Origin of the sequence: Streptococcus sp. 20925_1_77 (assembly GCF_041432125.1) — a bacterium.
Taxonomy (GTDB): Bacteria; Bacillota; Bacilli; order Lactobacillales; family Streptococcaceae; genus Streptococcus.
The window spans coordinates 57,089-106,891 of sequence record NZ_JAPVZB010000006.1; the positions used below are offsets into that span (position 1 = coordinate 57,089).

The window sequence follows — 49,803 nt, forward strand, 5'->3', positions numbered from 1 at the left end:
AAAGAACCTGTTATTAAAGCTGCTCAGAATGGAAAAAATGTATTCTGTGAAAAACCGATTGCTTTATCATACGAAGATTGTAAAGAGATGGTAGAAACATGTAAAGAAAATGGTGTGATTTTCATGGCTGGTCATATTATGAATTTCTTTAATGGTGTCCATCATGCTAAAGAATTGATCAATCAAGGGGTTATTGGGGACGTTTTATACTGTCATACAGCTAGAAATGGCTGGGAAGAACAACAACCATCAATTTCATGGAAAAAAATTCGTGAAAAATCAGGAGGCCATCTTTACCACCATATCCATGAGTTGGATTGTGTTCAATTTTTAATGGGAGGTATTCCTGAAACAGTTACGATGACAGGTGGAAATGTAGCTCACCAAGGAGAAAACTTTGGTGATGAAGATGACATGATTTTTGTCAATATGGAATTCCCTGGTAAGCGATTTGCCTTGCTTGAATGGGGCTCAGCCTATCGTTGGGGAGAACACTATGTCTTGATCCAGGGAACAAAGGGTGCTATAAAATTAGACCTATTTAATTGTAAAGGTACTCTCAAAGTAGACGGAAAAGAAACTTATTTCTTAATTCATGAATCTCAGGAAGAGGATGATGACCGTACAAGAATTTATCATAGCACTGAGATGGATGGTGCCATTGCTTATGGTAAACCAGGGAAACGAACTCCATTGTGGCTTTCATCTGTGATAGATAAAGAAATGAAATATCTTCATGACATAATGAATGGTGCTCCTGTATCAAAAGAATTTGAAAAACTATTAACCGGAGAAGCGGCGTTAGAAGCAATTGCATCTGCTGATGCTTGTACTCGTTCCATTAATGATGACCGAAAAGTTAAATTATCAGAGATCATGGGTTAATAACATTACTGATACGACAAAAGGAGAAAAAATGTCAGATTTAAAAAAATATGAAGGAGTCATCCCCGCTTTTTACGCCTGCTATGATGACCAAGGAGAAATTAGCCCGGAGCGGGTACGTGCGCTGGTAGAATATTTTATCGCGAAAGGTGTGCAGGGCTTGTATGTCAACGGATCCTCTGGCGAATGCATTTACCAGAGCGTGGCCGATCGCAAGCTGATCTTGGAAGAAGTGATGGCAGTGGCTAAAGGGAAATTGACCATCATTGCTCACGTAGCCTGCAACAACACCAAGGATAGCGTGGAATTGGCACGACATGCGGAAGAACTAGGAGTGGATGCCATTGCGGCCATTCCACCGATCTATTTCCGCTTGCCAGAATACAGTGTGGCCCACTACTGGAATGAAATCAGTGCAGCCGCACCCAATACAGACTTTGTCATCTACAATATCCCGCAATTGGCAGGGGTCGCTTTGACACCGAGCCTTTACAAGGAAATGTTGAAAAACCCACGGGTGATTGGGGTCAAGAATTCTTCGATGCCTGTTCAGGACATTCAAACCTTTGCTTCTTTAGGAGGCGACGACCACATCGTCTTTAATGGTCCGGATGAACAATTCTTAGGTGGCCGTCTCATGGGAGCGCATGCTGGGATCGGTGGCACCTATGGTGCGATGCCAGAACTTTTCTTGAAGCTCAATCAGCTGATTGCTGAGAAAGACTTGGAGACTGCGCGTGCCTTGCAGTTTGCCATCAATGATATTATTGGAGTCTTGACATCTGCTCATGGTAATATGTATGCGGTCATCAAAGCGGTTTTGCGCATTAATGAAGGTTTGGACTTGGGATCTGTTCGCTCCCCTTTGACGCCAGTAGTAGAAGCGGATCAAGAAGTGATTCAACGTGCTGCTCAACTCATTCAGGACATAAAAGCCAGATTCCTTTAATCAAAGGAGGTCTAGATGAATCCATATGTTGTAATTGATATCGGAGGGACCAGTATCAAGTATGGTCTAGCCGATGCAAACGGGCAACTCTTAGAGACCCATGAAATGCCAACAGAGGCCCAAAAAGGAGGACCTCATATACTTAAAACAACAAAGGAAATAGTAGCCCGTTATTTGAAGAAGCATACCTTAGCAGGGGTCGCGATTTCCTCAGCAGGGATGGTCGATCCGGATAAGGGAGAAATCTTTTATGCCGGACCACAAATTCCTAATTATGCTGGAACTCAGTTCAAAAAGGAAATTGAGGAGGCCTTTCAGATCCCTTGCGAGATTGAAAATGATGTTAACTGTGCTGGTCTTGCAGAAGTTACAACAGGTCATGCAAAAGGCTCGAACAATGCTGTTTGCTTGACGATTGGAACAGGGATCGGTGGTTGTCTCTTGCTGGATGGTCAGGTTTTTCATGGCTTTAGCAATTCAGCCTGTGAGGTTGGCTATCTTCATTTGCCAGACGGTGCCTTTCAGGACCTGGCTTCAACGACAGCTTTAGTCGAGTATGTGGCAGAACATCATGGTGACCCTGCGGAACAGTGGAATGGTCGCCGGATCTTCAAGCAGGCAACTGAAGGAGATAAAATCTGTATGGCTGGAATTGATCGGATGGTGACCTATCTTGGAAAAGGATTGGCTAATATCGTTTATGTGGTCAATCCGGAAGTCATCGTTCTTGGAGGGGGAATTATGGCTCAGGAAGCGATCCTGAAACCTAAAATCTATCAAGCTCTGTGTGCGGAACTGGTTCCTAGCCTAGCAGATAAGATCCGTTTAGAATTTGCTCACCATCAAAATGCCGCGGGTATGTTGGGGGCCTACTACCACTTTAGACAAAAACATGGAACATAAAACAAGTCGCACTGACGACTTGTTTTTGCTTCATCACAAAAAGCATGAAAGACGAAGAAAACCTTATCTTTCATGCTTTTTAAATAGGGAGACTATATTATGATTTTCTAGAACGTTGACTAGAAAGCTTTTTGTTTTCCCAGTAGCTATTAAAGACAATTTCCTTTTGTTCTCGGCTTTTATTAAGGAAATGGGCATAGATTAAATCGACCACGATGAGGAGTGGTAAAATCGCAGAGATACGATCAATATAGGTACTACTAGGAAGGGGTGCGGCTGGTAACACTTCTGTGAATCCTTGATGGATGGCAGCGGGGTTAGCGGTCACAAGAACCGTTTTAGCCCCTTTTTCTTTCGCATTCAGAAGACTGTCTGTAATGGAGTTTGTGCCTCCTGACAATGAGAAGCCGATGACTAAACAAGAGGAATCGAGAATACTGGTCGTCCAAGCAAAGCCGTCTTGATCAGTCAGAGCTTCACAAACAACGCCTAGTCGCATAAAGCGCAATTTCATTTCTCGAGCGACTAAACCAGAACTACCAATCCCGAAGAAATAGACTCGGTCCGCTTGATTGATCAGCTCAGCTACTCGATCCAATTGGGAATCTTTTACCAGACTTTCAGTGACGTTGCTGATATGGTGGTAGCGTTGCAAGACGCTGAGAGTGAGTTCGTCATGTTCTTGCACTTGTTTTTGATTCTTTGTTTCCTCATTAAAGTGATAGACAAACTCCCGATAGCCGGAAAAGCCACATTTTTGAGAGAAACGTGTTAAAGCTGCCTTTGAGACGTGGAGTAACTCCGTTACACGAGAAGAGGACAGGGAGTGCTGTCGTGCTTCTGACGATAAAAAATATTGGGCAATGTCGCGTTCCATATCCGTTAACTCAGCTTCATGGCTGGCGATAATAGCGCGTAAATCTTGATCTTGTTTCACAGCAATCCTCCTTTCTCACGAGATGAAATAACAGGATACTCCTATAATATATTACACATTATAACATGGGTAACCGCTTTATTCAAGTAAAAGAAATCAAGAAATACTGAAACTAGGAACAGGATATGAGAAAAAAGAGAACGCTACCAAACTTGAAACTAAGGTCTTATTGGTTGTCCACAATTTTCTGAAAATTCCCGGTTGGGCCTGAACAAACGATATGAATTGTGGTATAATTTAAGATAATTGTACTGTTGTTCGAAGAATAATGGTTGAATAAGGAGGTGTGACGATGTCGAATGCAACACTCGAGATGATGCAAGAGATCGAGCAAGCTGCTCAAGGCGTGATCGTAGGCTATGAAGCTCAAGTCGAACAAATCCGAACGGATTCACGCGATCGCCTTGCAACAGTGGCACAGCATTACGATGAGGAAACCAAGCAATTGGTCACAGAGGCAGAAAAAAACGCCCAGGAAAAACTCGTCCGTTTAACGAAAGATCTGGAAGAAACGGTTGCGCGCAATGATGCCAAAGTACAGCAAGCGATGACCGATAAGCGAGCTGGGTTAGTTGAAGCCATTGTAGAAAAGGTGGTAGCAAGCTATGGCCGTTAGTCAGATGCAAAAACTGTCTCTCATCTTGCCCAAAGATGACTTGGACAGTCTCCTACTAGCGCTGCAGTCTGAGGCGAAAATCCAGATTTATGACCTCAGTGAACAGGAAGAGTGGCAGGCTGCTTTTGAGGCAAATACCTTGTCTCAACCCTTGACAGAGGACAATCGTCAAGTCTTGGTAGAGCTACAAAAACGTCAAGAACAAGTTGAAAAAATGATTCAGACTCTAGAGCCCTACATGCCTGAGAAAAAGGCCCTGCAAGCTCTGAAGGAAGAACCCTTAAGCTTGTCTTTTGATGACTTGCAGGCTCACGGGATGATTCGAGACGAGGAACTTCTATTGACCAAGTTGAAACGCCAATTGCGCGTGTTAGACAAGGCTCGTCAGAAGATTGCGGATGCAAAGGGAGAGATCGAACGCTTAGAAAAATGGCGCCCGTTAGAGGTGACACCAGCTGCTCTTGCTACCTTTCATTATGTGCATGGTTTGATTGGGACAATCCCGAATAGTGATACAGACGCTGTTCGTTCTTCCTTAAAAGCTCATCCTGAGCTTGAGTTGGAAGAAGTCTTTACGTCTGAGACTGAACACGGCTATGTCATCTTGTATCGTTCGGGAGACCGTGTAGCTGTTCAGGAGCTTCTGGAAGAACATGGGTTCAAAGAATTGGACTATGAAGAAGAGCAAGTCCCAGCCGTTTACTTGGATCGCCTAGAAAGGGAAATCAAAGAGCAGGAAGCTGTCGTTGCAGCAACCCTAGCAGAGTTACAAGACTCCCAGAAGGAGTTGGACCAACTCAAGTACCAGATGGATTACTTGTTGAGCTTGGGAGCTCGTGAGGAGGCCAAATCGCTTCTTGCCAGTACGCAAAGCTTGGTAGCCTTAGAGGGTTGGATTGAAACATCGCAAGTGGCCTCGTTACGAGACTTCTTGCAACAAGGCTTTGGTTCTCGGGTCTTACTTGAGACGCGCGATGTAACGGAAAAAGATTGGGATGACGTGCCGATCCAGTTGCGAAATAGCGCCTTGGTAGAGCCTTTTGAATTAGTCACAGAGATGTATGCCTTGCCTAAGTATTACGAGAAAGATCCAACTCCGATCGTTTCTCTCTTCTACTTTGTTTTCTTTGGCATGATGGTCGCAGATATTGGTTATGGCCTCTTGCTAACGGTAGCGACAGGGTTTGCCCTTAAAGCCTTTAAGCTCAAGCCTGGGACAGCGAAAAACCTTCGTTTCTTCAGTCTCCTCGGAATTTCAGTGGCCCTCTGGGGTGTGGTCTATGGCTCTTTCTTTGGATTTGAGATGCCTTTTGCCCTGATCAGTACGACCAGCAACGCTATGACCATCCTGATCCTCTCAGTGGTCTTTGGTTTTGTCACTGTCTTAGTGGGACTGTTCCTAGGGGGGATGAAAAATGTCCGCCTCAAAGACTACACGGAAGCCTATAATGCGGGCTTTGCTTGGGTTTTGATCCTACTTGGCTTAATGCTTCTAGCAGTAGGCAATATCTTACCAGGGATGAGCGTCCTAGTTCCGATTGGTAAGTGGCTAGCTATTTTGAATGCCATTGGGATCTTGATTGTTTCCATTGTCAGTGCCAAGAAGCTGTCCGGTTTAGCGTCTGGTCTCTTTAACCTCTACAATGTCAGTGGCTATGTCGGAGACTTGGTCAGCTTCACCCGTTTGATGGCTTTGGGATTGTCTGGAGCGAGTATCGGTTCAGCCTTTAACCTGATTGTCAATCTCTTCCCACCGCTTGGACGGTTTACGGTAGGGCTTGTGCTCTTTATCGTCCTACATGCCATTAACATGTTCCTGTCCTTCTTGTCAGGATATGTGCATGGAGCCCGTTTAATCTTTGTGGAGTTCTTCGGTAAGTTCTACGAAGGAGGAGGCAAGCCATTTCGTCCTCTTAAACCTTCTGAACGCTATATTAAAACAAAAAAATAAGTATTATCTTAAAAAAATAGGAGTATATTCATGGAATCTTTAGCATCATATTTTTCAGCCCATGGGGGCGCCTTCTTTGCAGCATTTGGTGTGGCGATCGCAGTCGCACTTAGTGGGATGGGATCTGCCCTTGGGGTTGGTAAAACGGGTCAAGCAGCAGCAGCCCTCTTGAAAGAACAACCCGAAAAATTTGCCCAAGCCCTGATTTTACAATTGTTGCCAGGTACACAAGGTTTGTACGGTTTCGTTATCGGGATCTTGATCTGGTTGCAAATTAAGCCAGATATGCCACTTGAAACAGGGGTTGCTTACTTCTTTACAGCTCTTCCAGTTGCGATCGTTGGTTATTTCTCAGCAAAACACCAAGGAAATGTTGCGACAGCAGGGATGCAAATCTTGGCAAAACGTCCTGAGGACATGATGAAAGGGGTTATCCTTGCGGCCATGGTTGAAACCTATGCCATCTTGGCCTTCGTTGTGTCCTTCCTATTGACCCTACGCGTCGGCTAAGAGCTAGCTTTGATGGATTCGCCTTACGAGGCGAAAAACACAAGACGCATGCAATAGGAGAAAAAACGATATGGATGAACAAACCCAATTAAAGGATTCGATCTTGGCCCAAGCCCATGAAAAAGGGCGTAAACTCTTAGAAGAGGCCAAGGAAACCATCCTAAAAGAAGAGACTGCACAAGAAGAGCGTTTGATTCAAGACAAACTCAATCAACGCTCCGAGCAGCTCAAGCGGATTCAACGTCAATTGCAACGTGAAACCCAACAAATCGAAAATAAAAAACGCCAATCAACCCTTGTCACCAAGCAACGAGTCTTAAAGGATCTCTTTGCGGATGCTTATGAAGCAATGGCGGCTTGGCCCCTTGAAAAGGAAATGCAGTTTGTAGATGCGATTTTAGACCGCTATCAAGGGCAAGTTGTGACTCTGACCTTTGGGGTGGTGAGTGCTAGCAAATTTGATCCAGCAGCTCTCGATAGATTGAAGCAGACTCATCAGAATGTGACAGTTGCGGATGCGACAATCCCAGCTCAGGCAGGCTTTGTCTTGTCGGTTGGGAAGATTGATGACAACTATCTCTACCGTGATTTGGTGGATTCTATTTGGGAGCAAGAAAGCTACCAGATGGCAGCCAGCATTTTCACCGACGAAGAGAACTAGGAGGTTGCAATGAGCGAACGGACCTATTCTCAAGTTAATACAGGAATCAGCGTACGTGAGGCTAGTTTTGTCAGTCCCAGTCAGTTCGAGCAGTTGCTTGCAAGTCCCTCCAGTGAGAGCCGAGAAGGCTTGCTACAAGGGACACCTTATGCTTTAGACAGCCACGAGATCAAGGATTTAGCAGCCCTTGAAGAGCGTCTGATGACAGCCTTGTTGGCGGAATACCAATGGGCTTTTGAGGTAACCCCTCAGTCGGATTTAGTTAGCCTGTTTACCTTGAAATACACTTATCACAATCTCAAGGTATATCTGAAAAACAAGGCGACAGAGCGCAAGTTGGGACATTTATTGATCCCTATCGGACCTTATTCTCTTGATGTGCTCGAACATTTGGTGGCGACCTTTTCTGCGGAGCATTGCCCAGCCTTTATGGCGGAAGAAGTGGCTGCAACCTGGCAAGAATTCCAAGACTATCAGGACTTGCGGGTCCTCGAAATCGGGATGGACTTAGCTTATTTTAAACACCTAAGATACTTAGGGGACAGTCTAGATCATCCGATTCTGAAGCAGTTGGTGGACGTGACCATTGACTTTTACAATGCGATTACAGTTAAGCGGGCCATGGATCAGCAAAAACCGCATAGCTTTATGCACCAATTACTTTCAGATGAAGGGAGCCTCGGTGCCCATCAGGTGATCGACCTGCTAGAATCCGGTCAGTGGTTGACCTGGTTTTATCAAGTCAATCCGCTAGAGTACGATCTCGCTTTAGACACTTATGAAGAAAAAATGCGCACCGGTCAACTAAAGACCGTAGAGTTGGAGTATTTAGAGAGTTTGGTGAAATTCAGTCTTCTAGACGCTGGCCGTTTTGAAGTCGATGGACCACTCCCTCTTGTTCGTTATCTTTACGGAAAAGAGTTAGAGGTGACCAACCTTCGTTTGGTCCTCTCTGGTTTAGACAATGGTTTTCCGCTAGCAGACATCAAAGAAAGGATGAGACCGATTTATGGACAAACAGACCTATAAGATCGCCGTTGTGGGCAATCGGGACGCCATCCTTCCTTTTCGCCTGATTGGCTTTCAAACCTATCCGGTCACAGAGCCACAAGAAGCGATCAATACCCTGCGAAAACTCAGTCGGGAAAACTTCGGGATTATCTACCTGACAGAGGATATTGCTCAGGCTATTCCAGATACAGTGGCTTTTTACGACCAGCAGCTGACTCCGGCTCTGATCCTTATCCCGACCCATAGAGGAACTACGGGACTGGGCCAACAGCGGATTCGTGATAATGTCGAAAAAGCAGTAGGACAGGATATTTTATGAGAACAAATGAATTTGGCCAAGCGATTGGCGATGCACTGCCGGATTTTACACCGGGGCGTCTGCCAGCTATTGAGCGGATCGAAGGTCGCTATACTGTGATCGAGCGCCTCTCAAAAGAAAAACATGGAGCAGATCTTTATCAGGTCTACGGGCCGGACTCTCCAGCAGCTATGTGGACCTTTCTGTTCAAAGGCCCTGCCCGCAATGAGGAGGAGTGGGACCACTTATTAGATGATCTCATGACAGCCCAAGGTCGCTTTTACTATGCGATTGTAGACAAAGATTCAGGCAAGGCTTTGGGGACTTTCTCTCTTATGCGGATCGATCAAGCCAACCGGGTGATCGAAGTTGGAGCAGTGACCTATTCACCAGCGCTCCAAAAGACACGCATGGCTACGGAAGCTCAGTATCTGTTAGCGCGCTACGTGTTTGAAGATTTAGGCTACCGCCGCTATGAGTGGAAATGTGATGCCTTAAACCAAGCATCTCGCAAAGCAGCTGAGCGCTTAGGGTTCACCTATGAAGGCTGTTTCCGTCAGGCTGTTGTTTATAAAGGTCGGACCCGTGATACAGACTGGTTGTCCATCATTGATCAAGAATGGCCAGCTATCAAACAGCGCTTCGAAGCCTGGTTGGATCCAAGCAATTTCGATGCCAATGGCCAACAAAAGCAAGCTCTAAGAGAGATAGCGCAAAAGTAAAACAAAGAAACAAAGGATTCCCAGGAGGAATACATGACTCAAGGAAAAATTATTAAAGTTTCCGGTCCCTTGGTGGTTGCATCAGGGATGCAGGAGGCTAATATCCAAGACATTTGCCGGGTCGGCGATCTTGGTTTGATTGGTGAAATTATTGAGATGCGGCGGGACGAAGCCTCTATCCAAGTATATGAAGAAACGTCTGGAGTCGGTCCAGGAGAACCAGTGGTAACAACTGGAGCCCCCCTTTCTGTTGAATTGGGACCAGGCTTGATCTCTCAGATGTTTGACGGGATCCAACGCCCCTTGGAACGCTTCCAAGAAGTGACTGCCAGTGACTTTTTGGTTCGTGGGGTGCAAGTTCCAAATCTAGATCGGGACACCAAATGGGCCTTCGAACCAAGCGTGACTGAAGGGACAGAGGTGGTTGCAGGAGACATCGTCGGTACCGTTCAAGAGACCAATATGGTGGAACACCGCATCATGGTACCCTTTGGTGTCAGTGGACGTGTGACCAAGATCGCAGCAGGTTCTTACACAGTGGAAGAGCCGGTCTATGAGATTGAGCAGGCAGATGGTAGCCTCTTTACTGGAACCCTGATGCAAAAATGGCCGGTTCGTCGAGGCCGTCCCTTTGCACAAAAACTGATTCCAGTAGAGCCTTTGGTCACCGGTCAACGGGTCATCGATACCTTCTTCCCTGTGACTAAGGGTGGAGCTGCAGCTGTTCCTGGTCCTTTCGGAGCTGGAAAGACAGTTGTGCAACACCAGGTGGCTAAGTTTGCCAATGTAGACATCGTAATTTACGTTGGTTGTGGGGAACGCGGAAATGAAATGACGGACGTTCTGAATGAATTTCCAGAATTGATCGATCCAACGACTGGTCAATCCATTATGCAACGGACCGTTCTGATCGCCAACACTTCGAACATGCCAGTGGCTGCGCGGGAAGCTTCCATCTACACAGGGATTACTATTGCCGAATACTTCCGTGATATGGGCTATTCCGTTGCCATCATGGCGGACTCTACTTCTCGTTGGGCAGAAGCTCTCCGTGAAATGTCTGGTCGTCTAGAAGAAATGCCAGGGGATGAAGGTTACCCAGCCTATCTTGGTAGCCGGATTGCCGAATACTACGAGCGTGCAGGTCGGGTCAAGACACTCGGAACCACTGCGCGTGAAGGCTCGATTACCGCCATCGGTGCCGTTTCCCCTCCGGGTGGAGACATTTCAGAGCCGGTAACGCAAAATACCTTGCGAATTGTTAAGGTCTTCTGGGGTTTAGATGCTCAATTGGCCCAACGTCGTCACTTCCCGGCCATCAACTGGTTGAGTTCTTATTCACTTTACCAAGATGAAGTCGGTCGCTATATCGATTTACATGAACAAATCAGCTGGTCTGAAAAAGTGACCCGCGCTATGAACTTGCTTCAAAAGGAAAGTGAATTGCAAGAAATCGTCCGCTTGGTTGGTCTAGATTCCTTGTCTGAAAAAGACCGCTTGACCATGAATGCGGCCAAGATGATCCGCGAAGACTACCTGCAACAAAATGCCTTTGATGAGGTCGATACCTATACCTCTTTCAGCAAGCAGGTGGCCTTGTTGACAAACATTTTAACCTTTGACCAAGAAAGTCAAAAAGCACTGGAATTAGGGGCTTACTTCACAGAAATCATGGAAGGAACTGTAACTCTTCGGGACCGTATTGCCCGTAGCAAGTTCATCCATGAGGATCAGTTGGCAACCATTCAAGACCTGAAAGAAGAAATTGTAGAAACCCTACACCAAATCGTCGCAAAAGGAGGAGTAGACAATGAGCGTGATTAAAGAATACCGTACTGTCAGCGAAGTTGTTGGCCCCTTGATGATTGTCGATCAGGTCGAAGGGGTTCACTACAATGAACTCGTAGAAATCAAGCTCCATGACGGAACAACCCGTCAGGGACAAGTTCTCGAAGTCCAAGAAGACAAGGCCATGGTCCAGCTCTTTGAAGGGTCTAGCGGGATCAACTTGGAAAAAGCCAAGGTTCGCTTTACCGGACGTCCCCTAGAACTCCCTGTGTCTGAAGACATGGTGGGCCGCATCTTTAACGGGATGGGCAAACCCATCGACGGTGGTCCAGAGATTATCCCAGAGAAGTACTTGGACATTGATGGACAAGCCATCAATCCTGTTTCGCGGGACTATCCGGATGAATTTATCCAAACAGGGATCTCAGCCATTGACCATTTGAATACCTTGGTTCGGGGTCAAAAACTCCCAGTCTTCTCAGGTTCTGGTCTTCCTCACAAGGAGTTGGCGGCTCAGATTGCCCGTCAAGCGACGGTTCTTAATTCTGAAGAGAACTTCGCCGTGGTCTTTGCAGCTATGGGGATTACCTTTGAAGAAGCCGAGTTCTTTATGAACGACCTTCGGGAAACAGGGGCCATTGACCGCTCTGTTCTCTTTATCAACCTAGCCAATGACCCAGCTATTGAGCGGATTGCGACTCCTCGGATCGCCTTGACAGCTGCCGAATATTTGGCCTATGAAAAAGATATGCACGTCTTGGTTATCATGACGGATATGACCAACTACTGTGAAGCCCTTCGGGAAGTATCTGCTGCCCGCCGGGAAGTTCCAGGTCGTCGGGGCTATCCAGGTTACCTTTATACTAACCTCTCAACCCTCTACGAACGTGCAGGACGCTTGGTTGGAAAGAAAGGATCTGTGACCCAAATTCCGATCCTCTCCATGCCAGAAGATGACATCACCCACCCCATCCCTGACTTGACAGGCTACATCACCGAAGGTCAGATTATTCTGTCCCGCGATCTCTATAATAGTGGTTACCGCCCACCGATCAATGTTCTTCCATCCCTTTCTCGTTTGAAGGACAAGGGTTCTGGTGAAGGCAAGACTCGGGAAGACCATGCGGCGACCATGAACCAGCTCTTTGCGGCTTACGCCCAAGGAAAACAAGCCAAAGAACTGGCTGTAGTGCTTGGGGAATCTGCCTTGTCAGATACCGACAAGCTTTATGTTAAATTTACGGACCGCTTTGAGCAGGAATACATCAACCAAGGTTTCACTACCAATCGGACGATTGAGGAAAGTTTGGATCTCGGTTGGGAACTCTTATCCATCCTTCCAAGAACAGAGCTTAAACGGATCAAGGATGAGATGATTGACAAGTATCTGCCAAACAAAGAGGATTAGCCTATGGCACGATTAAATGTAAAACCAACTCGGATGGAGCTTAATATTCTCAAAGAGCGCCTCAAGACAGCAACCCGGGGGCACAAGTTGCTCAAGGATAAGCGGGATGAACTCATGCGCCGCTTTATTGAAGCTGTGCGTGAGAATAATCGTCTGCGTCAAAAGGTGGAGGCAGCGCTGGTAGGCAATATGCAAGATTTCGTGATGGCCAAGTCCTTAGAGAGCGACCTCATGGTAGAAGAAATCTTCGCCGTTCCCACTCGAGAAGTGATGCTCCATATCGAGGAAGAAAATGTCATGAGTGTGCGCGTGCCCAAGCTCCATGCCCGTATCGATAATCCATACGGAGATGATGAAGGGGACGTGGTTTATAGCTATCTCGCCTCTAACAGTCAAATGGACAGCACCATCCAAGAAATGGGGGATCTCCTCCCAGATTTGCTCAAGTTAGCGGAAATCGAAAAAAGCTGCCAACTCATGGCAGATGAAATCGAGAAAACCCGCCGTCGAGTGAACGGACTGGAGTATGCGACCATCCCAGACCTCAAAGAGACTATCTATTATATCGAAATGAAACTCGAAGAAGCCGAACGCGCCAACCTCGTCAGAATCATGAAGGTAAAATAAGATACAAAGCCGTTAAGCAACTCAAAGGAAAATAGGGAGTAGGACAGAAGCACTGTTGTATAGAATGCTTCGTTGTCCTGCCCCCACAAGGCTGATTAGGATTTTTCCGAGCTCTTAAAGCGAGAGAAAAATCCAATCAGCTACTGTGCCTTTGAAGTTAGTACTATTACAGTTTGCGTTTTTCACCCAGCTTTTCAGTCGAGTTCAATTGCTTTATAAATACAAGAACCTCATCAAGAAATCATTCCTAGATGAGGTTTTTTTGCACCCTCTCACTCTTCTTCCACTACCCTATTTTTATGTTACTAGTTTGTAACAATGTGACAAGAAAGACGAAATGTTACAAGAAAAATACAGTTTTGTTAAATAGCCAAAAAGGCCTTTTATTATTTTTAAATTGTGATAAGATAGTATAGTAGTTCATTTGTTCAAGAAAATCTTGAGCAAAAAACAAAGAAAAAAGAGGATAAAAGATGAAATTAAAAGTTAATACGAAGGCCTTGATCGCTTCAACAGTAGCTCTTGCAGTGATTCCATTTACAAAAGCCACTGCAGAAACACTTGAAGATTGGGTAGCTCGCTCAGTAGATGAAATCAAACATGATATCCAACAAAGTGGTGACAACCAACAAACGTATACCATCAAATATGGTGATACATTGAGTTCGATCGCAGAAGCGCTTGGAATCGATGTTCATGTGTTGGCAAACTTGAACAACATCAGCAACATGGACTTGATCTACCCAGGTACTGTTTTGAAAACAACAGTAAATGATCAAAAAGAAGTAACTTCAGTTGAAATCCAAACTCCTCAAGCAGGTGCAACAGATGCAACCGTTGCAAGTGCTGACTTGACAACAAACCAAGTGACAGTTGACGACCAAACAGTCGCTGTGAACGACTTGTCAAAACCAGTAAACGAAGATAACAAAGCGGTTCCAGTTGCTCCAGCAGCAGAAACTCAAGAAGCTCCAGTAGTTGCTGTCCCAGGAGCAGAAACACCAGCTCAACCTGCTGTTCCAGAAACACCGAACTACGGTGCTCCAGCTGTTAATGTTGAAACTCAAAACCCAGAAGCAGCAGCTTCCCCTCAATCTGCTCCAGCCCCAGCAGCACCTGCTGAAACACCAGCTGCGGAAGAAGCACCTGCTGAAACAACACCAGCTCCAGCAGAGGAAGCTCCAGCACAAACTGCAGCAGTAGAAACTGCTGCTGCCCCTGAAGTACAACCAGTAGCATCAACTCCAGCAAGTGGAAATACGATTCCAACTGATTCAAACCTTCAACCACAAGCAGAAGCTTTCCGTCAAGAAATCGCTGCGAAATTCGGTATCACAAACATTGGTGGTTACCGTGAAGGGGATCCAGACGATCATGGTCAAGGACTTGCAGTGGACGTAATGGTCCCAACCAGTTCACAACTCGGGGATCAAGTTGCCCAATATGCGATTGACAACATGGACCGTGCAGGTATTTCATATGTTATCTGGAAACAACAATTCTACATGCCAGTAGACAACATTTACGGACCAGCTAACACTTGGAACCAAATGCCAGACCGCGGTGGAGATACAGCAAACCACTATGATCACGTGCATATTTCATTTAACGGATAATAAAACTTCGAACTAGGACTAGCTCCTAGTTCTTTTTTGTGTACAAAAAAGCCGGAAGACGAATCTTCCAGCCGGACGATGCTTATAAAATATGATCGACTTTTTCCACCTGATAAAGGGCAATCGCCATGATAATGGTTAAGACCAGTAGCATGAGGATAGCTGGTGTCCAAGAGTGGAAGAGAGATTTGCTGTAGCCGAAGAGGATGGGACCAAAAGCAGCAAAGATGTAGCCTCCTGTTTGGGCAAGACCAGAAAGTTGAGCTGTCTTTTCAGGTGTACTGGATTTCATGGAGAAAGCGACCATGAGGTAAGGAAAGAGCGAACTAACGGAACTTCCTATCAGGGCATTGATAACGAGCCAGTAGAAGAAGTTGCTGGTTGGGATTAAGAGCATGGCTACCCCTAAAATTCCTGCTCCGACAACAATGGCAAGTATCAAGCGTCGATTGCGATCGGATAACCGTGTAGTTAAACTTGGGATCGTCAAGGAGAATGGGAGACTGATCAAGGTGAACACGGAGGCAAGTAGTCCAGATTCAACCTTTGAAAGGCCAGCTTGAACAGCCATGGTCGGAAGCCAAGTCATACTTGTGTAGAAAAGTAGTGACTGCAAGCCTCCAAAAATCATGATAGCCCAGACATATTTATTAGTATACCACTTGCTACTAGATTCCGTAGTAGCAGCCTTTTTGAGCCGGTGGTTGTAGCGAAGGTTAGGAATCCAGATGACCAAAGCAAGAGCGCACAAGGCAGTCAAAAGAGTCACTAGACCTTGCCAAGAAGTGGCTTTGGTAATAGGAACCGCTACAGAAGAGGCGATCGCTGTGGACATCCCCATAGAGGTGATGTAGAGAGTTGTTAGCACACCGAGTTGCTTAGGCCGATTGGCCTGAATCAAGCTTGGAAGCAGAACATTGAGAAAGGCAATACTTGCTCCAATTAAGATGGTTCCCAGATAGAGAAAGGGAAGATTGATAATCCGAATGGCAGATCCGATCATCATTGCGATCAAGACAAGAAAGAAGAGGCGCTCAATTCCTAATTTTTGAGCAAACTGAATCGCAAAAGGTGAGAAAATGGCAAAGGTAAGAAGGGGCAAGCTAGTCAATAGTCCCAGAGAGCTCACATCAACCCCCAAACCAGCTGCGATGTCAGACAAGACCGTCGGAAGTGTAGTAAATGGTGTTCGTAAAACAATCCCAAGCATAATGATGCCCGGGACGAATAACATAGAATGTGTTTTTTTCATAAATCCTCCTCAGACAAAAATTCTCTTCATTATAACATAGATTGAGCACAAATTGGAGTAACAATACAAATGAAGGAGAAGGATCGTAGTTCTCACTTCCATAGAAAAAGCCACCGGTTTTGGTGGCTCTTATAGGGAGATTATTATGAAAAATTTTAGGATTTTCTATCAAACAAAGTTAGGAGGTCTTCATTTGATGGCTTTATTATAAGGTGGTTTGCTTAAAGAAAACTTAAGAAAAGGCGCTGATCGAAAGAATCGGTCTGAAGTCTGAGAAAATACATTAGCCAGCATCCAAAACAGGATGCGTTTTTTATTTAAAATAATAAAGATCGTAGTTCTTACTAGCGTTCGAACTACATCAACGTACCTAAACTCATAAACGTTCGAAAAGAGAATAAGGATCGTAGTTTTCGCTTCGCTCAAACTGCGTCAACGTACCTAAGCTCACTAACGTTCACTAAGGTACATAGAGAAAAGGCCACCGGTTTTGGTGGCTCTTATAGGGAGATTATTATGAAAAAGTTTAGGATTTTCTATCAAACAAAGTTAGGAGGTCTTCATTTGATGGTTTTATTATAAGGCTGATTTCTTAAAGAAAACTTAAGAAAAGACGCTGTTTATAAGAATCGGTCTTAGGTCTGATATTTTTTTACAACAGAAACTATTTAGATTTTTTTCTAAATAGAGTTGACAAAACCATATTCCAGATATACAATCTATTTAGAAAGATTTCTAAATAGAATAGAGGAGATAGAGAATGAATTTTGCGCAAACATTTAAAGCTTTATCGAATCCGATAAGAAGAAGTATCTTAGAACTGCTAAAGGCGGGGAAATTATCTGCGGGAGATATCGCTGGCCACTTTTATGTAGCAGGAGCGACCATTTCTCATCATTTAAGCCTCCTCAAGCAGGCAGATTTAATTCGAGAGGAAAAAGAGAAGAATTTTATCTACTATGAACTCAATACTTCTGTCTTGGAGGATTTAATGGTCTGGCTCGTTGATTTGAAAGGAGACTCTACTGATGAAAACGAATAAAAAACTATTGCTATTGACTTCTATGGTGATCCTTTTCCCCATGCTTTGGGGGCTGATGATTTGGTCGCAATTGCCTAACCAAATCCCGATTCACTTCAATTTTGCTGGCCAGGCCAATAACTTCCAATCGAAACCCCTGGTTGTGTTTGGTCTTCCTATTTTCGATCTCATGGTGCATCTGTTTGTGATCTTTATGATCGGACGTGATCCTAAGAATAGCGCTATGAATGAAAAAATGATCAGAGCGATTTACTGGTTGACCCCAATCGTTTCCTTAAGTACCTCCTATCTCATCTATAGCAAAGCGCTAGGTTCTACTACCAATCCATCTGTTTTTGTTTCGGCTTTGCTAGGGCTCATCTTTGTGATCATGGGCAACTACATGCCTAAGCTAAAAGTGAATCACACGGTTGGAATCCGTCTGCCTTGGACCTTGCAGAGTGAAGATAACTGGCACAAAACCCATCGCTTGGCAGGGAAATTGTGGGTCCTCGGAGGTTTGATCCTCCTACTTGAAGCAGGTATTCAATTCGCGCTGTCTTATGTACTGGTGCTGGTCATCCTCACCATTGTCCTTATCCCTGTGATGTACTCTTATCAGTTAAGTCGGAAAAATCGTTAGTATAAAAAACAACCAGAGAAGAAGCAGTCGTGAACGGTTTCTTTTCCGGTTGTTTTTGTGCTTGTATAGAATTTATGGTTATATTAAATACGCAATTTATCAAGGAAATAAAAGATGTGATATTCTTTAAAATATAGTTCATACATTATATTTTAGCTATATTAAAGTTTTATTTTGTTAAGATCAAAATTTTAATAAAAAATAAACCTACTTGAATTGTTCTGACAAACTTGAAAGCTTATTTGATTAAAACTCCATAACTCTACTAGGGTGTTTACACAAAATTATTGACAGTATCAAATAAAATCAGATAGATTGAACTAAATGATTACCCAGAAGTAACTTTCATAATTCTTTTCACACTATCATCTTTGTCAACTAGAAGGCAATCTGGAAAAGTCATCTGCTTCCATTTTTTATAATCAAAATTTGGATCAAAATGATTGATTAAGATTCCTAGCAAATTTCCATGAGAACTCAGTAAAATGGTTTTATCTGAATACCTTTCTTCTAAATCCTGCAATAAATCTAAGATTCTCATTAATGCTTCTTGATTAGATTCACCTCCAATAAGTGATTTATCTGGATTTTGCCATAAATATTGAATCGTTTCTTCAAACTCAGAATCTTCAATAAATCTTGAAGATAATTTTCTTTCACGCAAACGATCATCAAGCACTATCTTATCAAATTGTACAGGAGAACTATTTACTGTCTCAAAAGCTCGCTTATAAGGACTAGAAAAATAGTAATCAATATTAAAAGAATTCAAAAACTCCAATTGCTTTAGAGATACAAATCCTTCTTCCGATAAAGTTCTATTAAAATCATCACTCGAAAATCTCGAATGAGCATGTCTAAGTAAAATATAAGAATTGTTCATGAATTATAATTACGCTGAAAATACATATAAGGAGGAAAGTTGTTTTATAAGCTCATATTATCTTACTTAACTATTAATTGTCAAGTAGATTCATTCATTTTACTCACCCCCCCACCCAATGGGCAGGTTTTATCTGTTTTATTCAGCTAAATTAAGCTCTCAAAAAAGCTGATGAAATATAAATTCATCAGCTTTTTTGAGAGCTTAATTTGACTATTAGCTTATGTTGATAGTTAGATTTTTATTCAGAGCAAGTGCAATTTTGCTCATTGTTTCAATGCTTGTGTTATTTCCACGTTCAATGCGAGCAATGGTAGACTGTGGGACATGAGATAGGGAAGCTAGCTCTCTTTGGGTGAGACCTGCTGTTTGTCGTGCGTCATAAACTGCAATAGCACTTTCCAAAATAGCTTTTTCAGTTAAAAACCCTTCTTTAAATTTATTGTCTGCTAGTTCGTTTTCTAAAAAATCATCAAATTTAATTGTGGTCATGGTTGTTGTCCTCAAATTCTTTCTTTAAATCCTTAGCGTGTTTTATCTCACTCTGGGGTGTTTTTTGTGTTTTTTTGGTAAAGCCATGGGTGATGATATAGCGTTCATTGATAACATGAAAATAAAGTGCCCTTTGAATGTTAGAAGCAACCTTTGAGCGGATTTCAAAGATGTCGTCATCTAGCTTTTTCACCCATTCCATACGTTGAGCAACTAAAAGACCATGCTCTTGTATAGTGGCGATAGTTGCCAGTAATTTTTGTTTGTCTTTAATTGGTATAGTTTGTAAAAATTCTAGGAACTCGGTGTGTCCATTTAACCGAGTATAAAACTCAAATTTTGGCTTTTTCATTGTACCTCCATGATAGCATATATTGTTCTTTTCTTCAAGAATAATGGTGTGAACTTTATCCAAATGCTATGCTACAATCATATAGTCATTATGTATTTTTTATTCTTAATCTTAGTTTTGGTTGTGAAAATAGTAGTAAATTTATTCCATCTATTGACGGTTGAGATAAACTCTAAGTGACATATATGTATGCCAAAGGAACATTTTGGGTATTTCTTGTAATTTTAGATGAATTTCTATATTAGGATAGTATTGTATCATGTTGTTAAAAAATTGAAAAGATAAATATCATAGATTCGATTTGGTATAATAGTAATTGAAATTGATGTGCAGTAATTTTTGTTTAACTTGAGAATTGTTTTATAAGTTAGAATGGGATCATAATGTCGAAAATCACATTTCATGATAAAAACATGATAAAAAAATTTTTTAATGAGGGTGGATATGTTCTAGATTTTTCAAATCGTACTTTTGATAAATTTACTTATCACTCCATTGGTGTAAAAATTCAGGAAAAGTACGGTTTGTCAAAAGGAAAGTCATTTGAAGCATATATAGATGAAGCTCTTGATAACGATATTATTAAGTTGGTAAGGGATTTACTAACTTATTATGATGACCTTCCAGATAGTAGTTCTGAAAAGACTGATATTAAGAATAAACAAGCAGAGAAGTTAAAAGAAATGCTAAATTCCTATGCCCATATGGGGAAAGAAATAATAAAAACTGACGAGTCCTTTCTCACTAAAGGTGGCTTTGCTGAAATTTATTTACAAAAACATTCTCAACGGATTGTGAAAAAGTTGAAAAATGAATATAAACAGAACTCTGCTCTAAAAAGTCGCTTTAAAAGAGAGTTTGAAATTATGCAGTCTCTATCGCAAGTAAATGGGATTATTAAAGTTTATGAATTCGATGAGTCAGAGTTTAGCTATACGATGGAGAAAGCTGATTTTACTTTAAATGATTATATTGTAAATAATGAATTAAAATTAAACCAAATATTTAATCTGTTGTTTCAAATATTGACAATAATGGCTGATGTTCATTCTCGAGGTATCTATCATAGAGATTTGAGTCCAAGCAATATTTTTCTATGTGATGGGCTTATAAAGATATCTGATTTTGGATTGGCTAAAGATTCTACTGTCAATCATTCTCATTTGACTATGAACACAAATAATTATGGGCAGTTTTATTATTGTGCGCCAGAACAGATAACTGGTCTAAAAAATGCAACTAAAATGAGTGATGTCTATTCATTAGGAAAGGTGGTTAATTTTTGTTTAACTGGAAACCCAACTAACGAAAAACATGTTCTACGAACTTTTGTTCAAAAAGCCACCTCTTATCAACCAGAATTAAGGTTTAGAGATGCAGGGGAAATGCTTGAACAACTAAGTTATCACCTGCGAATTTTTCATCAAAAGGATTCAAAGCAGAAAATATTAAAAAAAATTCAACAGAGAGAATATGATGAAACAATAACGATATATCTTAATAATATTTCGAATGTGGATTTGTGTCGGGAACTTATTGACATAGGAGAGAATTACAAATTGGCTTGCATTAAATTTATGAAAATAAGCCCAGAAAATGCACTATTCTTGATTCAAAAACTTTTTCCATCATTAAAAGAAGTTGCAACCTCTTTTTCTTCAAATGATATTTTTGCATCTCTTGCATTTGATGTATTAAAAGATGAACATTTTGATTACTTGAGTAAAGAAATGGCTGCAAGGATGTTATATTATGTAGCTCGGGAAGTAAATCGTTTCTATGCCCAGAGGCTTATAGAGGACTTGAAACATAGTTCTATCGAACCAATGTTAGAAAATATTTTAGATGGTGAGTAATTATGTAGATTTGGCTTAAGTTGGGAATAAGATCTTGAAAAGGAATAATGTTTAGTGTACAAAGTGTTGATTTTGCTTTTGTATGTAATAACTCCTTTGATGACTTTGAGGTTATACCATATGATGAACCGATAACATATACTCGAAGTGGAGAAGCATTCAAAAATTATTCTAATGGAGAGCGTAAATACATAAATGCGATTATAAGAACTTTATATAGGATTTTAACTCCTGGTAAACCATTTAAAGGTTTAATAAAGTCAAGAAAATCCCCTCTAAATTTTGAAAGAATAATTCATGTCTTATCAGAAACCGATGTAAAAGAGTTAAAGATAATTTGGGAATGATATCTCCAGATGGTGTGGACTTTTGGTAAAATTCTAGCTCAATTAGTGTATTTTAAGGTTAAAATTCACACCATTCAGATGAAATTAGTTGAAATTGAATGAAGTAACGCTTTCAGAAAAGTCTAAAAGCACTTGATATTAAAGGCTTTTGAGATTTATTTAAACAAAAGTTGTTCAAACCAGGTCATACGATTTGTAAGAAAAAGAACACATAACAAAAAGAGGAGCTTCACACTAAAGTTCCTCTTCTTTTTAATCTCCGAATCATTATTCTTATTTCAAAAAAAGGTAGTGATTGAACTGAAATATACTGCATTTGGCAAAAAGAAAAAGTCGTTGAAATTGATTTTCAACGACTTTTTAAACTCAATTATTTAACTTCTGTAAACACAACGTGTTTGCGAAGTTTTGGTGAGTATTTCTTCAATTGAAGACGGTCTGGAGTGTTACGTTTGTTTTTAGAAGTAAGGTACAAGCGTTCACCAGATTCTTTGTGTTCAAGTGTAATATTTACGCGCATGGTATCTCCCTTCTATTATTCAGCTGATGCAGCTTTAGCGATCTTACGTCCTTTGTAGTATCCTTTAAGTGATACACGGTGTGAACGTGAGTAATCTCCAGTTGCTTCGTCAAAGTTTACAGATGGAGCTGTTACTTTGTAGTGCGTACGACGTTTGTTTTTCTTCGCTTTTGATGTGCGACGTGCAGGTACTGCCATTTCGTTATTCTCCTTTTAAGATATAAATTCAATTAGGTTTGATTTTCATCAACTTTAACAGTATAACAAAACTTTTTTGTAAAGTAAAGTTACTTGACAAAAAAATTGAAATTTTTGGAAAAACTTACTTCTCCATAGTTGATCTTAAAGTTTGGATCTGCCTTTGGGACTTCTTTTATGCTATAATGGTAAAAAATGAAACGAGAGGAATGACATGACAGAATTAGACAAACGCCATCGTAGTAGTGTCTACGATAGCATGGTAAAATCTCCCAACCGTGCCATGCTTCGCGCGACGGGAATGACCGATGAAAGCTTTGAGAAACCGATTGTCGGAGTGATTTCGACATGGGCGGAAAATACCCCTTGTAACATCCACCTCCACGATTTTGGAAAATTGGCCAAAGAAGGTGTGAAAGATGCAGGTGCTTGGCCGGTTCAATTCGGAACCATTACGGTTGCGGACGGGATCGCTATGGGGACTCCAGGAATGCGCTTCTCCTTGACGTCTCGCGACATCATTGCGGATTCTATCGAAGCAGCGATGGGTGGTCACAACGTGGATGCTTTTGTGGCCATCGGGGGCTGTGATAAGAACATGCCTGGTTCGATGATTGCCATTGCCAATATGGATATCCCTGCGATCTTTGCCTACGGTGGGACCATTGCCCCAGGGAATCTCGATGGAAAAGATATCGACTTGGTTTCTGTTTTCGAAGGAATCGGGAAATGGAACCATGGTGATATGACCGCTGAAGAAGTGAAACAACTGGAATGTAACGCCTGCCCTGGCCCTGGTGGCTGTGGTGGGATGTATACGGCCAATACCATGGCGACAGCGATCGAGGTCCTTGGTATGAGCTTACCAGGTTCCTCTTCTCACCCTGCTGAATCAGCGGATAAGAAGGCCGATATCGAAGAAGCAGGTCGTGCTGTTGTCAAGATGCTGGAAATGGGACTCAAACCATCAGATATCTTGACCCGTGAAGCCTTTGAAGATGCGATTACAGTGACCATGGCGCTCGGTGGTTCCACCAATGCCACTCTGCACTTGCTTGCGATCGCTCATGCGGCCAATGTAGACTTGACCCTTGAAGACTTCAACGATTTCCAAGAGCGCGTGCCTCACTTGGCGGACTTGAAGCCTTCAGGGAAATATGTCTTCCAAGACCTTTATAATGTTGGTGGTGTGCCAGCCGTCATGAAATACCTTCTTAAGAATGGTTTTCTTCACGGGGATCGCATCACATGTACTGGTAAAACGGTGGCTGAAAACTTAGAAGCCTTTGCTGATTTGACACCAGGTCAAAAAGTTATCATGCCACTTGAAAATCCAAAACGTGCGGATGGTCCATTGATCATCCTGAAAGGGAACTTGGCTCCAGAAGGGGCGGTTGCCAAAGTATCAGGTGTCAAGGTCCGTAACATCACGGGCCCTGCTAAGGTCTTTGACTCAGAAGAAGCTGCCATTGAAGCCGTTCTTTCGGATGAAATTGTGGATGGCGACGTTGTCGTTGTCCGCTTCGTAGGTCCTAAGGGTGGTCCTGGTATGCCAGAAATGCTATCCTTGTCATCTATGATCGTTGGGAAAGGTCAAGGGGACAAGGTGGCCCTCTTGACAGACGGACGCTTCTCTGGTGGCACTTATGGTCTCGTTGTTGGACATATCGCGCCTGAAGCTCAGGTCGGTGGCCCAATCGCCTACCTCCACACAGGGGATCTGGTGACAGTTGACCAAGATACCAAAGAAATCACCATGCATGTCTCAGACGAAGAATTGGCGAAACGGAAGGCTGAGACAACCTTGCCACCACTCTATAGCCGTGGGGTTCTGGGTAAATATGCCCACATCGTTTCTTCAGCATCACGTGGTGCTGTAACCGACTTCTGGAATATGGAACAGTCTGGTAAACAGTAATTGGATGGACGACTTTGTCCAAAGAGAGAGTGGGACAGAAATCGGTAATTCGTTAGAATTCGATTTCGTCGTCCCACCTCCGCACAGTTGAGTAGGGCTGTAAAAGCTGATGAAATCAGTGTAGTAGAGCCCACTCAACCACTGCGTCTTGCTCGACAATCCAAAAACAATTGAGAGGCTAGGACTTTTGTCCCAGCCTCTTTTTTGCCTCAAAGTCGCTATTTTTAACCCTGTCGCTGAAGCGTATGAATATTACTTTTTGGGGGATTTGAGTGTATTATCTGTTATTTTTCTTGTAAATCCGTCTATAATTTGCTATAATTGTGACTAATCGAATCAATCCTTTAATACTGTCCAGAGAGGCAGGCAAGGAGCTATGGAAATGAAAGGCCTGGGAAGACCAGCCTATATTTTGTGTATCTCCTTGTTGTGGGGGATTTTTTTGTATAGTTGAAAAGTGGTTTGATAAAAAAGAAACCGTCGATGATGGAAGCAGGGAGTCCATCCTTACGATTTGGTCATCGAAGATAGACGTTTTTGTTCAGCCATAGCTTGTCGCATCTTAATTTTAGGAGGTTTTTACGATCGTGAATGACGTTAAATATGATGTGAATGATATGCCAAAACCTGGTTTATTGGTTGGTTTATCTTTCCAGCATTTGTTTGCCATGTTTGGGGCGACAGTGCTGGTGCCGATTTTGGTTGGGATTGATCCTGCCATTGCTTTGTTCTCATCTGGTTTGGGGACCTTGGCTCACTTGACAGTGACCAAGTATAAGATTCCTGCTTATATGGGGTCTAGTTTTGCTTATATTGCTGCTATGCAGATGCTGATGAAGTCAGATGGAATCGCAGCAGTTGCGCAAGGTGCTATGGCGGGTGGCTTGGTCTACTTGTTTGTAGCTCTGATTGTTAAGCATGCGGGTAAAGATTGGATTAATAAGGTCCTTCCACCAATCGTGGTTGGTCCCATTATCATGGTAATTGGTTTGAGTCTTGCGGCGAATGCAGTCACTGATGCGACAACCTTAAATAAAAGCTATAGCGGTTATGCTCTATTGATTTCGATGGTGACCCTCTTTGCGGTCATCCTATTTAACATGTATGGCAAGAAGATTGTCGGTGTCGTCCCAATTTTACTTGGATTAATTGTGGGCTATATTTTCTCATTGGCTCTTGGTTTGATGACAGGACATAGTTTTGTCAATTTCTCAGAGGTAAGTGCGGCGCATTGGATTCAAGTTCCAAACTTTGACATTCCATTTGTGGATTATAGCTTTAAGCTCTATCCAAGTGCGATTTTGACCATGGCTCCGATTGCCTTTGTGACCATGACGGAACATTTTGGGCACCTCATGGTTTTAAATAGTTTGACTGAGCGTGATTACTTTAAGGATCCAGGGCTTGACCATACGCTTACTGGTGATGGCTTGGCACAGATTATTGCCGGATTCTTTGGAGCTCCTCCGGTAACTTCTTATGGGGAAAACATTGGGGTTATGGCCCTTAGTAAGGTCTACTCAGTTTACGTTATTTCAGGCGCAGCAGTGATTGCGGTTGTCATGAGCTTTATTGGGAAGCTATCAGCACTCTTGCACTCTATTCCAACTCCTGTATTGGGAGGGTTGTCTATTGCCCTCTTTGGGGTGATCGCTGCTAGCGGTTTGAAAATTTTAGTTGAACATAAGATTGATTTTGATAATAAAAAGAATCTCTTGATTGCTAGTGTGATCTTGGTATCAGGGATCGGTGGTTTGATGATTGACCTCGGTGGTCTTCAAATCACGGGTGTCGCAACGTCAACCATTCTTGGGATTGTGTTGTATCAAATTCTTCCAGAACCAAAAGCTGACGAGGCTTAGTACATTCTGGTAGTGAAAAAGTTTTAATGGATTCAATCATCATAAAAAAACGAGGAACAGACTCTGGTGGTAGAGCTGGTGTTCCTCGTTTTTTATTGTGGATCGGATTTCCGAAGAGGCCTTCCTTCATTAGTTGACTGCGTTTCTTAAATGGTAATGATTGTTATCGTGGTGGAAGGCCAAGGGCAATGCGCCCGTATCGGCTGATTCGTGTAATTTTCCAAGCGGGTGACCAGGTCACTTCGACCTTGACATCTTCGATCCCCTCAATTTCTTTTAGGCGAGCGACGATTTCGATCGGAAGGCTCTCAGCACAGCTACAAGCCGTATCGGTGAAGGTCATAACCACCTTGCAAGTACCGGCTTCATCTAGATGGATCTCGTAGATCAGTCCTAGGTTATAGACATCTAACTCAACGTCGGTATCAAATACAAGCTCCAATTTTTCGATTAACGGCTTCTCTAGTGCGAGGGCGCGGTCATTGATTTTGATATCCTCTCTCATCGCAAGATCCTTTCAGTGTAGTATGGCTTCCATTTTCTCATAATTCGGCTGATAAGGCAAGAAGAGAACGATGATTTAAACGTGTGGGACAAAGGAAATTCGGTCCAGTCTCCATTTCTCTTCGAATTTGTGGTAAAATAGATGCAAAAGTAAGACAAAGGATGAAGGCTATGAAATTACAAAAACCAAAAGGGACCCAGGATATCCTTCCTGGCGATTCAGCGAAATGGCAATATGTAGAAGGCTTTGCACGCAAGGTCTTTGCGCGATACAATTATGATGAAATCCGCACACCGATCTTCGAACATTATGAAGTCATCAGCCGTTCAGTAGGGGATACGACAGATATCGTTACCAAAGAAATGTATGACTTCTATGACAAGGGAGACCGTCATATCACGCTTCGTCCAGAAGGAACAGCTCCTGTTGTCCGCTCCTATGTAGAAAATAAACTCTTTGCGCCTGAGGTACAAAAACCAAGTAAGTTCTATTACATAGGTCCAATGTTCCGCTACGAACGTCCTCAAGCAGGTCGTTTGCGTCAATTCCACCAAATTGGGGTAGAATGCTTTGGATCGAGCAATCCTGCAACGGATGTCGAAACTATTGCCATGGCAGCGCAATTCCTGAAAGAATTAGGAATTGACAATGTGACCTTGCACTTGAACACCTTGGGAAGCCCTGCTAGTCGTCAGGCTTATCGTCAAGCCTTGATTGATTACCTCTTGCCAATGAAGGATCAATTGTCTAAGGACAGCCAACGTCGCTTAGAAGAAAATCCGCTTCGTGTCTTGGATTCAAAAGAAAAAGAAGACAAGGCGGCGGTTGAACAGGCTCCTTCCATCCTAGACTATCTAGATGAAGAAAGCCAAGCGCATTTTGATGCGGTTCGTCGGATGTTAGAAGACTTGGGGGTAGCCTATGTCATCGATACCAATATGGTGCGTGGCTTGGATTACTACAACCACACGATTTTTGAGTTCATTACAGAAATTGAAGGCAATGAATTGACAGTCTGTGCAGGTGGTCGCTATGATGGGTTGGTTGAATACTTCGGTGGCCCTGCGACAGCTGGTTTTGGATTTGGCATCGGTGTGGAACGGATCCTTCTCGTTCTTGAAAAGAAAGGCATTGAATTACCGATCGAAAAAGGATTAGATGCTTATATTGCCGTTCTAGGAGATGAGGCCAATGAAGCAGCACTTAGCTTGGTTCAAGCCCTTCGAATCCAAGGTTTCAAGGCAGAACGTGACTATCTTGGACGTAAGCTCAAGGCACAATTTAAGTCAGCAGATGTCTTTGCGGCCAAAACCTTGATTACCTTAGGAAGCAGTGAGGTTGAAAGTGGTCAAGTCACTGTGAAAAACAACCAAACTCGTCAAGAAGTAACGGTAGCTCTTGAAAGCTTGAAGAAAGACTTCCCATCTGTTTTAGCAGAGTTGGGATTGGCTTGATCGAACGGAAAAGACAAGGGTAGACAAGATTTATCTGGGAGTAGGGGCAAAATGGTTGCTCCTGCTCTCTTTTATCTTGATTCTGTTTGCCGACCTTTGCCAAGATTTGGCGAAAACCGTTAAATTTTCTGACATTTATGATATAATGAGAAGACTACTAGTAAAGGAATGAAACTGTCATGACATTAGTTTACCAATCAACACGAGACGAAAAAAATACTGTAACAGCTAGTCAAGCCATCCTTCAAGGTTTGGCAACAGATGGCGGCTTGTTTACTCCGGTATCTTATCCTCAAGTGGAGCTAGATTTTAACACCCTCAAAGACGCTTCTTACCAAGAAGTGGCTAAGCTTGTATTGTCAGCCTTTTTGGATGACTTCACAGCAGAAGAGTTGGACTACTGTATCACCAATGCCTATGACAGCAAGTTTGATACGCCAGCCATTGCTCCGCTTGTCAAACTCGATGGCCAATACAACTTGGAACTTTTCCACGGTTCAACCATAGCCTTTAAAGATATGGCTTTGTCGATCTTGCCTTACTTCATGACAACAGCAGCTAAAAAGCACGGTCTGGAAAATAAAATCGTCATCTTGACAGCGACATCCGGGGACACTGGTAAAGCTGCCATGGCAGGTTTTGCCGATGTTCCAGGTACTGAAATTATTGTCTTTTATCCAAAAGACGGTGTCAGCAAGGTACAAGAGTTGCAAATGACCACTCAAACTGGGGACAATACTCATGTAATCGCGATCGATGGAAACTTTGACGATGCTCAAACGAATGTCAAACATATGTTCAACGATGTTGAACTACGTGAAAAATTGGCAGCCAACAAGATGCAATTCTCATCAGCCAACTCCATGAACATTGGCCGTTTGGTGCCTCAGGTTGTCTATTACGTATACGCCTATGCTCAATTGGTCAAGACAGGCCAAATCACAGCGGGAGAAAAAGTCAACTTTACCGTCCCAACAGGGAACTTTGGAAATATCTTGGCAGCTTTCTATGCCAAACAAATCGGTCTTCCAGTTGGAAAATTGATCTGTGCATCAAACGAGAACAATGTCTTGACAGACTTCTTCAAAACACGTGTCTATGATAAGAAACGTGAGTTCAAGGTGACCACCAGTCCATCGATGGATATCTTAGTGTCTTCCAACTTGGAACGCTTGATTTTCCACTTGGTAGGCAATGATGCCACAAAGACCAAAGAGTTGATGGAAAGCCTCCTTGCAACAGGTCAATACCAATTGTCCAACTTTGATGCAGATATCTTAGATTTGTTTGCGGCTGCATACGCAGATGAAGCAGAAACTGCTGCAGAGATCAAGCGGGTCTATGAAGCGTCTGATTACATCGAAGACCCTCATACAGCCGTAGCATCAGCCGTTTATCAAAAATACCGGACCCAAACAGGGGATGCTGCTAAAACAGTCATTGCCTCTACAGCAAGTCCTTACAAATTCCCAGTTGTGGCAGTAGAAGCGGTGACGGGCGAGACCGGTCTAGGCGATTTCGAAGCCTTGGCCAAATTGCACACCCTCTCAGGTGTTCCTGTGCCACCGGCTGTAGACGGTCTTGAAACTGCGCCGGTTCGCCATCGTACAAGCGTAGCTGCTAAAGACATGCAAGCAGCCGTAGAAGACTACTTGGGACTGTAATTCTCCCTATTAGAAAGATCAAAAGAGCCGTTTGGCTCTTTTATATACGCATGAATTTATACAAAAAAATCTTAAACATTGCCCTTCCTGCCATGGGTGAAAATTTCTTACAAATGCTGATGGGCATGGTGGACTCTTATTTAGTGGCTCACCTGGGCTTGATTGCCATTTCAGGTGTTTCCGTCGCAGGAAACATCATCACCATCTATCAGGCCATCTTTTTGGCACTGGGTGCGGCAGTTGCCAGTGTCATGTCCAAAAGTTTGGGTGAAAAAAATCAAGACCACATTGCCTACCATGCGACAGAGTCCCTAAAGGTGACCTTGTTGTTGAGTGCTCTCTTAGGAGGGGCTTCGCTGTTATTTGGACGCCAGATGATTTCGCTGTTGGGAACGGAAGCTGCAGTCGCCGAAAGTGGGGGGATTTACCTTTCCTTGGTCGGCGGGACCATTGTTCTCTTAGGCTTGATGACGACCCTGGGCTCGCTGGTTCGGGTAGCCAACAATCCACGGCTTCCCATGTATGTCAGCTTGTTGACCAATGTTTTAAATGCTCTATTCTCCTCTGTGGCTATTTTCCTTTTTGGTTGGGGAATTGTCGGAGCAGCTTTGGGGACTGTGCTAGCCCGTCTGGTTGGTGTTATCCTCTTGTGGCAAAAGGTCCAGCTGCCCTTTGCTTCCCTTCGTTGGGGATTGGATCGTAAGCTCTTGAACTTAGCACTGCCAGCTGCTGGAGAACGGCTGATGATGCGAGCTGGAGATGTGGTGATCATTGCGATCGTGGTTGCTTTTGGGACTGAGGCAGTCGCCGGAAATGCCATCGGAGAGACCTTGACCCAGTTTAACTACATGCCGGTGTTTGGAGTGGCCACAGCGACGGTCATGCTCGTAGCACGAAGCCTCGGTGAAGGGGATTTTGAGCAGATTGACCGCCTTCGAAAGCAGTCTTACTGGCTGTCCTTTGTATTGATGTTGCCCATTGCTCTGGGTATCTTTTTCGGGGGCACCCTTCTGACCCATCTCTACACACAAGATGCGAAAGCAGTCGAAGCTAGCCTTTCGGTTGTCCTCTTTTCTTTGTTAGGAACACCCTTTACAGCAGGAACAGTCATCTATACTGCTGTTTGGCAAGGCTTGGGAAATGGGAAACTTCCATTTTATGCAACGACCATTGGCATGTGGGTCATTCGAATTGGAGCCGGTTATCTGCTTGGAGTAACCCTTGGCTTGGGTCTTCCAGGTGTCTGGACGGGGACCTTGCTGGACAATGGCTTTCGCTGGCTATTTTTGAGTCAACTTTATAGACGAAAAGTAGGAGAGAGAAAATGACAAAACGAGCTTTTATTTGGGATTTGGACGGGACCTTGCTGGATTCTTATGATGCTATACTGGCGGGTCTTGAGGAGACTTATGCATCTTATCAGCTTCCGTTTGACCGAGCGAGTATTAAAGACTATATCTTGAAGCATTCGGTTCAAGATCTTTTAGTAGCGGTGGCAGCAGAGTATCAACTGGATGTGACAGACTTAAATCATCGCCGAGCAGAAAGTCTAGCAGAGAAAAATGCCCAGGTCCTTCTGATGGAGGGAGCGCGTGATGTCCTGTCCTGGGCGAAGGATGCTGGGATAGAACAATTTGTCTATACCCATAAGGGAGAGAATGCCTTGGTCATCCTACGGGACTTGGGTTTGGAATCTTTTTTTAAAGAGATTTTGACCAGTCAAAGTGGTTTTGCCCGCAAGCCTGACCCAGAAGCAGCCATTTATCTGATGAAGAAGTACGGGTTGCATCCGGAAAAGATCTACTATATTGGGGATCGGAGCCTGGATATTGACTTTGCAAGAAATAGCCAGATTCAGAGTATCAATTTCTTGACATCTGACTATCAAGGCAATCACCAGATGAAAACTTTACGGGATATTCCAAGCGTTTTAAGCCTTGAAAAGAATCTGTAAAGAGATTGTTTTCATTTTGAAACAAAGCCGTAAGCTTTCTTTAAGAAATGTCCGCTATAATAGAACCATAAACAAAGACCTCCTAACTTTGTTTAGAAAAATCCTAAAACTTTTCTTTTTCATAATAATCTCCCTAAGAGTCGCCCAATCAGGCGGCTTTTTTTGTGCGCAAGAATAGTGTAAGCTCTTTTCCTTGCAAGAGGATATGAAATATTTTATAATTGATTAGTCAATTATTGATTTATCAAAAATAATACGGAGAAGGAATATGGCAGAAATAAATGATTTGCTCTACCAACTACGCTTGGCAGATCAATCAACTACGCAACTCTTTGAAAAGCGCCTAGGGATTAGCTTAACGCGTTATCAAATTTTGCAGGATTTATTAGAACAAGCGCCTTGCAATCAGATCGCGGTTCAGGAACGCTTGCAGATTGATCCAGCTGCTTTAACCCGGCATTTTAAAATATTGGAAAAGGAAGGGTTTGTCCATCGGAGTCGAAATCCAAAAAACCAGCGGGAAATCTTAATTCATTTGACGGATACGGCCTATAATCGTTTGGTCAAACATCCCCCTCGCCATCATGTGGCAGTGAAAGAACAGATGAGTCGGATTTTGACGGCTCAAGAACAAGAGCAATTTTCTTACCTGCTGGACAAATTAGTATCTGGCATTGAACAAATAACAGTTGAATAAAAAGGAGAATCTACGATGTCATTACTGACGATTATTTTAGCAAGTCTTGCTGCACTGGAGCATTTGTATATTTTTTATTTGGAGAGCATCAGAACCACATCTGATACCACAAGTCGGGTTTTCAACATGGATAAAGAAGAACTCGCTCGCCCATCTGTGACCTCTTTATTTAAGAATCAAGGAATCTACAATGCCTTGATCGGTGTCTTCCTCTTGTATGGATTGTTTGTGTCCAAAAATATTGAAGTCGTTACGATTTTTGTGCTCTTTATTATTGGAGCAGCGGCTTACGGTGCGATGACAGCCAATAAAAAGATTATCTTGACTCAAGGTGGTCCTGCAATTTTAGCTTTATTGAGTATTCTATTTTTGGGATAAAAAGGACGGGCCGCTCGGGCTCTTTGAGCTGATTTTATTAAATAAGTGTAGAAAAAAGTATAAAAAAAGACTAAAAATTTTATTGACTTTCTAAGAAAAAGGGTTATAATGGTAGCAACAGAAAAGTAATGAGTCAGCTATTTTCAGGGAGCTTGTGGGAATTGTGAACAAGCAATAGCGACTGATGAAAATTGGACTGTTATGATTAATGAATTCTAACCCATGTGAATTCGGTTGGCACCCCTTACCGTGCAACTCCTTGATAGAGGAGATAGAGATGTAGGGAAAGACCAGCTATTTTTCCCTATAAAAGAGGTGGCACCGCGGACACTACGCCCTCACACAGTTTTTGTGTGAGGGCTTTTCTATGTGCCTTAGCAAGCGAAGCGCGCTTAGGCACATTGATCCCAAAGCGCAAATAGAGCGTGGGATACCCTTGATCGCCTTAGCAAGAAAAGCATGGGCCAGCGGAATTCCTTAGAATAAAAGAGTTCTAAAAGAGAGGTTTCTGATATGAAAAAAGTTTTATCTGCTGATGTTTTGAGTCCAATTTTGGCTTATATGCGTTTGGATGCGCCCCATAAAATGATCTTGGAGTCAATCCCTCGTGAAAAAGAGAATGCGCGTTTTTCAATTGTAGCCTATCGGCCAGTCAGTGAAGTCAAGTTTGAACATGGCGTCCTCTATTACAATGATCAAATTGTTGAAGAGGATCCTTTGGACTTTTTGAATCGCATCACGATCAAAACGAAAACTTCAGAAGAACTTCCTTTTAACGGTGGGGCGATTGGATTTGTCGGCTATGACTTGATTGGCCTCTATGAGAACATTGGCTCCATTCCTGAAGATACGATCGGCACCCCAGATCTCCACTTTTTCTTATATGAGAGCTATGTGATTTTTGATCACAAAAAGGAAAAGGTCTATGTGGTGGAAGAGAACCTCTATAGTGGACGGAGTGAAGCAGAGCAAGCGTCGAGCTTGGAGCAAGTGTTAGAGCAGTTGGCAAGGCCTGCAAAAGAAGAGTTTCAGGACAAGGACCTGCATGCTCTTCATTTCCACAATCATTTGGAGCAAAAAGAGTTTGAGGAAATGGTGGCCCTAGCGCGGGACTATATTCGAAAAGGAGATATGTTCCAATGCGTGCTCAGTCAACGTTTTTCAGCTGATTTTTCAGGAAAACCGCTAGATTATTACCGCAATTTGCGCGTAATCAATCCTTCGAATTATCTCTATTTTTATGATTTTGGGGAGTACCAAATTATCGGTGCCAGTCCAGAAAGTTTGGTGTCGGTCAAGGATCGAGTGGTGACAACCAATCCCATTGCCGGCACGCGTCCAAGAGGGATCGATGAAGAGGCTGATCGGCAGTTGGCAGCTGATTTGACAGGGGATCCAAAAGAAGTCGCAGAACACCGGATGTTGGTGGATCTAGGGCGAAACGATATTGGTCGAATCGCTCAAAATGGGTCGGTTGAAGTAACTAAATATATGGAAGTGGAGTTCTTCCGTTATGTGATGCACCTGACGAGTGTGGTCAAGGGTCAATTGCTTCCTGGACTAGCCTCTATTGAGGCTCTGAAGGCAACTCTTCCAGCTGGGACCGTTTCTGGTGCTCCCAAGATTCGAGCCATGAAGCGAATCTATGAGGCAGAAAAAGAGAAACGTGGCGTCTATGCGGGTGCTATTGGCTATCTCTCTGTGACGGGGGATCTCGATTTTGCTATTGCGATTCGAACCATGATCCTCAAAAATAAGAAGGCTTATGTGCAGGCCGGAGCAGGAATCGTTTATGATTCGATCGCTGAAAATGAATACCAAGAAACCGTCAATAAGGCAAAATCAATGACAAGGATTGGAGAAGAAGGATGATTTTATTAGTCGATAATTACGATTCATTTACCTACAATTTAGCACAGTATATCGGAAAATTTGATGAGGTCCAGGTGCTTCGAAATGATGATCCGGACTTGTACCAAGTTGCCCAAGAAGCAGATGCCTTGGTCTTTTCTCCAGGTCCAGGTTGGCCAAAGGATGCGGGCAAGATGGAGGAGATGATTCGAGATTTCGCGGGGATCAAACCAATCTTGGGGATTTGCTTGGGGCATCAAGCGATTGCGGAAGTTTTTGGAGGGCGCTTGGGATTGGCACCACAGGTCATGCATGGCAAACAAAGCCAGATCCAGCTAGAAGCTCCATCTCCGCTATACGCGGGTGTCGCAAAAGAAGTCCCAGTCATGCGCTATCATTCGCTGACGATTGAAGACATGCCAGAGGAGTTTGTCATTACCTCTCGGACGACGGATGATCAAGCCATTATGGGAATTCAACACCGCAGCTTACCGATTTATGGTTTTCAATACCATCCAGAAAGTATCGGGACGCCAGATGGGCTCAAGACCATCGAAAATTTTGTCAAACTAGTCAAGGAGCGGAAGATGAAACAAGTGCTTGCAAAAGTGGCAGAAGGAATGGATCTAACCAGTGCAGAGTTAGAAGCTGCTATGGAGGAAGTCGTTGCTGGTCGTGCTTCAGAAGCCCAGGTGACGGCCCTTCTTCTAGGTCTCAAAATGAAGGGAGAAACGGTTGAAGAGCGGACGGCTATTGCAAAAGTGATGCAGGCTTATGCAGTCGCTATTCCTACAGAAGTTCAAGGAGCGATGGACAATTGTGGAACTGGGGGCGATCGTTCTTATAGTTTCAACATTTCAACAACAGCTGCCTTCGTCCTTGCTGGTGGTGGCATCAAGATGGCGAAACACGGAAATCGTTCGATCTCTTCTAAATCCGGTTCTGCGGATGTACTAGAAGCTCTAGGAATTAACCTTGATTTGGGTCCAGAAGACTTGGGACGAGTGTTTGAAAAGGCGGGAATTGTCTTCCTATTTGCCAAAAATCTGCATCCTGGCATGCGCTATATTATGCCCGCTCGCTTGGCGCTAGGGGTTCCAACGGTGATGAACTTAACCGGTCCTCTTATCAATCCGATTCCTCTAGAAACCCAGCTATTGGGAACCAGTCGTCCAGATATGCTGGAAAGTACGGCGGAGATTCTAAAGAATTTGGGAAGGAAACGCGCAGTGGTGGTGAGTGGTCCACAAGGTTTGGATGAGGCAGGCCTTGATGGAGAAACCCAGCTCGCTATTCTGGAAAATGGACAAGTTACCTTATCCAGTTTTCAACCAGAAGATATGGGAATGGAGCGCATTGAAATTGATCAAGTGCGAGGTGGAGACGCCAAACGCAATGCGGAAATTTTGCTCAGTGTCTTAAAGAATGAAGCAAGTCCCTTCTTAGAGGTGACTGTTTTAAATGCTGGCCTTGGCTTTTATGCCAACGGCAAGGTAGATTCTATCAAGGAGGGGATTGCCTTGGCACGTGAAGTGATCGCCAGTGGGGCTGCCCTTGAGAAATTGAGATTATTACAGGAGTATCAAAAATGAGTCAAGAATTCTTGCCAAAGATTCTAAAGGAAAAGGCGCGTGAAGTGGCTGCGATGAAAGAAGAGGAGCTCCAACCTTTGCGCGAGACCTACCGCTTGTATGATTACCTAAAGAGTCATCCAGAAAAGCTTCAGGTCATTGCGGAAGTGAAAAAGGCCAGCCCGAGTCTGGGAGATATTCATGTCGATGTGGATATCGTCGTGCAGGCTAAGACTTACGAAGAAAATGGGGCCGTGATGATTTCTGTCTTGACTGATGAAGTGTTTTTCAAGGGCAGTATCGAGTATCTCCGGGAAATATCTAGTCAGGTGCGCATTCCAACCCTCAATAAAGATTTTATTGTGGATGAAAAACAAGTGATTCGGGCGCGAAATGCAGGGGCGACCGTGATCTTGTTGATTGTTGCAGCCTTATCAGAGGCTCGTCTGAAAGAACTCTTCGATTTTGCGACCCATCTTGGCCTGGAGGTCTTGGTGGAGACCCATAATCTGACAGAACTAGAGGTCGCTCACCGGATTGGGGCTCAGATCATCGGGGTCAATAATCGCAACTTGGTGACCTTTGAGACAGACCTCCATACTAGCCTTGAATTGGCGACAAGCTTTGAACAAGAACCGGTTTACATCTCTGAGTCTGCTATTTTCACAGCAGCAGACGCTCGTATGCTGGCTCCTTATTTTAATGGCATTCTCGTTGGGACAGCCCTCATGAAGGCAGACAATGTGGCTGAAAAAGTAAAGGAGTTGCAGATTGACAAAGGTTAAAATTTGCGGACTGTCCACTCCAGAAGCTGTCCAGACAGCTGTTGAAGCTGGTGCGGACTACATTGGTTTTGTCTTTGCACCAAGCAAACGGCAAGTCACGCTGGAGCAAGCCCGGCAGTTGGCTACAGGGATTCCAGAGGGAGTTCAAAAAGTCGGTGTTTTTGTATCGCCACAAAGAGAGGAAGTGGAGCAAGCTTGCCAAGTTGTGGGCTTGGACCTGATACAAGTGCATGGGCCGATGGATGAAACCATCTTGCAAGACCTTCCCCAACAAACGATTCGCGCTGTTCAAGTGGGGAAAGACGCGACTCTTCCTGAGACCAGTGCCGATTATCTGCTCTTTGATGCTCCTGTAGCAGGAAGTGGGCAGACTTTTAACTGGCAAGAACTCGAAAGTCAAAACGTTACAAAGCCCTTCTTTATTGCAGGAGGCTTGACGGAAGACAATGTAGCAGATGCCATTCGCTTCTTTCATCCTTATGCGGTGGATGTATCCAGTGGGGTCGAGACAAATGGAATAAAAGATCAAGAAAAGATAAAACGATTTATAGAAAGGGTCAAGCATGGCATATAAACAACCAGATAAAAACGGATTTTACGGGCGGTTCGGGGGACGATTTGTCCCTGAAACCTTGATGACAGCAGTTTTAGAATTAGAAAAAGCCTACAGAGAAAGTCAAGCAGATCCTTCTTTTCAAGCAGAATTGGATCAGCTTCTGAAACAATATGTCGGTCGGGAAACACCGCTCTATTATGCTAAAAATCTTACCAAGTATGTCGGTGGAGCCAAGATCTTTCTTAAAAGAGAAGACCTCAACCACACAGGGGCTCATAAAATTAATAATGCCCTAGGACAAGTTTTATTGGCACATCGGATGGGCAAAAAGAAGATCATCGCAGAAACAGGGGCCGGACAGCACGGTGTTGCAACGGCAACGGCTGCTGCTTTATTTGATATGGAATGCACCATCTACATGGGGGAAGAAGATGTCAAACGCCAAGCCCTCAATGTCTTTCGGATGGAGTTATTGGGCGCCAAGGTTCAATCAGTAACAGATGGGTCACGTGTCCTCAAGGATGCGGTCAATGCTGCCCTTAGAGCCTGGGTAGCAAATGTGGAGGATACCCACTATATCATGGGTTCTGCTCTAGGACCTCACCCATTCCCAGAAATTGTCCGTGATTTTCAAAGTGTCATTGGCCGAGAAGCCAAACGCCAATTTGCAGAGCAAAATGATGGTGCATTACCAAATGCAGTTTTAGCCTGTGTAGGAGGCGGATCGAACGCCATTGGCCTCTTTTATCCTTTTGTTGAAGATACATCTGTTGCCATGTATGGGGCAGAAGCTGCTGGGCTTGGAGTGGATACAGACCAGCATGCAGCAACCTTGACCAAAGGACGTCCGGGAGTCCTTCACGGTGCCTTGATGGATGTGTTACAGGATGCCCATGGACAGATTTTAGAAGCCTTCTCGATTTCAGCAGGTCTCGATTATCCAGGAATTGGGCCGGAGCATTCTTATTTCCATGACATCAAGCGGGCGACCTATGTGCCTGTGACAGATCAAGAAGCCCTAGAAGCCTTTCAATTGCTTTCAAAAGTAGAAGGAATCATTCCAGCTCTGGAATCGAGCCATGCTATCGCCTATGCGGTGAAATTGGCTAAGGAGATGGGGCCTGAAAAATCCATGATCGTTTGCTTATCAGGTCGTGGGGATAAAGATGTGGTACAAGTCAAAGACCGCCTAGAACAAGAGAGAGGAGAGTAAGATGGGAAAGACCTTAACAGAGCATTTACAAAAGCTGAAAGACCAGCAGCAAGGAATCTTTGTTCCTTATATTATGGCAGGAGATCATGAAAAAGGCTTAGCAGGTTTGCAGGAAACCATCCAATTTTTGGAGGAGCTTGGTGTCTCAGCCATTGAAGTTGGCATTCCTTTTTCAGATCCGGTGGCAGATGGCCCTGTGATTGAAGAGGCAGGATTACGCAGTTTAGCCCATGGGACGACGACAGAGGGTCTGGTGCAAACGATCCAGCGTCTGGAGACAAGTGTTCCTTTGGTCATCATGACCTATTTCAACCCCTTGTTCCAATATGGGCTCGAAAACTTCTTTAGAGATGTAGAAGGAACAGCGGTCAAGGGAGTGATTATTCCGGATCTTCCTCATGAGCATGCAGATCTGGTAGAGCCTCTCTTAGTGGATAAAGACATCGCTTTGGTGCCGCTAGTGAGCTTAACCACAGGAATCGAGCGCCAGAAGAAATTAATCCATGATGCAGAAGGATTTCTCTATGCCGTTGCTGTCAATGGGGTGACGGGGAAAGCTGGTAGCTATCGAGATGATTTGGATCACCACTTGGCCCAATTACACGAAATAGCGTCCATTCCTGTTTTAACAGGTTTTGGAGTTTCCAGCATGGAGGATGTTCACCGTTTCAACAGGGTCTCAGATGGAGTTATTGTGGGGTCCAAAATCGTTAAGGCTCTCCACCAAGGGGAGACAGATGCCATCGCTCGTTTCATTTCTCAAGCAGTGAAGGCCTAGAAGGTTCATTCCATTCATCATCAGCTTGATTCTCCTAGATCAAGCTCTTTGTCTACTATTTTAAACATTCCCCTTGTTTGTCTTTACAAACGAGGCTTTCTCGTTACAATAGAGGTAGTAACAAGAAAAGAGGAGAAGAGAATGATAAGCCTTGAAGAGATTGATCAAGTCATCCAATCGGGTCCTTTTGAACCAACCTGGGACTCTCTTAGCCATCAAGTCTGTCCAGATTGGTATCGGGATGCCAAATTTGGAATGTTTATCCACTGGGGCGTCTACAGTGTACCTGCCTTTGGTTCGGAATGGTATTCGCGAAATATGTATATCCAAGGGAATCCTTGCTATGACTATCATCGAGAGCATTTTGGAGACCAGGCTATCTTTGGCTACAAGGATCTCATTCCTCTTTTTACAGCCGATCAATTTGATCCGGCATCTTGGCTAGATCTCTTTCAAAAAGCGGGAGCTCAGTATCTTTTCCCAGTTGCGGAGCACCACGATGGTTTTCAGATGTATGCCTCTACTCTCTCGCCTTATAATAGCTTAGAAATGGGGCCGAGACGAGATGTCTTAGGAGAGCTGAGGGAGGAAGCAGAAAAACGTGGCCTGCACTTCTGTACGTCCTCTCACCGGGCAGAACACCAGTTTTTCTTTTCGCATGGCAAGGAATTCACTAGTGACATTCCGCAAGAAGTCCCAAGAGACAGCCTTTATTGGCCAGCGGAGCCAGAGCCCAAAGATCATTTTGATCTGACCTCCAAGCCTTATCCAAGCAAAGAATTCTTGGAAGATTGGCTTTTGCGAATCTGTGAACTGGTGCGGGACTACCAGCCAGAGCTCCTTTATTTTGACTGGTGGATCCAGCATGAGAGCTTCCGTCCCTACTTGATGCGCTTTTTGGCTTATTATTACAATCTAGCAGCACAAGAGGATCGCAAGGTGGCTGTTTGTTACAAACAGGATGCCCTCCCTTTCAGTTCAGGAATCGTCGAGATGGAGCGGGGAGGATACGGAGAGACGCAAGCCTTTCCGTGGCAAATGGATACCGCGATCGCCCGTAATTCTTGGTGCTATACCCAGGATCTAGCCTACAAGACCAGTAAGGAATTGCTACAAAATTTAGTCGATGTTGTGGCTAAAAATGGCAATCTTCTGCTCAATATTGGACCCAAGGCAGATGGCACTATACCTGAGCAAGACCAAGACATCCTCACAGAGATCGGGGACTGGCTGGCGGTAAATGGAGAAGCCATTTATCAGAGTCGGCCTTGGCGGGTGTCATCGGACGGACCGACCGAGGCCCAGGAAGGTTCCTTCTCAGATGGGCAAGCGCCACTCTATACCAGCCAAGATTTCCGCTATACCATGCGTGATGGCTTTCTTTATGCCATCCAGCTGGAACCAAGTGGAAGGACGGAAGAGTTGACCTTGCCGTCTCTCGCCTATGATCTCAAGCAACCGAGAATTCTTCATGCGCGCATTCAAAAGGTAGAACTCCTTGGAGAAAGTCAGCCCCTTTCTTGGAGCCAAGATGAGACAGGGCTCCATCTTCAGTTACCAGCTTGTAGGAAAAAACAACCGCGTGTTTTGCGCCTCAGCTTTTAGTTTTCTTGAAGCTTTCTATAAGGAATCGTTTAGGTTTCTCTTGTATACTGTACTCATCCAATAAGAAATGAGGTACAGAAAATGAAAATCTCAGTCAATTATCCAAAACGCTTTAAGAAATTGCCACAACAAGGTTCTTGTTACGGCGAATAAACACTTCTCTTCATTTTTCATAAGAAACTCCTAAAGAAGGCTCTACCCGAAAGGGTAGAGTTTTTATGTACCAGAGACCTTGTGATTCGTGGTATAATAGGCCTATGGAAAAAAAGAACAAATTACTACTCATCGACGGGTCTTCCGTCGCTTTTCGTGCCTTTTTCGCACTCTATAATCAAATTGATCGCTTCAAAAATGCCAATGGTCTGCATACCAATGCGGTCTATGGCTTTAACCTCATGTTGAGTCATCTCTTGGAGCGCATCCAACCGACCCATGTCCTCGTTGCTTTTGATGCAGGAAAGACGACTTTTCGGACGGAGATGTATGCCGACTACAAAGGGGGCCGTGCAAAAACTCCAGATGAGTTCCGTGAGCAGTTTCCTTTTATTCGTGAACAACTGGATCATTTGGGAATCCGCCATTATGAGCTAGCTCAGTATGAAGCGGATGATATTATTGGAACGCTGGATAAGATGGCAGAAACTACCTCGGTGCCATTTGATGTGACCATTGTCTCTGGGGACAAGGATTTGATCCAGCTGACGGATGACAATACGGTGGTTGAAATCTCCAAAAAAGGGGTAGCAGAGTTTGAAGAATTCACTCCAGCCTATCTCAAAGAAAAGATGGGACTGACACCCGAGCAGTTTATCGACCTCAAGGCCTTGATGGGAGATAAATCGGATAATATCCCAGGTGTTACTAAGATCGGAGAAAAGACCGGGATCAAACTACTCCTAGAGTACGGTTCTCTCGATGGCATTTACGAGCATATCGACGAGATGAAGACTTCTAAGATGAAGGAAAACCTCATCAACGACAAGGAGCAGGCCTATCTGTCTAAGACTCTCGCAACCATCGATACCAATGCGCCTATTGAAATTGGGCTGGACGATATCACTTATTCGGGTCCTCATCTAGAAAATCTTGCCAAGTTTTATGAGGAGATGGGCTTCAAGCAACTCCGTCAGGCCTTGGATCTTAGTGGAGAAGAAGCGGCTCCTGTAGCCATTGACTATACAGAAGTCGAGCAAGTCGCTTCAGATATGCTCACGGAAGATAGTTTCTTCCATTTTGAGATTTTTGGGGACAATTACCATACGGAATCCATCATCGGTTTCGCATGGGGGACCAAAGGTCAGCTCTACGCGAGTACAGATACTGGTCTTTTACAAACACCGATTTTCAAAGAATTTCTCGAAAAAACGCCCCTCAAGGTCTATGACTTCAAGCGGGCCAAGGTCTTGCTCAGCCACTTGGGCATTACCCTTCAAAATCCCGCGTTTGACAGTCGATTGGCCAAGTATCTCTTGTCGACCGTAGAGGACAATGAGATTTCAACCATTGCGAGTCTCTATAGTCAGATTGCGCTGCCGCTGGATGAAGTCGTTTATGGCAAGGGAGCCAAAAAAGCTATCCCAGAAAAGGCGGTCCTATTAGAGCATTTGGCACGGAAAGTCGCTGTTTTACTAGACACGGAAGAACCCATGGTAGAGCAGTTGCAGGCCCATGATCAACTAGATTTGCTCTATGATATGGAGCAACCGCTAGCAGCTGTTTTGGCCAAGATGGAAATCGCGGGGATCAAGGTAGAGCGCCAGACCCTAGAAGACATGCAGGTGGAAAACGAAGTGGTCTTGGAGCGCTTGACCCAAGAAATCTACGAGCTTGCAGGAGAAGAGTTCAACATCAATTCTCCAAAACAATTGGGCGTCATCCTCTTTGAAAAATTGGAACTCCCTCTTGAATACACCAAGAAGACCAAAACCGGCTATTCAACAGCTGTTGATGTCTTGGAACGCCTGGCTCCAATTGCACCGATCGTGTCTAAGATTCTTGAATACCGCCAAATTGCTAAGATCCAGTCAACCTATGTCATCGGTCTTCAAGATTGGATTTTGGAAGATGGGAAGATCCATACCCGTTATGTACAGGATTTGACGCAGACAGGCCGCTTGTCCAGCGTGGATCCCAACCTGCAAAACATTCCTGTCCGTTTGGAGCAAGGTCGTCTTATTCGTAAGGCCTTTGTCCCAGAAGAGGAAAACAGTGTCTTGTTGAGTTCGGACTATTCACAGATCGAACTGCGCGTCTTGGCCCATATTTCAGGAGATGAGCATTTGATTGATGCCTTTAAACATGGGGCAGATATCCATACATCGACTGCTATGCGCGTTTTCAATATTGCAAAACCAGAAGATGTGACGCCGAACGACCGTCGCAATGCAAAAGCAGTAAACTTCGGTGTGGTTTATGGAATTTCCGACTTTGGACTGTCTAACAACCTAGGGATCAGTCGAAAAGAAGCCAAGGCCTACATTGAGACCTACTTCGAACGCTACCCTGGCATCAAGGACTATATGGAGAGAGTGGTACGGGAAGCGCGTGATAAAGGCTATGTGGAGACTCTCTTCAAGCGCCGTCGGGAGATTCCAGATATCAATTCTCGCAACTTCAATGTTCGAGGCTTTGCGGAACGGACAGCTATTAACTCACCCATCCAAGGATCTGCAGCAGACATCTTGAAAATTGCCATGATCCACTTGGACCAAGCGCTAGAAAGAGGAGCATACAAGACCAAGATGCTCCTTCAGGTCCACGATGAAATTGTTCTGCAAGTACCAAGTGATGAACTGGCAGCGATCAAAGAACTCGTCAAAGAGACCATGGAATCCGCTATCGAACTTGCAGTACCACTGGAAGCCGATGAAAACGAAGGCAAGACATGGTATGAAGCCAAATAAGATTAAGTTTGTTCAAAACAGAAAGCGGTAGGAAACTTTTCAGTTTCCTACCGCTTTTAATGACAAACACTTGCAATGCCTTCCGTATTGTTATACTATTTAAAGAAAGGAAACGCATACAAAAGGAGATTCTTATGGCTTATTCATTTCGCAATCCTAGTGATGGCATTATCAAACATTACCTAGAAACCAGCAAGATCATCGCTGTGGTTGGATTATCTGACCGTGAAGAGACGACCAGTCATCGTGTCAGCAAGGAGATGCAAGAGCGGGGCTATCGGATTATTCCTGTCAACCCCCGTGCAGCTGGTGGCCAGATCCTTGGAGAAACGGTATATGCTAGCCTACAGGAAATTCCTTTCCCAGTAGATATCGTTGATGTGTACCGTCGCAGTGAGTTTTTACCAGATGTGGCACGTGATTTTATTGAGACGGATGCGAAGATTTTCTGGGCACAATTGGAGCTGGAAAATCAAGAAGCAGAAGAAATCCTTCGTGGAGCTGGACGAGAAGATATCGTCATGAACCGCTGTATCAAACGGGAACACACCCGACTGATCTTAGGAGACTCCCTATACGGTTTATAAATGATAAACAATTGACATAGAAGAAAACCCCAGCAAGCTGGGGTTTTCTTCTTACTCTTATTCAGTTTCATGGCTTGGATGGCCTGTAAAATGGCGAGGCCCTTGTTTAATCTGCTTGATTTGATCATAAAAGGCAATTTGGCAGTTGATAAAGTAAGGCATGGTATAAAAGCCGATGACATCGCGCGTGAAGTAATTCAAGAAGTACCAACCAATCAAGGTTAGGTCGAGCACTAGGCGATTGCTGCGGAACCCTTTCATGGTTTCACGACTTTGGCGAAGGACTCCAAAGGCTCCCTTGTAGTCGCCGTCTCGTAATTGCTCGTAGAGGATCAATTCGACCAGACTGAGACTGTAGTATTGTGGCAGGTAAAAGATGAGGCCAATCAGGCCAAGTATGACACCAGCAGTCATCAGAGGCATTTGTTGCATGAGAGATTGAAATTCAGGACTGGAAGCACTCAAAGTGCTCGGGTTGCTCACCTTATCGTAGATCGCCAAAAATCGAATGCTGGCGTAGGTGCTGATGAGACTCCCCACATAGAGGATGAGTCCCCATAAAAAGAGGACGGCTTGCTTCAAGATCAAGGTGGCAAATACAGAGGTAAAGCGATCTTGTTTAAAGATATCTAAGACACGTGTTCGGTGTTCGATCTTGGGATTAATCGTATCTAAATAGCTAAAAGTCGCACCAACCACTAAAATGGAGATGACAAAGGAGACGACAGAAGGAAAGAGTTGCCGCTGGATCATGTAGATACTTGCTTGCTGCAAGGTCATATCCGGTAGTAGATCGACCAGATCTTGCCCACTTAAGAGAAAGTTAGCAAGAATGGTCAACAGGACCGGAAGAGCAAAAAGGATAGCTAAGCCCGGTTGCTGGACTTGCATGGTACGTGCCCGGAGGCGAATCAATTTAAGGTTCATAGATGACACTCTCTTCATAGTAGTACTTTTTATTATAACATAAGTCCGTGACAGAGCCGGTAAAATTTGGTACAATCGTACAGGTGCTCACAGGAAAACTGTGACAGGAATAAGAAGGCTGGGACTGTTTTTCCCAGTACGGAGGTAACCATGACAGATTCACCGATTCAATATCGATTAATCAAAAAAGAAAAGCATACAGGTGCTCGTCTGGGAGAAATTATCACCCCTCACGGGACCTTCCCAACCCCAATGTTTATGCCTGTAGGGACTCAGGCAACCGTTAAGACCCAATCGCCAGAAGAACTCAAGGAAATGGGTTCCGGCATTATCTTGGCCAACACCTACCATCTCTGGCTTCGTCCCGGGGACGACTTGGTCGCAAAAGCAGGAGGACTGCACCAGTTCATGAACTGGGACCAGCCGATTTTGACAGATAGTGGAGGCTTCCAGGTCTATTCATTAGCGGATACCCGCAATATCACTGAAGAAGGGGTAACCTTTAAAAACCACCTCAACGGCTCGAAGATGTTCCTCTCTCCAGAAAAGGCCATCTCCATCCAAAACAATCTAGGAAGCGACATCATGATGTCCTTTGATGAATGCCCTCAGTTCTATCAGCCCTATGATTATGTGAAGAAATCAATCGAACGGACCAGTCGTTGGGCAGAACGTGGGCTAAAAGCTCACCGTCGTCCCCATGATCAAGGTCTGTTCGGGATTGTCCAAGGGGCTGGATTTGAAGACTTGCGCCGTCAGTCCGCCCAGGATCTTGTCAGCATGGACTTTCCAGGTTATTCCATCGGTGGATTAGCTGTTGGGGAAAGCCATGAAGAGATGAATGCAGTACTTGATTTCACAACTCCGCTCTTACCAGAGAACAAGCCGCGTTATCTCATGGGAGTAGGAGCTCCAGACAGCCTGATCGATGGGGTTATTCGTGGAGTGGATATGTTTGACTGTGTCTTGCCAACGCGGATTGCTCGAAACGGTACCTGCATGACCAGTCAAGGACGCCTGGTAGTAAAAAATGCGCAATTTGCAGAAGATTTTACACCGCTGGATCCTGAATGTGATTGCTACACTTGTAAAAACTATACCCGAGCTTATCTTCGCCACCTCCTCAAGGCAGATGAAACCTTCGGTATTCGCTTGACTAGCTACCACAACTTGTATTTCTTGATCAACCTCATGAAGCAGGTCCGTAAAGCCATCATGGATGACAATCTCTTAGAATTCCGTGAGCATTTCGTCGAAAAATATGGCTATAACAAGTCAGGACGGAATTTCTAGGATGGATCGTGAAAGACTACTAGACTCCATAGTAAAAAAGATACAATCGGGAGAATTACGAACACTTGGAATCTATGGTCATGGAGGGTCAGGGAAAACAACCTTTGCAAAAGCACTCTGTGAGCGATTGGACCTCATGAAAGTTAATCTTTTAGAGACGGATCCCTATGTTATTGGAAGTCCAAGAGGATTGGTTGTACCAAAAGACTCCCCAGGTCAAAAAGTGACCGCATGTCTGTCGAGTGCTCACGAATTGGCTAGTCTAGAACGAGATATTCAAGCCCTTCAAGCGGGAATGGATATACGAACGATTGATCAGCCATGGTCTCCAAGCCACATATTATCTGGGAACAAGTCTATTCTCATCGTAGAAGGGATGTCAGTGGCTTTTTTACCCAAGTCTTTGTTTGATCAAACCATTTGTTTTTACACAGATGATCATACGGAGCTAGAAAGACGATTAAGCAGAGACGTCGCCCAACGAAATCGAGAAATGGACTTCATCTATCGAACTCACCAGATCAGGCGAGAACAATACCATCAGTACTACCAACCGATGGAAGGTGAAGCGGATATCCTGGTCAATACATCACAAGATCAGTTTCATATTGAAAAAGAATAAAAAGTTCTACGGAAAAGTAGAACTTTTTTGATTAAATTTCATAGAGCATCGATATTGTTGTAAGCAAATTTGTTATTGGGTATAATGTATTCAGGAAGGATGATAACTATGGTAGAAGATCTTCGAAAATTTGCAACTCTTGTGAAAAAATATAGAAAACAAAAAGGAATGACCAAAGAAGAGTTGTGTCAGGATGAGAGTGAGTTGACTGTGCGTCAATTAACTCGAATAGAGTCAGGCTTGTCGAGACCAACATTAACTAAGATAAATTTTTTAGCTGAACGACTAGACATGAATTTATTTTCATTGATGCCAGACTATACAGAATTACCAAAAGAATATTTAGACTTAAAATACCAATTATTAAGAAATACGACGTATTCGGATAAAAGAAAGATTTATGAAGAGGAAAAACGTTTCGAAATCATATATGAGAATTATTATGAAGATTTGCCTGAAGAGGAGCAATTGATTGTTGATATCTTAACCACTATATCTGATGTTAATGAAAGTGAATTAATTGAACTTGGAAATCATTTATTGGAGGATTATCTTGATCAACTAAAAAAGAAGAATACATATACCTTAAATGATCTTTTGTTGATTAAATTGCTTTTAATAATAATGATACACGATGATGACATATACTGTAATCCAGGATGGCAATTGTTACCGCAAATTGTACAAAGGTTATTGGTAGATGATGGTGAATTATTAATCTATCAGCAATTTGTATTGAGAGATACACTTTTTCTAGCCTTAGGGTTGTTTTTTAGATTAGGTGATTATAAAAAGGTTAGAGAAATATTGGACAGGTTAATTCAAATTATGGAACTAACTCAAGACTATCAGAAAAAATCTTTGATAGATATGTTTGAATGGAAATATTATCTCAGTTATAAGAATGATAAAAAAGAGGCTAAAGAGTATTACGAATCAGCTATACACTTTGCAGAAATGATTAAAGAAGATATGCTATTAAAAAAACTAAAACAGGAATGGCAACAGGATATTAAATAAATAGCAGGACATTTTTGTCCTGTTAAACTATGTTTAAAGATTCTATAATAACCACAAAAGAAGAAAATGGAGGGTGATATGGTTAATTTGATACTATTATTTGTTGAAACTTGTTGGTGGTGTAAATAGCAAATGAATTAGAAATAATTCCGTAGAAATCGTTTAGAGGAGAAAAATGATGATAAAATTCAAGCAAATAATAATTGTTATAGCGTTTATAAGCTTATTCTTAATAGCTGGAAAAAATAGTGTCAAGGCAGATGAATATATGACAGGAGAACAAATTGAGCAGGTTACTCAAGGTTTGAAAGATGATCAATATGTTTTAACAACTGCGGGTGGAGGAATTATAGTAAATAAAGACGGGAGCAAAAATTTTCCATTAGAACAGGTCGCAAGCGAGGGTCAAATCATGACAGTAGCTGAATATAAACAACTATTAGCTACACAGTTGTTTCCTGGGAAAATGGAAGTTGCTTCATCAGGAACGGTATTTTTTGGAGCATGGATTCCAACACGTGTTCATGTCTTATACCCAAACCAAGAATATCTATCAAATGCCTTCTATGCAAAGGGGTGGCGTTATGGGGAAGAACGATTTAAACCTTCCTGGGGAAGCGGAGACTACCTTTATTGGCAAGCTCAAGGTGATAGTGGTTTGGTAGAAGATGGATATGGAATCTCAGTGGTAGTTAATGATGGCGGTTATGTTGCGGTCGATAGTCGAAAAGGAACATTTTTCAAGACATATAATCCTAGATCAGGTTCAAGATATAAAGTAAGTAATCCTGTTTAAGAAAGTAGGTGAAAAAATGGCTAATCAAACTAAAAAAATCATACCTCTAATAGCAACAGTTCTATCTATTGGGATTGTATCGTATGCATTACAAAAAAACGCCATTGCTGAATCAACAGGAATCGATCAAAAGGAAAACCAAACAATACAAATTTATGAAAAACTCTTAAGAGGTAAATCAGAAAAAGAAATAAATGATTATTTTGGTAATTTACCTGATAGTAAAGTAATTATTGCTGATGAATCCGGTGGATTTACAACGAGTTCCACGGATGATTATAGTAATCCAGTTGAAACTATTGATGAGAGAGGAAACAAAGAGTTAAAATCATTCCAAGATACAAGCACTGCATCAACAATTGGTGAAATAAAAGCGGCCATGAAAATCAATAAATAAAAAGTGAAAAGATGTAAGGAT

49 protein-coding genes and 1 pseudogene (1 of these 50 running past the window's edge) are annotated in these 49,803 nt (G+C 43.4%); 41 read left to right on the forward strand and 9 right to left on the reverse strand.

Annotated elements, in window-relative coordinates:
* The 3 genes in view from O3626_RS04985 to O3626_RS04995 are tightly spaced (at most 31 nt apart) and all read left to right on the forward strand, a layout consistent with a single transcriptional unit that may run on beyond the window.
* Positions 1-885: the 3' portion of a Gfo/Idh/MocA family protein gene (locus tag O3626_RS04985; protein WP_371495633.1), read on the forward strand. It extends 222 nt beyond the left edge of the window; the window shows 885 of its 1,107 coding nt (coding positions 223-1,107); the start codon falls outside the window, past its left edge; the stop codon is at positions 883-885.
* A 31-nt stretch (positions 886-916) separates the two neighbouring features.
* Positions 917-1,834, forward strand: a complete 918-nt coding sequence (locus O3626_RS04990; RefSeq protein WP_024056403.1) for a dihydrodipicolinate synthase family protein — start codon at positions 917-919, stop codon at positions 1,832-1,834.
* A gap of 15 nt (positions 1,835-1,849) precedes the next feature.
* On the forward strand, positions 1,850-2,737 hold the full coding sequence (locus O3626_RS04995; protein ID WP_371495635.1) for an ROK family protein: 888 nt from the start codon (positions 1,850-1,852) through the stop codon (positions 2,735-2,737).
* A 97-nt stretch (positions 2,738-2,834) separates the two neighbouring features.
* Here O3626_RS04995 and O3626_RS05000 read toward each other — a convergent pair whose 3' ends face one another.
* Positions 2,835-3,674: a MurR/RpiR family transcriptional regulator gene (locus O3626_RS05000; RefSeq protein ID WP_201037264.1), complete on the reverse strand. Its 840-nt coding sequence runs from the start codon at positions 3,672-3,674 to the stop codon at positions 2,835-2,837.
* A gap of 292 nt (positions 3,675-3,966) precedes the next feature.
* On the opposite strand from O3626_RS05000, the gene O3626_RS05005 reads away from it, so the two are divergent.
* The 11 genes from O3626_RS05005 to O3626_RS05055 all read left to right on the forward strand — a co-directional run bounded on the left by O3626_RS05005 (position 3,967) and on the right by O3626_RS05055 (position 14,882).
* Positions 3,967-4,290, forward strand: coding sequence for a hypothetical protein (locus O3626_RS05005; protein ID WP_049507263.1), 324 nt, complete (start codon positions 3,967-3,969; stop codon positions 4,288-4,290).
* A complete protein-coding gene (locus tag O3626_RS05010) occupies positions 4,280-6,241 on the forward strand; it encodes a V-type ATP synthase subunit I (protein ID WP_371495638.1) in 1,962 nt (653 codons plus the stop codon). Before O3626_RS05005 ends, O3626_RS05010 begins: the two co-directional genes overlap by 11 nt.
* A gap of 30 nt (positions 6,242-6,271) precedes the next feature.
* Positions 6,272-6,751 carry a V-type ATP synthase subunit K gene (locus O3626_RS05015; RefSeq protein ID WP_003009435.1) on the forward strand — a complete coding sequence of 160 codons (480 nt, stop codon included), beginning with the start codon at positions 6,272-6,274 and terminating at the stop codon, positions 6,749-6,751.
* A gap of 70 nt (positions 6,752-6,821) precedes the next feature.
* Positions 6,822-7,412: an ATP synthase subunit E gene (locus tag O3626_RS05020; RefSeq protein ID WP_045760119.1), complete on the forward strand. Its 591-nt coding sequence runs from the start codon at positions 6,822-6,824 to the stop codon at positions 7,410-7,412.
* Positions 7,413-7,421: 9 nt separating this feature from the next.
* On the forward strand, positions 7,422-8,441 hold the full coding sequence (locus O3626_RS05025) for a V-type ATPase subunit (protein WP_371495640.1): 1,020 nt from the start codon (positions 7,422-7,424) through the stop codon (positions 8,439-8,441).
* Positions 8,422-8,742, forward strand: coding sequence for a V-type ATP synthase subunit F (locus O3626_RS05030; protein WP_003009443.1), 321 nt, complete (start codon positions 8,422-8,424; stop codon positions 8,740-8,742). Before O3626_RS05025 ends, O3626_RS05030 begins: the two co-directional genes overlap by 20 nt.
* Complete coding sequence (locus O3626_RS05035) at positions 8,739-9,443, forward strand: GNAT family N-acetyltransferase (RefSeq protein WP_023920101.1); 705 nt, start codon at positions 8,739-8,741, stop codon at positions 9,441-9,443. Before O3626_RS05030 ends, O3626_RS05035 begins: the two co-directional genes overlap by 4 nt.
* A 33-nt stretch (positions 9,444-9,476) precedes the next feature.
* Positions 9,477-11,267, forward strand: coding sequence for a V-type ATP synthase subunit A (locus tag O3626_RS05040; RefSeq protein WP_223141452.1), 1,791 nt, complete (start codon positions 9,477-9,479; stop codon positions 11,265-11,267).
* Positions 11,254-12,639, forward strand: coding sequence for a V-type ATP synthase subunit B (locus O3626_RS05045; protein ID WP_003002370.1), 1,386 nt, complete (start codon positions 11,254-11,256; stop codon positions 12,637-12,639). The genes O3626_RS05040 and O3626_RS05045 overlap by 14 nt, the downstream gene beginning before the upstream one ends.
* A 3-nt stretch (positions 12,640-12,642) precedes the next feature.
* Positions 12,643-13,266, forward strand: coding sequence for a V-type ATP synthase subunit D (locus O3626_RS05050; RefSeq protein WP_003002380.1), 624 nt, complete (start codon positions 12,643-12,645; stop codon positions 13,264-13,266).
* A gap of 473 nt (positions 13,267-13,739) precedes the next feature.
* Positions 13,740-14,882, forward strand: a complete 1,143-nt coding sequence (locus O3626_RS05055; protein ID WP_371495643.1) for a LysM peptidoglycan-binding domain-containing protein — start codon at positions 13,740-13,742, stop codon at positions 14,880-14,882.
* An 82-nt stretch (positions 14,883-14,964) separates the two neighbouring features.
* Here O3626_RS05055 and O3626_RS05060 read toward each other — a convergent pair whose 3' ends face one another.
* Positions 14,965-16,134, reverse strand: coding sequence for a CynX/NimT family MFS transporter (locus O3626_RS05060; protein WP_371495645.1), 1,170 nt, complete (start codon positions 16,132-16,134; stop codon positions 14,965-14,967).
* A gap of 760 nt (positions 16,135-16,894) precedes the next feature.
* Here O3626_RS05060 and O3626_RS05065 point away from each other — a divergent pair.
* The gene (locus O3626_RS05065) at positions 16,895-17,176 is read left to right on the forward strand and encodes an autorepressor SdpR family transcription factor (protein WP_371495647.1); all 282 of its coding nucleotides are present in this window, start codon (positions 16,895-16,897) and stop codon (positions 17,174-17,176) included.
* Positions 17,163-17,798, forward strand: coding sequence for an SdpI family protein (locus O3626_RS05070; protein ID WP_371495649.1), 636 nt, complete (start codon positions 17,163-17,165; stop codon positions 17,796-17,798). Before O3626_RS05065 ends, O3626_RS05070 begins: the two co-directional genes overlap by 14 nt.
* Positions 17,799-18,126: 328 nt before the next feature.
* On the opposite strand, the gene O3626_RS05075 is transcribed toward O3626_RS05070, so the two are convergent.
* The 3 genes from O3626_RS05075 to O3626_RS05085 all read right to left on the reverse strand — a co-directional run bounded on the left by O3626_RS05075 (position 18,127) and on the right by O3626_RS05085 (position 19,525).
* Positions 18,127-18,681, reverse strand: a complete 555-nt coding sequence (locus tag O3626_RS05075) for a histidine phosphatase family protein (protein WP_135782884.1) — start codon at positions 18,679-18,681, stop codon at positions 18,127-18,129.
* Between the two features lie 216 nt (positions 18,682-18,897).
* Positions 18,898-19,173 (reverse strand): helix-turn-helix transcriptional regulator, encoded by a 276-nt coding sequence (locus tag O3626_RS05080; protein WP_135782885.1) that lies wholly within the window; start codon positions 19,171-19,173, stop codon positions 18,898-18,900.
* Complete coding sequence (locus tag O3626_RS05085; RefSeq protein ID WP_061597416.1) at positions 19,160-19,525, reverse strand: type II toxin-antitoxin system RelE/ParE family toxin; 366 nt, start codon at positions 19,523-19,525, stop codon at positions 19,160-19,162. Before O3626_RS05085 ends, O3626_RS05080 begins: the two co-directional genes overlap by 14 nt.
* A 413-nt stretch (positions 19,526-19,938) precedes the next feature.
* Here O3626_RS05085 and O3626_RS05090 point away from each other — a divergent pair, with 413 nt between their 5' ends.
* On the forward strand, positions 19,939-21,381 hold the full coding sequence (locus tag O3626_RS05090; protein ID WP_262407533.1) for a serine/threonine-protein kinase: 1,443 nt from the start codon (positions 19,939-19,941) through the stop codon (positions 21,379-21,381).
* A 47-nt stretch (positions 21,382-21,428) separates the two neighbouring features.
* On the forward strand, positions 21,429-21,728 hold the full coding sequence (locus O3626_RS05095) for a hypothetical protein (protein WP_135782887.1): 300 nt from the start codon (positions 21,429-21,431) through the stop codon (positions 21,726-21,728).
* Positions 21,729-22,098: 370 nt separating this feature from the next.
* On the opposite strand, the gene rpmG is transcribed toward O3626_RS05095, so the two are convergent.
* Positions 22,099-22,248, reverse strand: coding sequence for a 50S ribosomal protein L33 (gene rpmG, locus O3626_RS05100; RefSeq protein WP_001265622.1), 150 nt, complete (start codon positions 22,246-22,248; stop codon positions 22,099-22,101).
* Between the two features lie 15 nt (positions 22,249-22,263).
* Positions 22,264-22,446: a 50S ribosomal protein L32 gene (gene rpmF, locus O3626_RS05105; protein WP_003009516.1), complete on the reverse strand. Its 183-nt coding sequence runs from the start codon at positions 22,444-22,446 to the stop codon at positions 22,264-22,266.
* Positions 22,447-22,660: 214 nt separating this feature from the next.
* Here rpmF and ilvD point away from each other — a divergent pair, with 214 nt between their 5' ends.
* Both ilvD and O3626_RS05115 read left to right on the forward strand, forming a co-directional pair.
* On the forward strand, positions 22,661-24,364 hold the full coding sequence (gene ilvD, locus O3626_RS05110; RefSeq protein WP_023920149.1) for a dihydroxy-acid dehydratase: 1,704 nt from the start codon (positions 22,661-22,663) through the stop codon (positions 24,362-24,364).
* A gap of 587 nt (positions 24,365-24,951) precedes the next feature.
* Positions 24,952-26,226 (forward strand): uracil-xanthine permease family protein, encoded by a 1,275-nt coding sequence (locus O3626_RS05115; RefSeq protein ID WP_049522925.1) that lies wholly within the window; start codon positions 24,952-24,954, stop codon positions 26,224-26,226.
* A gap of 163 nt (positions 26,227-26,389) precedes the next feature.
* Here O3626_RS05115 and O3626_RS05120 read toward each other — a convergent pair whose 3' ends face one another.
* Complete coding sequence (locus O3626_RS05120; protein ID WP_003010891.1) at positions 26,390-26,731, reverse strand: metal-sulfur cluster assembly factor; 342 nt, start codon at positions 26,729-26,731, stop codon at positions 26,390-26,392.
* 170 nt (positions 26,732-26,901) lie between these two features.
* Here O3626_RS05120 and hisS point away from each other — a divergent pair, with 170 nt between their 5' ends.
* The 16 genes and pseudogenes from hisS to O3626_RS05200 all read left to right on the forward strand — a co-directional run bounded on the left by hisS (position 26,902) and on the right by O3626_RS05200 (position 44,727).
* The gene (gene hisS / locus O3626_RS05125; protein WP_371495653.1) at positions 26,902-28,185 is read left to right on the forward strand and encodes a histidine--tRNA ligase; all 1,284 of its coding nucleotides are present in this window, start codon (positions 26,902-26,904) and stop codon (positions 28,183-28,185) included.
* A 179-nt stretch (positions 28,186-28,364) separates the two neighbouring features.
* Positions 28,365-29,849, forward strand: a complete 1,485-nt coding sequence (thrC, locus tag O3626_RS05130; RefSeq protein ID WP_371495655.1) for a threonine synthase — start codon at positions 28,365-28,367, stop codon at positions 29,847-29,849.
* 50 nt (positions 29,850-29,899) lie between these two features.
* Complete coding sequence (locus O3626_RS05135; RefSeq protein ID WP_371495657.1) at positions 29,900-31,177, forward strand: MATE family efflux transporter; 1,278 nt, start codon at positions 29,900-29,902, stop codon at positions 31,175-31,177.
* On the forward strand, positions 31,174-31,803 hold the full coding sequence (locus O3626_RS05140) for an HAD-IA family hydrolase (RefSeq protein WP_195412066.1): 630 nt from the start codon (positions 31,174-31,176) through the stop codon (positions 31,801-31,803). The genes O3626_RS05135 and O3626_RS05140 overlap by 4 nt, the downstream gene beginning before the upstream one ends.
* A gap of 268 nt (positions 31,804-32,071) precedes the next feature.
* The gene (locus O3626_RS05145) at positions 32,072-32,500 is read left to right on the forward strand and encodes a MarR family winged helix-turn-helix transcriptional regulator (protein ID WP_003009542.1); all 429 of its coding nucleotides are present in this window, start codon (positions 32,072-32,074) and stop codon (positions 32,498-32,500) included.
* A gap of 15 nt (positions 32,501-32,515) precedes the next feature.
* Entirely contained in the window at positions 32,516-32,878 is a 363-nt protein-coding gene (locus O3626_RS05150; RefSeq protein WP_227247820.1) for a DUF1304 domain-containing protein, read from the forward strand.
* Positions 32,879-33,391: 513 nt separating this feature from the next.
* Positions 33,392-34,750, forward strand: a complete 1,359-nt coding sequence (gene trpE / locus O3626_RS05155; RefSeq protein WP_371495660.1) for an anthranilate synthase component I — start codon at positions 33,392-33,394, stop codon at positions 34,748-34,750.
* A pseudogene (locus O3626_RS05160) lies at positions 34,747-35,307 on the forward strand (aminodeoxychorismate/anthranilate synthase component II); the annotation flags it as partial. The gene trpE and the pseudogene O3626_RS05160, both read left to right, overlap by 4 nt.
* Before the next feature lie 9 nt (positions 35,308-35,316).
* Positions 35,317-36,321 carry an anthranilate phosphoribosyltransferase gene (trpD, locus tag O3626_RS05165; protein WP_371495682.1) on the forward strand — a complete coding sequence of 335 codons (1,005 nt, stop codon included), beginning with the start codon at positions 35,317-35,319 and terminating at the stop codon, positions 36,319-36,321.
* Entirely contained in the window at positions 36,318-37,085 is a 768-nt protein-coding gene (trpC, locus tag O3626_RS05170; protein ID WP_371495662.1) for an indole-3-glycerol phosphate synthase TrpC, read from the forward strand. The genes trpD and trpC overlap by 4 nt, the downstream gene beginning before the upstream one ends.
* Positions 37,072-37,659 (forward strand): phosphoribosylanthranilate isomerase, encoded by a 588-nt coding sequence (locus tag O3626_RS05175; RefSeq protein WP_227223457.1) that lies wholly within the window; start codon positions 37,072-37,074, stop codon positions 37,657-37,659. Before trpC ends, O3626_RS05175 begins: the two co-directional genes overlap by 14 nt.
* A complete protein-coding gene (trpB, locus tag O3626_RS05180; protein WP_155199992.1) occupies positions 37,649-38,854 on the forward strand; it encodes a tryptophan synthase subunit beta in 1,206 nt (401 codons plus the stop codon). Before O3626_RS05175 ends, trpB begins: the two co-directional genes overlap by 11 nt.
* Position 38,855: 1 nt before the next feature.
* On the forward strand, positions 38,856-39,632 hold the full coding sequence (gene trpA, locus O3626_RS05185; RefSeq protein WP_371495665.1) for a tryptophan synthase subunit alpha: 777 nt from the start codon (positions 38,856-38,858) through the stop codon (positions 39,630-39,632).
* A 141-nt stretch (positions 39,633-39,773) separates the two neighbouring features.
* The gene (locus O3626_RS05190; protein WP_371495667.1) at positions 39,774-41,237 is read left to right on the forward strand and encodes an alpha-L-fucosidase; all 1,464 of its coding nucleotides are present in this window, start codon (positions 39,774-39,776) and stop codon (positions 41,235-41,237) included.
* Positions 41,238-41,494: 257 nt separating this feature from the next.
* On the forward strand, positions 41,495-44,140 hold the full coding sequence (gene polA, locus O3626_RS05195; protein ID WP_371495669.1) for a DNA polymerase I: 2,646 nt from the start codon (positions 41,495-41,497) through the stop codon (positions 44,138-44,140).
* A gap of 134 nt (positions 44,141-44,274) precedes the next feature.
* Complete coding sequence (locus O3626_RS05200) at positions 44,275-44,727, forward strand: CoA-binding protein (protein WP_031576673.1); 453 nt, start codon at positions 44,275-44,277, stop codon at positions 44,725-44,727.
* 57 nt (positions 44,728-44,784) lie between these two features.
* Here O3626_RS05200 and O3626_RS05205 read toward each other — a convergent pair whose 3' ends face one another.
* The gene (locus O3626_RS05205) at positions 44,785-45,654 is read right to left on the reverse strand and encodes a DUF975 family protein (protein WP_371495671.1); all 870 of its coding nucleotides are present in this window, start codon (positions 45,652-45,654) and stop codon (positions 44,785-44,787) included.
* A 150-nt stretch (positions 45,655-45,804) separates the two neighbouring features.
* On the opposite strand from O3626_RS05205, the gene tgt reads away from it, so the two are divergent.
* From tgt to O3626_RS05230, 5 genes are all read left to right on the forward strand, one after another.
* Positions 45,805-46,947 carry a tRNA guanosine(34) transglycosylase Tgt gene (gene tgt, locus O3626_RS05210; RefSeq protein WP_371495673.1) on the forward strand — a complete coding sequence of 381 codons (1,143 nt, stop codon included), beginning with the start codon at positions 45,805-45,807 and terminating at the stop codon, positions 46,945-46,947.
* A gap of 1 nt (position 46,948) precedes the next feature.
* Positions 46,949-47,569, forward strand: coding sequence for a uridine kinase (locus O3626_RS05215; RefSeq protein WP_371495675.1), 621 nt, complete (start codon positions 46,949-46,951; stop codon positions 47,567-47,569).
* 108 nt (positions 47,570-47,677) lie between these two features.
* Positions 47,678-48,589 carry a helix-turn-helix domain-containing protein gene (locus O3626_RS05220; protein ID WP_315376041.1) on the forward strand — a complete coding sequence of 304 codons (912 nt, stop codon included), beginning with the start codon at positions 47,678-47,680 and terminating at the stop codon, positions 48,587-48,589.
* A 175-nt stretch (positions 48,590-48,764) separates the two neighbouring features.
* Positions 48,765-49,385 (forward strand): hypothetical protein, encoded by a 621-nt coding sequence (locus O3626_RS05225; RefSeq protein ID WP_315376038.1) that lies wholly within the window; start codon positions 48,765-48,767, stop codon positions 49,383-49,385.
* Between the two features lie 16 nt (positions 49,386-49,401).
* A complete protein-coding gene (locus O3626_RS05230) occupies positions 49,402-49,782 on the forward strand; it encodes a hypothetical protein (protein WP_371495677.1) in 381 nt (126 codons plus the stop codon).
* Positions 49,783-49,803: the final 21 nt, after the last annotated feature.

What these genes read in the sequence shown, in the direction of transcription:
- O3626_RS04990 (WP_024056403.1), top strand. Translation starts at nt 917, where the DNA reads ATGTCAGATTTAAAAAAATATGAAGGAGTCATCCCCGCTTTTTACGCC.
- O3626_RS04995 (WP_371495635.1), top strand. Translation starts at nt 1,850, where the DNA reads ATGAATCCATATGTTGTAATTGATATCGGAGGGACCAGTATCAAGTAT.
- O3626_RS05005 (WP_049507263.1), top strand. Translation starts at nt 3,967, where the DNA reads ATGTCGAATGCAACACTCGAGATGATGCAAGAGATCGAGCAAGCTGCT.
- O3626_RS05010 (WP_371495638.1), top strand. Translation starts at nt 4,280, where the DNA reads ATGGCCGTTAGTCAGATGCAAAAACTGTCTCTCATCTTGCCCAAAGAT.
- O3626_RS05015 (WP_003009435.1), top strand. Translation starts at nt 6,272, where the DNA reads ATGGAATCTTTAGCATCATATTTTTCAGCCCATGGGGGCGCCTTCTTT.
- O3626_RS05020 (WP_045760119.1), top strand. Translation starts at nt 6,822, where the DNA reads ATGGATGAACAAACCCAATTAAAGGATTCGATCTTGGCCCAAGCCCAT.
- O3626_RS05025 (WP_371495640.1), top strand. Translation starts at nt 7,422, where the DNA reads ATGAGCGAACGGACCTATTCTCAAGTTAATACAGGAATCAGCGTACGT.
- O3626_RS05030 (WP_003009443.1), top strand. Translation starts at nt 8,422, where the DNA reads ATGGACAAACAGACCTATAAGATCGCCGTTGTGGGCAATCGGGACGCC.
- O3626_RS05035 (WP_023920101.1), top strand. Translation starts at nt 8,739, where the DNA reads ATGAGAACAAATGAATTTGGCCAAGCGATTGGCGATGCACTGCCGGAT.
- O3626_RS05040 (WP_223141452.1), top strand. Translation starts at nt 9,477, where the DNA reads ATGACTCAAGGAAAAATTATTAAAGTTTCCGGTCCCTTGGTGGTTGCA.
- O3626_RS05045 (WP_003002370.1), top strand. Translation starts at nt 11,254, where the DNA reads ATGAGCGTGATTAAAGAATACCGTACTGTCAGCGAAGTTGTTGGCCCC.
- O3626_RS05050 (WP_003002380.1), top strand. Translation starts at nt 12,643, where the DNA reads ATGGCACGATTAAATGTAAAACCAACTCGGATGGAGCTTAATATTCTC.
- O3626_RS05055 (WP_371495643.1), top strand. Translation starts at nt 13,740, where the DNA reads ATGAAATTAAAAGTTAATACGAAGGCCTTGATCGCTTCAACAGTAGCT.
- O3626_RS05060 (WP_371495645.1), bottom strand. Translation starts at nt 16,134, where the DNA reads ATGAAAAAAACACATTCTATGTTATTCGTCCCGGGCATCATTATGCTT.
- O3626_RS05065 (WP_371495647.1), top strand. Translation starts at nt 16,895, where the DNA reads ATGAATTTTGCGCAAACATTTAAAGCTTTATCGAATCCGATAAGAAGA.
- O3626_RS05070 (WP_371495649.1), top strand. Translation starts at nt 17,163, where the DNA reads ATGAAAACGAATAAAAAACTATTGCTATTGACTTCTATGGTGATCCTT.
- O3626_RS05075 (WP_135782884.1), bottom strand. Translation starts at nt 18,681, where the DNA reads ATGAACAATTCTTATATTTTACTTAGACATGCTCATTCGAGATTTTCG.
- O3626_RS05080 (WP_135782885.1), bottom strand. Translation starts at nt 19,173, where the DNA reads ATGACCACAATTAAATTTGATGATTTTTTAGAAAACGAACTAGCAGAC.
- O3626_RS05085 (WP_061597416.1), bottom strand. Translation starts at nt 19,525, where the DNA reads ATGAAAAAGCCAAAATTTGAGTTTTATACTCGGTTAAATGGACACACC.
- O3626_RS05090 (WP_262407533.1), top strand. Translation starts at nt 19,939, where the DNA reads ATGATAAAAAAATTTTTTAATGAGGGTGGATATGTTCTAGATTTTTCA.
- O3626_RS05095 (WP_135782887.1), top strand. Translation starts at nt 21,429, where the DNA reads ATGTTTAGTGTACAAAGTGTTGATTTTGCTTTTGTATGTAATAACTCC.
- rpmG (WP_001265622.1), bottom strand. Translation starts at nt 22,248, where the DNA reads ATGCGCGTAAATATTACACTTGAACACAAAGAATCTGGTGAACGCTTG.
- rpmF (WP_003009516.1), bottom strand. Translation starts at nt 22,446, where the DNA reads ATGGCAGTACCTGCACGTCGCACATCAAAAGCGAAGAAAAACAAACGT.
- ilvD (WP_023920149.1), top strand. Translation starts at nt 22,661, where the DNA reads ATGACAGAATTAGACAAACGCCATCGTAGTAGTGTCTACGATAGCATG.
- O3626_RS05120 (WP_003010891.1), bottom strand. Translation starts at nt 26,731, where the DNA reads ATGAGAGAGGATATCAAAATCAATGACCGCGCCCTCGCACTAGAGAAG.
- hisS (WP_371495653.1), top strand. Translation starts at nt 26,902, where the DNA reads ATGAAATTACAAAAACCAAAAGGGACCCAGGATATCCTTCCTGGCGAT.
- thrC (WP_371495655.1), top strand. Translation starts at nt 28,365, where the DNA reads ATGACATTAGTTTACCAATCAACACGAGACGAAAAAAATACTGTAACA.
- O3626_RS05135 (WP_371495657.1), top strand. Translation starts at nt 29,900, where the DNA reads ATGAATTTATACAAAAAAATCTTAAACATTGCCCTTCCTGCCATGGGT.
- O3626_RS05140 (WP_195412066.1), top strand. Translation starts at nt 31,174, where the DNA reads ATGACAAAACGAGCTTTTATTTGGGATTTGGACGGGACCTTGCTGGAT.
- O3626_RS05145 (WP_003009542.1), top strand. Translation starts at nt 32,072, where the DNA reads ATGGCAGAAATAAATGATTTGCTCTACCAACTACGCTTGGCAGATCAA.
- O3626_RS05150 (WP_227247820.1), top strand. Translation starts at nt 32,516, where the DNA reads ATGTCATTACTGACGATTATTTTAGCAAGTCTTGCTGCACTGGAGCAT.
- trpE (WP_371495660.1), top strand. Translation starts at nt 33,392, where the DNA reads ATGAAAAAAGTTTTATCTGCTGATGTTTTGAGTCCAATTTTGGCTTAT.
- trpD (WP_371495682.1), top strand. Translation starts at nt 35,317, where the DNA reads ATGAAACAAGTGCTTGCAAAAGTGGCAGAAGGAATGGATCTAACCAGT.
- trpC (WP_371495662.1), top strand. Translation starts at nt 36,318, where the DNA reads ATGAGTCAAGAATTCTTGCCAAAGATTCTAAAGGAAAAGGCGCGTGAA.
- trpB (WP_155199992.1), top strand. Translation starts at nt 37,649, where the DNA reads ATGGCATATAAACAACCAGATAAAAACGGATTTTACGGGCGGTTCGGG.
- trpA (WP_371495665.1), top strand. Translation starts at nt 38,856, where the DNA reads ATGGGAAAGACCTTAACAGAGCATTTACAAAAGCTGAAAGACCAGCAG.
- O3626_RS05190 (WP_371495667.1), top strand. Translation starts at nt 39,774, where the DNA reads ATGATAAGCCTTGAAGAGATTGATCAAGTCATCCAATCGGGTCCTTTT.
- polA (WP_371495669.1), top strand. Translation starts at nt 41,495, where the DNA reads ATGGAAAAAAAGAACAAATTACTACTCATCGACGGGTCTTCCGTCGCT.
- O3626_RS05200 (WP_031576673.1), top strand. Translation starts at nt 44,275, where the DNA reads ATGGCTTATTCATTTCGCAATCCTAGTGATGGCATTATCAAACATTAC.
- O3626_RS05205 (WP_371495671.1), bottom strand. Translation starts at nt 45,654, where the DNA reads ATGAACCTTAAATTGATTCGCCTCCGGGCACGTACCATGCAAGTCCAG.
- tgt (WP_371495673.1), top strand. Translation starts at nt 45,805, where the DNA reads ATGACAGATTCACCGATTCAATATCGATTAATCAAAAAAGAAAAGCAT.
- O3626_RS05215 (WP_371495675.1), top strand. Translation starts at nt 46,949, where the DNA reads ATGGATCGTGAAAGACTACTAGACTCCATAGTAAAAAAGATACAATCG.
- O3626_RS05220 (WP_315376041.1), top strand. Translation starts at nt 47,678, where the DNA reads ATGGTAGAAGATCTTCGAAAATTTGCAACTCTTGTGAAAAAATATAGA.
- O3626_RS05225 (WP_315376038.1), top strand. Translation starts at nt 48,765, where the DNA reads ATGATGATAAAATTCAAGCAAATAATAATTGTTATAGCGTTTATAAGC.
- O3626_RS05230 (WP_371495677.1), top strand. Translation starts at nt 49,402, where the DNA reads ATGGCTAATCAAACTAAAAAAATCATACCTCTAATAGCAACAGTTCTA.